Annotated in this window: 77 protein-coding genes and 2 pseudogenes; 58 read left to right on the top strand and 21 right to left on the bottom strand. The window is 28.5% G+C overall.

The annotated features are described in order from the left end of the window. Window positions 1-50 precede the first annotated feature (50 nt). The 5 genes from ACFEL4_RS09755 (at window position 51) to ACFEL4_RS09735 (ending at window position 2,544) form a co-directional block, all read left to right on the top strand. Window positions 51-419, top strand: a complete 369-nt coding sequence (locus ACFEL4_RS09755; RefSeq protein WP_375317585.1) for a hypothetical protein — start codon at window positions 51-53, stop codon at window positions 417-419. A 186-nt stretch (window positions 420-605) separates the two neighbouring features. Beyond that, window positions 606-740 carry a 50S ribosomal protein L34 gene (gene rpmH / locus ACFEL4_RS09750; RefSeq protein WP_174481423.1) on the top strand — a complete coding sequence of 45 codons (135 nt, stop codon included), beginning with the start codon at window positions 606-608 and terminating at the stop codon, window positions 738-740. A gap of 30 nt (window positions 741-770) precedes the next feature. After that, complete coding sequence (gene rnpA, locus ACFEL4_RS09745) at window positions 771-1,109, top strand: ribonuclease P protein component (RefSeq protein ID WP_375317584.1); 339 nt, start codon at window positions 771-773, stop codon at window positions 1,107-1,109. Between the two features lie 6 nt (window positions 1,110-1,115). Further along, window positions 1,116-2,288 (top strand): membrane protein insertase YidC, encoded by a 1,173-nt coding sequence (gene yidC, locus ACFEL4_RS09740; protein WP_375317583.1) that lies wholly within the window; start codon window positions 1,116-1,118, stop codon window positions 2,286-2,288. A 28-nt stretch (window positions 2,289-2,316) separates the two neighbouring features. Beyond that, window positions 2,317-2,544 carry a hypothetical protein gene (locus tag ACFEL4_RS09735; protein WP_375317582.1) on the top strand — a complete coding sequence of 76 codons (228 nt, stop codon included), beginning with the start codon at window positions 2,317-2,319 and terminating at the stop codon, window positions 2,542-2,544. A 221-nt stretch (window positions 2,545-2,765) separates the two neighbouring features. Here ACFEL4_RS09735 and ACFEL4_RS09730 read toward each other — a convergent pair whose 3' ends face one another. Then, on the bottom strand, window positions 2,766-3,302 hold the full coding sequence (locus tag ACFEL4_RS09730; protein WP_375318382.1) for an IS1595 family transposase: 537 nt from the start codon (window positions 3,300-3,302) through the stop codon (window positions 2,766-2,768). A gap of 99 nt (window positions 3,303-3,401) precedes the next feature. Next, window positions 3,402-3,587: a hypothetical protein gene (locus ACFEL4_RS09725; protein ID WP_375317581.1), complete on the bottom strand. Its 186-nt coding sequence runs from the start codon at window positions 3,585-3,587 to the stop codon at window positions 3,402-3,404. Between the two features lie 150 nt (window positions 3,588-3,737). Between ACFEL4_RS09725 and ACFEL4_RS09720 the strand changes: the two are divergent. The 4 genes and pseudogenes from ACFEL4_RS09720 to ACFEL4_RS09705 all read left to right on the top strand — a co-directional run. Next, window positions 3,738-3,878: pseudogene (locus ACFEL4_RS09720) on the top strand (R3H domain-containing nucleic acid-binding protein); the annotation flags it as partial. A gap of 33 nt (window positions 3,879-3,911) precedes the next feature. Continuing rightward, window positions 3,912-5,267 carry a tRNA uridine-5-carboxymethylaminomethyl(34) synthesis GTPase MnmE gene (gene mnmE, locus ACFEL4_RS09715; protein WP_375317580.1) on the top strand — a complete coding sequence of 452 codons (1,356 nt, stop codon included), beginning with the start codon at window positions 3,912-3,914 and terminating at the stop codon, window positions 5,265-5,267. 20 nt (window positions 5,268-5,287) lie between these two features. Continuing rightward, window positions 5,288-6,133 (top strand): TatD family hydrolase, encoded by an 846-nt coding sequence (locus ACFEL4_RS09710; protein WP_375317579.1) that lies wholly within the window; start codon window positions 5,288-5,290, stop codon window positions 6,131-6,133. A 42-nt stretch (window positions 6,134-6,175) separates the two neighbouring features. Then, on the top strand, window positions 6,176-6,370 hold the full coding sequence (locus tag ACFEL4_RS09705; RefSeq protein WP_375317578.1) for a DJ-1/PfpI family protein: 195 nt from the start codon (window positions 6,176-6,178) through the stop codon (window positions 6,368-6,370). A 54-nt stretch (window positions 6,371-6,424) separates the two neighbouring features. Here the strand turns inward: ACFEL4_RS09705 and ACFEL4_RS09700 are convergent, their stop codons facing one another. Further along, entirely contained in the window at window positions 6,425-6,814 is a 390-nt protein-coding gene (locus tag ACFEL4_RS09700; protein WP_375317577.1) for an IS1595 family transposase, read from the bottom strand. After that, window positions 6,709-7,245 carry a hypothetical protein gene (locus tag ACFEL4_RS09695; protein ID WP_375317285.1) on the bottom strand — a complete coding sequence of 179 codons (537 nt, stop codon included), beginning with the start codon at window positions 7,243-7,245 and terminating at the stop codon, window positions 6,709-6,711. Before ACFEL4_RS09695 ends, ACFEL4_RS09700 begins: the two co-directional genes overlap by 106 nt. On the opposite strand from ACFEL4_RS09695, the gene ACFEL4_RS09690 reads away from it, so the two are divergent. After that, window positions 7,226-7,369, top strand: a complete 144-nt coding sequence (locus tag ACFEL4_RS09690) for a hypothetical protein (protein WP_375317576.1) — start codon at window positions 7,226-7,228, stop codon at window positions 7,367-7,369. The two genes, ACFEL4_RS09695 and ACFEL4_RS09690, sit on opposite strands and share 20 nt — an antisense overlap. Window positions 7,370-7,761: 392 nt before the next feature. Next, on the top strand, window positions 7,762-8,082 hold the full coding sequence (locus ACFEL4_RS09685) for a hypothetical protein (RefSeq protein WP_308149462.1): 321 nt from the start codon (window positions 7,762-7,764) through the stop codon (window positions 8,080-8,082). Between the two features lie 60 nt (window positions 8,083-8,142). Here ACFEL4_RS09685 and ACFEL4_RS09680 read toward each other — a convergent pair whose 3' ends face one another. After that, window positions 8,143-9,384: a rod shape-determining protein gene (locus ACFEL4_RS09680; RefSeq protein WP_375317575.1), complete on the bottom strand. Its 1,242-nt coding sequence runs from the start codon at window positions 9,382-9,384 to the stop codon at window positions 8,143-8,145. A 33-nt stretch (window positions 9,385-9,417) separates the two neighbouring features. Beyond that, entirely contained in the window at window positions 9,418-10,587 is a 1,170-nt protein-coding gene (locus ACFEL4_RS09675) for a rod shape-determining protein (RefSeq protein WP_375317574.1), read from the bottom strand. 180 nt (window positions 10,588-10,767) lie between these two features. Between ACFEL4_RS09675 and rsmA the strand changes: the two genes are divergently transcribed. The 6 genes from rsmA to pth all read left to right on the top strand — a co-directional run bounded on the left by rsmA (window position 10,768) and on the right by pth (window position 14,825). After that, window positions 10,768-11,601, top strand: a complete 834-nt coding sequence (gene rsmA / locus ACFEL4_RS09670) for a 16S rRNA (adenine(1518)-N(6)/adenine(1519)-N(6))-dimethyltransferase RsmA (protein ID WP_308149465.1) — start codon at window positions 10,768-10,770, stop codon at window positions 11,599-11,601. A gap of 153 nt (window positions 11,602-11,754) precedes the next feature. After that, window positions 11,755-12,483 (top strand): ABC transporter permease, encoded by a 729-nt coding sequence (locus tag ACFEL4_RS09665; RefSeq protein ID WP_375317573.1) that lies wholly within the window; start codon window positions 11,755-11,757, stop codon window positions 12,481-12,483. Beyond that, a complete protein-coding gene (locus ACFEL4_RS09660) occupies window positions 12,423-12,617 on the top strand; it encodes a hypothetical protein (protein WP_375317572.1) in 195 nt (64 codons plus the stop codon). Before ACFEL4_RS09665 ends, ACFEL4_RS09660 begins: the two co-directional genes overlap by 61 nt. Before the next feature lie 87 nt (window positions 12,618-12,704). Then, a complete protein-coding gene (locus ACFEL4_RS09655; RefSeq protein WP_375317571.1) occupies window positions 12,705-13,094 on the top strand; it encodes a hypothetical protein in 390 nt (129 codons plus the stop codon). 147 nt (window positions 13,095-13,241) lie between these two features. Continuing rightward, window positions 13,242-14,228, top strand: coding sequence for a ribose-phosphate diphosphokinase (locus ACFEL4_RS09650; protein WP_375317570.1), 987 nt, complete (start codon window positions 13,242-13,244; stop codon window positions 14,226-14,228). A 27-nt stretch (window positions 14,229-14,255) separates the two neighbouring features. Next, window positions 14,256-14,825 (top strand): aminoacyl-tRNA hydrolase, encoded by a 570-nt coding sequence (gene pth, locus ACFEL4_RS09645; RefSeq protein ID WP_375317569.1) that lies wholly within the window; start codon window positions 14,256-14,258, stop codon window positions 14,823-14,825. Between the two features lie 177 nt (window positions 14,826-15,002). On the opposite strand, the gene ACFEL4_RS09640 is transcribed toward pth, so the two are convergent. Continuing rightward, complete coding sequence (locus ACFEL4_RS09640; protein ID WP_375317568.1) at window positions 15,003-15,263, bottom strand: hypothetical protein; 261 nt, start codon at window positions 15,261-15,263, stop codon at window positions 15,003-15,005. Window positions 15,264-15,378: 115 nt separating this feature from the next. On the opposite strand from ACFEL4_RS09640, the gene ACFEL4_RS09635 reads away from it, so the two are divergent. The 4 genes from ACFEL4_RS09635 to ACFEL4_RS09620 all read left to right on the top strand — a co-directional run bounded on the left by ACFEL4_RS09635 (window position 15,379) and on the right by ACFEL4_RS09620 (window position 20,644). After that, window positions 15,379-16,848 carry an adenylosuccinate synthase gene (locus ACFEL4_RS09635; protein ID WP_375317567.1) on the top strand — a complete coding sequence of 490 codons (1,470 nt, stop codon included), beginning with the start codon at window positions 15,379-15,381 and terminating at the stop codon, window positions 16,846-16,848. Window positions 16,849-16,850: 2 nt separating this feature from the next. Beyond that, complete coding sequence (gene purB, locus ACFEL4_RS09630; RefSeq protein WP_375317566.1) at window positions 16,851-18,170, top strand: adenylosuccinate lyase; 1,320 nt, start codon at window positions 16,851-16,853, stop codon at window positions 18,168-18,170. 5 nt (window positions 18,171-18,175) lie between these two features. Continuing rightward, window positions 18,176-19,756, top strand: coding sequence for a methionine--tRNA ligase (gene metG, locus ACFEL4_RS09625; RefSeq protein WP_375317565.1), 1,581 nt, complete (start codon window positions 18,176-18,178; stop codon window positions 19,754-19,756). 66 nt (window positions 19,757-19,822) lie between these two features. Next, window positions 19,823-20,644 (top strand): IS1595 family transposase, encoded by an 822-nt coding sequence (locus ACFEL4_RS09620; RefSeq protein WP_375316786.1) that lies wholly within the window; start codon window positions 19,823-19,825, stop codon window positions 20,642-20,644. A gap of 126 nt (window positions 20,645-20,770) precedes the next feature. Here the strand turns inward: ACFEL4_RS09620 and ACFEL4_RS09615 are convergent, their stop codons facing one another. Beyond that, the gene (locus ACFEL4_RS09615; protein ID WP_308150079.1) at window positions 20,771-21,292 is read right to left on the bottom strand and encodes a ferritin; all 522 of its coding nucleotides are present in this window, start codon (window positions 21,290-21,292) and stop codon (window positions 20,771-20,773) included. A 195-nt stretch (window positions 21,293-21,487) separates the two neighbouring features. On the opposite strand from ACFEL4_RS09615, the gene ACFEL4_RS09610 reads away from it, so the two are divergent. Together ACFEL4_RS09610 and ACFEL4_RS09605 are read left to right on the top strand one after the other, a co-directional pair. Next, window positions 21,488-22,261: a hypothetical protein gene (locus ACFEL4_RS09610; protein ID WP_375317564.1), complete on the top strand. Its 774-nt coding sequence runs from the start codon at window positions 21,488-21,490 to the stop codon at window positions 22,259-22,261. Window positions 22,262-22,487: 226 nt separating this feature from the next. After that, complete coding sequence (locus ACFEL4_RS09605; RefSeq protein WP_375317563.1) at window positions 22,488-23,141, top strand: hypothetical protein; 654 nt, start codon at window positions 22,488-22,490, stop codon at window positions 23,139-23,141. Here the strand turns inward: ACFEL4_RS09605 and ACFEL4_RS09600 are convergent. Next, entirely contained in the window at window positions 23,103-23,249 is a 147-nt protein-coding gene (locus ACFEL4_RS09600) for a hypothetical protein (RefSeq protein ID WP_375317562.1), read from the bottom strand. The two genes, ACFEL4_RS09605 and ACFEL4_RS09600, sit on opposite strands and share 39 nt — an antisense overlap. 18 nt (window positions 23,250-23,267) lie before the next feature. Here ACFEL4_RS09600 and ACFEL4_RS09595 point away from each other — a divergent pair, with 18 nt between their 5' ends. After that, a complete protein-coding gene (locus ACFEL4_RS09595; RefSeq protein WP_375317561.1) occupies window positions 23,268-24,089 on the top strand; it encodes an IS1595 family transposase in 822 nt (273 codons plus the stop codon). Between the two features lie 100 nt (window positions 24,090-24,189). Further along, window positions 24,190-24,318 carry a hypothetical protein gene (locus ACFEL4_RS09590; RefSeq protein WP_375317560.1) on the top strand — a complete coding sequence of 43 codons (129 nt, stop codon included), beginning with the start codon at window positions 24,190-24,192 and terminating at the stop codon, window positions 24,316-24,318. A gap of 106 nt (window positions 24,319-24,424) precedes the next feature. On the opposite strand, the pseudogene ACFEL4_RS09585 reads toward ACFEL4_RS09590, so the two are convergent. After that, window positions 24,425-26,917 (bottom strand): annotated as a pseudogene (locus ACFEL4_RS09585) (vitamin B12-dependent ribonucleotide reductase). Here ACFEL4_RS09585 and ACFEL4_RS09580 point away from each other — a divergent pair. The 8 genes from ACFEL4_RS09580 (at window position 26,843) to ACFEL4_RS09545 (ending at window position 31,179) form a co-directional block, all read left to right on the top strand. Next, complete coding sequence (locus ACFEL4_RS09580; protein WP_375316969.1) at window positions 26,843-27,379, top strand: hypothetical protein; 537 nt, start codon at window positions 26,843-26,845, stop codon at window positions 27,377-27,379. The pseudogene ACFEL4_RS09585 and the gene ACFEL4_RS09580 overlap by 75 nt on opposite strands. Then, window positions 27,274-27,645: a transposase gene (locus tag ACFEL4_RS09575; protein WP_375317559.1), complete on the top strand. Its 372-nt coding sequence runs from the start codon at window positions 27,274-27,276 to the stop codon at window positions 27,643-27,645. Before ACFEL4_RS09580 ends, ACFEL4_RS09575 begins: the two co-directional genes overlap by 106 nt. Window positions 27,646-27,955: 310 nt before the next feature. Further along, complete coding sequence (locus ACFEL4_RS09570; protein WP_375317557.1) at window positions 27,956-28,561, top strand: deoxynucleoside kinase; 606 nt, start codon at window positions 27,956-27,958, stop codon at window positions 28,559-28,561. 39 nt (window positions 28,562-28,600) lie between these two features. Next, window positions 28,601-29,137 (top strand): hypothetical protein, encoded by a 537-nt coding sequence (locus ACFEL4_RS09565; RefSeq protein WP_375317556.1) that lies wholly within the window; start codon window positions 28,601-28,603, stop codon window positions 29,135-29,137. Continuing rightward, a complete protein-coding gene (locus ACFEL4_RS09560) occupies window positions 29,032-29,403 on the top strand; it encodes a transposase (protein ID WP_375317558.1) in 372 nt (123 codons plus the stop codon). The genes ACFEL4_RS09565 and ACFEL4_RS09560 overlap by 106 nt, the downstream gene beginning before the upstream one ends. 310 nt (window positions 29,404-29,713) lie before the next feature. After that, complete coding sequence (locus tag ACFEL4_RS09555) at window positions 29,714-30,319, top strand: deoxynucleoside kinase (RefSeq protein WP_375317557.1); 606 nt, start codon at window positions 29,714-29,716, stop codon at window positions 30,317-30,319. Between the two features lie 39 nt (window positions 30,320-30,358). Beyond that, window positions 30,359-30,895: a hypothetical protein gene (locus ACFEL4_RS09550; protein WP_375317556.1), complete on the top strand. Its 537-nt coding sequence runs from the start codon at window positions 30,359-30,361 to the stop codon at window positions 30,893-30,895. Continuing rightward, on the top strand, window positions 30,790-31,179 hold the full coding sequence (locus tag ACFEL4_RS09545) for an IS1595 family transposase (RefSeq protein ID WP_375317555.1): 390 nt from the start codon (window positions 30,790-30,792) through the stop codon (window positions 31,177-31,179). Before ACFEL4_RS09550 ends, ACFEL4_RS09545 begins: the two co-directional genes overlap by 106 nt. 394 nt (window positions 31,180-31,573) lie before the next feature. On the opposite strand, the gene rpsR is transcribed toward ACFEL4_RS09545, so the two are convergent. From rpsR to ACFEL4_RS09525, 4 genes are all read right to left on the bottom strand, one after another. Continuing rightward, window positions 31,574-31,804 carry a 30S ribosomal protein S18 gene (rpsR, locus tag ACFEL4_RS09540; protein WP_308150059.1) on the bottom strand — a complete coding sequence of 77 codons (231 nt, stop codon included), beginning with the start codon at window positions 31,802-31,804 and terminating at the stop codon, window positions 31,574-31,576. Window positions 31,805-31,824: 20 nt separating this feature from the next. After that, window positions 31,825-32,307 carry a single-stranded DNA-binding protein gene (locus tag ACFEL4_RS09535; RefSeq protein ID WP_308150060.1) on the bottom strand — a complete coding sequence of 161 codons (483 nt, stop codon included), beginning with the start codon at window positions 32,305-32,307 and terminating at the stop codon, window positions 31,825-31,827. 26 nt (window positions 32,308-32,333) lie between these two features. Next, window positions 32,334-32,861 carry a 30S ribosomal protein S6 gene (rpsF, locus tag ACFEL4_RS09530; protein WP_375317554.1) on the bottom strand — a complete coding sequence of 176 codons (528 nt, stop codon included), beginning with the start codon at window positions 32,859-32,861 and terminating at the stop codon, window positions 32,334-32,336. 314 nt (window positions 32,862-33,175) lie between these two features. Continuing rightward, window positions 33,176-33,991 (bottom strand): IS1595 family transposase, encoded by an 816-nt coding sequence (locus ACFEL4_RS09525; RefSeq protein WP_375317553.1) that lies wholly within the window; start codon window positions 33,989-33,991, stop codon window positions 33,176-33,178. Window positions 33,992-34,101: 110 nt separating this feature from the next. On the opposite strand from ACFEL4_RS09525, the gene ACFEL4_RS09520 reads away from it, so the two are divergent. From ACFEL4_RS09520 to ACFEL4_RS09445, 16 genes are all read left to right on the top strand, one after another. Next, window positions 34,102-34,446: a hypothetical protein gene (locus tag ACFEL4_RS09520; protein ID WP_375317552.1), complete on the top strand. Its 345-nt coding sequence runs from the start codon at window positions 34,102-34,104 to the stop codon at window positions 34,444-34,446. Between the two features lie 230 nt (window positions 34,447-34,676). Next, window positions 34,677-36,674 carry a DHH family phosphoesterase gene (locus ACFEL4_RS09515; protein ID WP_375317551.1) on the top strand — a complete coding sequence of 666 codons (1,998 nt, stop codon included), beginning with the start codon at window positions 34,677-34,679 and terminating at the stop codon, window positions 36,672-36,674. A 27-nt stretch (window positions 36,675-36,701) separates the two neighbouring features. Further along, window positions 36,702-37,145: a 50S ribosomal protein L9 gene (gene rplI / locus ACFEL4_RS09510; protein WP_375317550.1), complete on the top strand. Its 444-nt coding sequence runs from the start codon at window positions 36,702-36,704 to the stop codon at window positions 37,143-37,145. A 3-nt stretch (window positions 37,146-37,148) separates the two neighbouring features. Beyond that, window positions 37,149-38,486: a replicative DNA helicase gene (gene dnaB, locus ACFEL4_RS09505; protein WP_375317549.1), complete on the top strand. Its 1,338-nt coding sequence runs from the start codon at window positions 37,149-37,151 to the stop codon at window positions 38,484-38,486. Between the two features lie 21 nt (window positions 38,487-38,507). Next, window positions 38,508-38,687, top strand: coding sequence for a hypothetical protein (locus ACFEL4_RS09500; protein ID WP_375317548.1), 180 nt, complete (start codon window positions 38,508-38,510; stop codon window positions 38,685-38,687). Between the two features lie 300 nt (window positions 38,688-38,987). Next, window positions 38,988-39,137 (top strand): 50S ribosomal protein L33, encoded by a 150-nt coding sequence (gene rpmG / locus ACFEL4_RS09495; protein ID WP_308150235.1) that lies wholly within the window; start codon window positions 38,988-38,990, stop codon window positions 39,135-39,137. Window positions 39,138-39,148: 11 nt separating this feature from the next. Next, the gene (locus ACFEL4_RS09490) at window positions 39,149-39,580 is read left to right on the top strand and encodes a preprotein translocase subunit SecE (protein WP_375317547.1); all 432 of its coding nucleotides are present in this window, start codon (window positions 39,149-39,151) and stop codon (window positions 39,578-39,580) included. Between the two features lie 35 nt (window positions 39,581-39,615). After that, window positions 39,616-40,236: a transcription termination/antitermination protein NusG gene (locus ACFEL4_RS09485; RefSeq protein ID WP_375317546.1), complete on the top strand. Its 621-nt coding sequence runs from the start codon at window positions 39,616-39,618 to the stop codon at window positions 40,234-40,236. 153 nt (window positions 40,237-40,389) lie between these two features. After that, the gene (rplK, locus tag ACFEL4_RS09480; protein WP_375317545.1) at window positions 40,390-40,836 is read left to right on the top strand and encodes a 50S ribosomal protein L11; all 447 of its coding nucleotides are present in this window, start codon (window positions 40,390-40,392) and stop codon (window positions 40,834-40,836) included. Continuing rightward, window positions 40,836-41,519 carry a 50S ribosomal protein L1 gene (rplA, locus tag ACFEL4_RS09475; RefSeq protein WP_374047468.1) on the top strand — a complete coding sequence of 228 codons (684 nt, stop codon included), beginning with the start codon at window positions 40,836-40,838 and terminating at the stop codon, window positions 41,517-41,519. The genes rplK and rplA overlap by 1 nt, the downstream gene beginning before the upstream one ends. A gap of 181 nt (window positions 41,520-41,700) precedes the next feature. After that, window positions 41,701-42,081, top strand: a complete 381-nt coding sequence (locus ACFEL4_RS09470) for a hypothetical protein (protein ID WP_375317544.1) — start codon at window positions 41,701-41,703, stop codon at window positions 42,079-42,081. A gap of 17 nt (window positions 42,082-42,098) precedes the next feature. Then, window positions 42,099-42,455 carry a hypothetical protein gene (locus ACFEL4_RS09465; RefSeq protein WP_375317543.1) on the top strand — a complete coding sequence of 119 codons (357 nt, stop codon included), beginning with the start codon at window positions 42,099-42,101 and terminating at the stop codon, window positions 42,453-42,455. A 118-nt stretch (window positions 42,456-42,573) separates the two neighbouring features. Further along, on the top strand, window positions 42,574-42,852 hold the full coding sequence (locus ACFEL4_RS09460) for a hypothetical protein (protein WP_375317542.1): 279 nt from the start codon (window positions 42,574-42,576) through the stop codon (window positions 42,850-42,852). 6 nt (window positions 42,853-42,858) lie between these two features. Beyond that, window positions 42,859-43,398: an IS1595 family transposase gene (locus ACFEL4_RS09455; protein ID WP_375318381.1), complete on the top strand. Its 540-nt coding sequence runs from the start codon at window positions 42,859-42,861 to the stop codon at window positions 43,396-43,398. A gap of 114 nt (window positions 43,399-43,512) precedes the next feature. Next, complete coding sequence (locus ACFEL4_RS09450) at window positions 43,513-45,108, top strand: MATE family efflux transporter (RefSeq protein ID WP_375317541.1); 1,596 nt, start codon at window positions 43,513-43,515, stop codon at window positions 45,106-45,108. Window positions 45,109-45,146: 38 nt separating this feature from the next. Then, the gene (locus ACFEL4_RS09445) at window positions 45,147-45,968 is read left to right on the top strand and encodes an IS1595 family transposase (protein ID WP_375316797.1); all 822 of its coding nucleotides are present in this window, start codon (window positions 45,147-45,149) and stop codon (window positions 45,966-45,968) included. Window positions 45,969-46,177: 209 nt separating this feature from the next. Here the strand turns inward: ACFEL4_RS09445 and ACFEL4_RS09440 are convergent, their stop codons facing one another. Further along, window positions 46,178-46,501 (bottom strand): HU family DNA-binding protein, encoded by a 324-nt coding sequence (locus ACFEL4_RS09440; RefSeq protein WP_375317540.1) that lies wholly within the window; start codon window positions 46,499-46,501, stop codon window positions 46,178-46,180. A 202-nt stretch (window positions 46,502-46,703) separates the two neighbouring features. Between ACFEL4_RS09440 and ACFEL4_RS09435 the strand changes: the two genes are divergently transcribed. Beyond that, a complete protein-coding gene (locus ACFEL4_RS09435) occupies window positions 46,704-46,862 on the top strand; it encodes a hypothetical protein (protein WP_375317539.1) in 159 nt (52 codons plus the stop codon). Between the two features lie 54 nt (window positions 46,863-46,916). On the opposite strand, the gene ACFEL4_RS09430 is transcribed toward ACFEL4_RS09435, so the two are convergent. Next, a complete protein-coding gene (locus ACFEL4_RS09430) occupies window positions 46,917-47,090 on the bottom strand; it encodes a hypothetical protein (RefSeq protein ID WP_375317538.1) in 174 nt (57 codons plus the stop codon). Between the two features lie 16 nt (window positions 47,091-47,106). Between ACFEL4_RS09430 and ACFEL4_RS09425 the strand changes: the two genes are divergently transcribed. Beyond that, on the top strand, window positions 47,107-47,394 hold the full coding sequence (locus ACFEL4_RS09425; protein ID WP_375317537.1) for a hypothetical protein: 288 nt from the start codon (window positions 47,107-47,109) through the stop codon (window positions 47,392-47,394). A 430-nt stretch (window positions 47,395-47,824) separates the two neighbouring features. Here ACFEL4_RS09425 and ACFEL4_RS09420 read toward each other — a convergent pair whose 3' ends face one another. Beyond that, the gene (locus ACFEL4_RS09420; RefSeq protein WP_375317536.1) at window positions 47,825-48,646 is read right to left on the bottom strand and encodes an IS1595 family transposase; all 822 of its coding nucleotides are present in this window, start codon (window positions 48,644-48,646) and stop codon (window positions 47,825-47,827) included. A gap of 158 nt (window positions 48,647-48,804) precedes the next feature. Between ACFEL4_RS09420 and rpsL the strand changes: the two genes are divergently transcribed. The 7 genes from rpsL (at window position 48,805) to ACFEL4_RS09385 (ending at window position 54,919) form a co-directional block, all read left to right on the top strand. Then, on the top strand, window positions 48,805-49,224 hold the full coding sequence (gene rpsL / locus ACFEL4_RS09415; protein ID WP_308150210.1) for a 30S ribosomal protein S12: 420 nt from the start codon (window positions 48,805-48,807) through the stop codon (window positions 49,222-49,224). A gap of 14 nt (window positions 49,225-49,238) precedes the next feature. Continuing rightward, on the top strand, window positions 49,239-49,706 hold the full coding sequence (gene rpsG / locus ACFEL4_RS09410) for a 30S ribosomal protein S7 (protein ID WP_375317535.1): 468 nt from the start codon (window positions 49,239-49,241) through the stop codon (window positions 49,704-49,706). Window positions 49,707-49,727: 21 nt separating this feature from the next. Beyond that, on the top strand, window positions 49,728-51,824 hold the full coding sequence (gene fusA, locus ACFEL4_RS09405) for an elongation factor G (protein ID WP_375317534.1): 2,097 nt from the start codon (window positions 49,728-49,730) through the stop codon (window positions 51,822-51,824). 123 nt (window positions 51,825-51,947) lie between these two features. Continuing rightward, the gene (gene tuf, locus ACFEL4_RS09400) at window positions 51,948-53,192 is read left to right on the top strand and encodes an elongation factor Tu (RefSeq protein ID WP_375317533.1); all 1,245 of its coding nucleotides are present in this window, start codon (window positions 51,948-51,950) and stop codon (window positions 53,190-53,192) included. Between the two features lie 140 nt (window positions 53,193-53,332). After that, the gene (locus tag ACFEL4_RS09395) at window positions 53,333-53,869 is read left to right on the top strand and encodes a hypothetical protein (RefSeq protein ID WP_375317285.1); all 537 of its coding nucleotides are present in this window, start codon (window positions 53,333-53,335) and stop codon (window positions 53,867-53,869) included. Then, window positions 53,764-54,102, top strand: coding sequence for a transposase (locus ACFEL4_RS09390; protein WP_375317532.1), 339 nt, complete (start codon window positions 53,764-53,766; stop codon window positions 54,100-54,102). The genes ACFEL4_RS09395 and ACFEL4_RS09390 overlap by 106 nt, the downstream gene beginning before the upstream one ends. Window positions 54,103-54,337: 235 nt before the next feature. Continuing rightward, entirely contained in the window at window positions 54,338-54,919 is a 582-nt protein-coding gene (locus tag ACFEL4_RS09385; protein WP_375317531.1) for a hypothetical protein, read from the top strand. Between the two features lie 404 nt (window positions 54,920-55,323). On the opposite strand, the gene ACFEL4_RS09380 is transcribed toward ACFEL4_RS09385, so the two are convergent. From ACFEL4_RS09380 to ACFEL4_RS09365, 4 genes are all read right to left on the bottom strand, one after another. Continuing rightward, the gene (locus ACFEL4_RS09380; protein ID WP_375317530.1) at window positions 55,324-56,145 is read right to left on the bottom strand and encodes an IS1595 family transposase; all 822 of its coding nucleotides are present in this window, start codon (window positions 56,143-56,145) and stop codon (window positions 55,324-55,326) included. Beyond that, window positions 56,085-56,318 (bottom strand): hypothetical protein, encoded by a 234-nt coding sequence (locus tag ACFEL4_RS09375; protein ID WP_375317529.1) that lies wholly within the window; start codon window positions 56,316-56,318, stop codon window positions 56,085-56,087. Before ACFEL4_RS09375 ends, ACFEL4_RS09380 begins: the two co-directional genes overlap by 61 nt. 138 nt (window positions 56,319-56,456) lie before the next feature. Next, the gene (locus ACFEL4_RS09370; RefSeq protein WP_375317528.1) at window positions 56,457-56,735 is read right to left on the bottom strand and encodes a hypothetical protein; all 279 of its coding nucleotides are present in this window, start codon (window positions 56,733-56,735) and stop codon (window positions 56,457-56,459) included. Continuing rightward, window positions 56,689-57,633, bottom strand: coding sequence for a hypothetical protein (locus ACFEL4_RS09365; protein ID WP_375317527.1), 945 nt, complete (start codon window positions 57,631-57,633; stop codon window positions 56,689-56,691). The genes ACFEL4_RS09370 and ACFEL4_RS09365 overlap by 47 nt, the downstream gene beginning before the upstream one ends. Window positions 57,634-57,671 lie beyond the last annotated feature (38 nt).

The following is a 57,671-nucleotide window of genomic DNA, read 5'->3' as shown; positions in this document are numbered from 1 at the left end:
AAGTAAAATTAGGCGTGGTTATTAAAAAAATGAAAGACAGGAGAAATAAAATGAATGAAAAACAAATGGATGGTTTATGCAAGGCAGGTTGTATCGTATCAATCATTTCATCAGGTATTATTATGTTATTAACAATTATTGGTGCAATTATTACATTAACAGCTCTTAGTTCGGTTGAAACTGCTAGTTCAACATCTGGAGGAATTAGCGAAGTTGTGGCAACTACTAAAAAAATTACTGCTATTTTTTGAATCGTTGTTGCTCTATTACAATTGTTACCATTATTTTTTTCTATTAATTTGTTACGTGGAAAAGCAAATGCAAATATTCCAGCAGGAGTAATTTCTTTATTTTTTTCAGGAGTAATTGGTGGTATTTTAATTTTTAAATTATTTAACCTTATTAAGGTTTTTATTTAGATAAGCTGAATGAGTAAATATTCCATTCTTTATCATTAAAATGTTTTATTTCTTTATTTTTTTGTGTAAAATATATCTATCTATTAATTGTTTATAATTGTTAGAATTAATTTGTGAATAAAATAATATTCTGTTAGAATATTATTATTGATTTTTTAATAAAACTTAACAAAAAGGAGAATAAAGATGAAACCAACATACCAACCAAGCAAAAGGAAGCATCAAAAAACCCATGGGTTTTTTGCAAGAATGAAATCTGCGACAGGAATTAATGTTATTAAAAGAAGACGTCAAAGAGGGCGTAAAAAATTAACAGCATAGTTTAAAAAATATTTTAAGGTGAATGGACATATGGAAAAAAAATACCATCTTTTGAAAAATCATCATTTTAAATATTTAATTAACGAAGGAAAAAATCTTTCAAATAGCCAATTTTATATTTATTATATAAATCGTTCAGATTTTGGCACTATAAAAATAGGAATATCAGTAGGAAAAAAAATAGTTCGCTTTGCTTTTGAGCGTAACAAAATTAAACGTCAGGTGCGTAGCATGTTAATAGATGTTAAAAAGGACTGACCAGTAGATATGGTCATAATGGTTAGAAAAAATTACTTATCTAATACATATGAAAAAAATACTAGTTCTTTATTAAATCTTTTAATGAAAGTACCATTAAAGGGAGTATAAATAACAATGCAGTATAAAAAATTTTTATTTCCAGAAAAGCAACAGAAAAAAAATGTTTGAGTTAAAATGACATGAAAATGATCTAAAATAATTTTAGGTGTATTTTTGTTAATGTCAACACTTTGAGGCTGTGGTCAGGTTATGGGTGATACTAACGTTGCCACAGGCACAGTTACTTCAGCATATGATTTTCAAAAATATAATGTTGCTGCTGTCTTTTTTGAAATCTTAATTGGCAATCAAGATGTAGCTAAAAATCATATTTTTCATATTAATGGTGGTAATATATTTGAATATGATTTTAATGGTATTCGTTCATGAGCAGAAGCATGAACAGTTACTAAATCACCATTTTATGGGATGTTTGTCTATCCAATTTCATGATTATTAGTTAATATATCATCTGGTTTAAGTGGTAACGGTGATCCTACAAATGGTGTAAGTATTATTTTTTCTATTATTTTTACAACATTAATTATTAAATTAATTACTTTAGTATTTACTTTTAAAGCACAGCAAAATCAAGAAAAAATGCAGTCTGTTCAAATGAAAACTACTGAAGTTCAAGCTAAATATAAACATTCACGAGATCCAAGTGCCAAACAAAAACAACAAATGGAATTAATGGCTATTTATAAAAAAGAAGGTATTAATCCTATGGCTGCCTTTATTCCTATGATTTTATCAATGCCTTTTATTTTGGCTATGTATAATGTTATGAAATCAACAAATATTTTAAAAAACACTACAGTTGGAGCTATTCAGTTAGTTGAACAACCATGAGGAATGATTACTCAAGGCCACTTTATGTATTTAATAATAATTTTAATTTATGTACCAACACAATTAGTTTCAATGCTTTTTCCTATGTTTTTAAATCGTTCTCGCCAAAAAATTAAAACAAAAGAATCAAAAGCTGCTTTAAAAAAACAATTTATTATGCAAAGCATCTTTATCTTAATGTTTGTGTTCTATGTATGTATTGCTCCTTCAGGAGTGGGAATTTATTGAATTATTTCAGGTTTATTACAAATTATTCAAACTATTAGTTTCCATTGTTACAATAAACAAAAACGTAATCGCTATAAGAAAAATGCAACTATTAATACTCCATTTTCAACTAAAATTAAAAAAATATTTGTTAAATCAGAAACTGTACAGCCTAAAAGAATTCGATAGTTTTTAAAAATCTCTTTGGTGGTAAAAAATGGAAATAAAAATCTTTAAAAAGATAGTTCATTTAGAAGAATTTATTCAAAATTTGCCTAGTAATACCTTTTATATAGTTTTAAACAGTGAAAAACGTTTATTTAGAACCATCACTCAGTTATTTGTTTTTAATGAACAAGATGTTAAAAATTATCTTATTAGTAAATGGCATGATTTATTGGGAAAATTAGAAATAAAAGAATTTGAAAAAAACAATTATTATTAAAAATAATCATGTTTATGTTAATATAAAATGTGATAAAAGTAATACTATTTTTTCTACTTGCGAAGAACATATAATTAATGCTCTACAAAAATTACTTATTGTTTATTTAGAAACTAAGTTTAGGAAAAATTATTTTAGGCTTTTCTCCCTTTATGTACTATTTTTAAATTTTATCACATAAATGCTGAGAAAAGCCTATCTACGGACTTCTCCCCACATTTTTAAATTAAAAATAGCATTACAGTTTCAAAACTAGGTATGTTATTGAATTTATATGCAGCTTCTTTTGCATATAAATGAATATGATGTTTTGCAACTTTGATATGTGTTTTAAATGTTCTTCGTATATGTTTTCATACTGACTCAATTTGGTTGGTATTTACACCAGTTTTTGAAACATAGCCATCTTGATGGTTAACTGTTTCATGCTTAGTGAAAACCGATTTCAAATCGCGATATCCTTTTCAAGAATCAGTATGTACATCACACTTTGAAGAAATGTGGTTTATTGCAAACTGCCAAAGATTTTTACTGTTTGCGTTTTTCAATACTTTCACAATCAGATTGTTGGTTGTTTTTTCATAAATACCAACAATCAAGGTTTTGTTCAACAAGGATCTTCCTTGTTTTTTAAAACCCATATGTGAAAGATACATTTCATCCATTTGCACTATGCCCTCAACAATGAATTGAGGTTCTTGTTTAGCAATGGCACTTCGGATTTTATGACCCATTCTTCAAGCTGTTTTCAAGGTCACTCCCAATTCTTTTGCAACATCAGTTGATGGAATTCCATGTTTGGTGTTTATTCATCTAAAGATGAGATAAAACCAAGATATTAAAGGTGTTTGTGACTTTTAAAATATAGTGCCCGTGAGAATACTGAATGTTTGATGACATTTCAAACATCTCATTTTTCTTAAATTAGAAGTATTCAAATTAAAACTAGAACACCTAATACATTTGCTTTGTTTCAAACTTGCTATATATGCAAGAAATTGTTTTTCAGTTTGAAAAGTATTATTGAACTCATTCAATTTCATTGTTTCCTCCACAAGTACATGTGGGGAGAAGTCCGTTATTTTATAACAATAAATCTCAATAATTATATAAATAATCAAAAATATGTTCTTAAAAATAGAATTTATCAAATAATGAAAAAAATGAAATATAATTAAACCCCCTTTCATTTTGAACCAATGTCCAATAACCAACGTAAAATAATTCATGAACTAGTAAAGAAAATTGATGGAATTGTAAGTTATTCATTAGGTACTGGTCAAGAACGTCATGTGGTAATCAAACTAGAAAATTTAGAACAACCTAGGATTTAAATCTTTAGGTTGTTTAACATAAGAGGTAAAAAAATGTTAAGTGAAACAATTGTCGCAATAGCGACTGCCCCCCTAAATCAAGCTATAAGTATTATTAGAATTTCTGGTAAAGATACTTATGAATTTTTAAATAAAGTTTTTAATAAAGATATTTTAAAACAAAAAGGTCATACTTTAAAAACCGGATATATTGTTGATTATGATGGCAATAAAATTGATCAAGTTGTTCTTGCATGTTATCGTGCCCCTAAGTCATTCACAGGTGAAGATACAATTGAAATTAATTGTCATGGTGGTGTTTTGATTACTCAAAAAATACTACAATTATTACTAACTACAGGTATGATAATGGCCACTAGAGGCGAGTTTACGAGACGTGCATATCTAAATGACAAAATTGATTTGATTGAATCAGAGGCGATTAATGATTTAATTATGGCAGAAAATGATACTACTTTAAAAACCGCTATTAATAGTTTAAGTGGTAAAACAAAAATATTAATTAATGAGTTGTCTGCTGAACTGTTAACATTAATTGCTAATATTACTGTTAATATTGATTATCCTGAATATGATGGAATAGAACAGACAACAATTGAAAATGTTATACCTTTAGTTGAAAAATTTTTAAATAAAATTAAAGTTATTAAAGAGCATAGTAGAATTGCAAAAACTATTAAAGAAGGCATTAATACTGTTATTATTGGAAAACCAAATGTCGGTAAATCTTCATTATTAAATGCTTTATTAAATGAAGATAAAGCTATTGTTTCTAATCAAGCAGGAACAACTCGTGATTTAGTTGAAGGTAAAATTAATTTAGGTGATGTTACTTTAAATTTAATTGACACAGCGGGAATTCGTAATACATTAAATAATATTGAAAAAGCAGGAATTAACAAATCACATGATGCCTTAAATAATGCTGATTTAATAATACTAGTATTGGATGGTTCAAAACCTCTAACTAGTCAAGATAAAAAATTATTAGCATTAATTGAGAATAAAAATTATCTTATTGCTATTAATAAAACAGATTTAGGGTTAAAATTAGAATTAGACGTTAAAAATAAATTTAATGTAGTTAAAATTAGTGCAATTAATAAAGAAATTACTAATTTAATTTCAGATATAAAAGATAAAATTATAACTACCGAAATTAACTTTAGTAAAGAATTACTCCTTGCCAATGCTAGACAATTAGCGTATTTAGATGAAATTGAAATTAGTGTTAAGAATACTTTAGAAGACTTAAAATCTTATATTTCAATTGATTTAATCATTGTCCATTTACAAAAAGCATGAAATACAATTTTGGAAATGCAAGGCAAGAAATTTGAAACTAATTTATTAGATGAAATTTTCAAAAGATTTTGTTTAGGAAAATAGAAATTAAGGAAGGTAAAAATATGGCAAATAATGGAATTTTTGATACTCACTGTCATTTAATGTCAGAACATTATGTTGAAGATGAGGTTTCAAAACTATTAAAAGATGCTTATTTGGCGGGCGTAGGCAGTATTTTAAATGTTGGTTTTACTTTAAAAACTAGTCAAGATGCAGTTAGTCAAGTTAGTCAATTTGAAAACGATGAACAAATATCTCGACTTTATGCAGCTGTTGGAATCCATCCAACAGAAGTTGCTGAATTTGAAAACAATGAAAAAATTAATGTAATATTAGAAATGAAAAAATTAATTCAAACTGGTAAAGTAATTGCTGTTGGTGAAATTGGATTAGATTATTTTCATAAATTTACTACTCCTGAAAAACAAAAAAAATGATTTATTGAACAATTAAAACTAGCAAAGGAACATCAGTTACCAGTATTATTACATATTCGCGACGCATTTGAAGATGCATTTCAAATTATTAAAACTCAAAATATTACTTGCGGCATATTGCATTGTTTTACAGGAACAAAAGAAATCGCTGAAAAATTTATCAAACAAGGATTTTATATTTCATTTGCTGGTAATGTAACTTATAAAAATGCTGTTAATTTGCAAGCAGTAGTTAAAACTATTCCTATGAATAGAATTTTAGTTGAAACTGATGCACCATATTTAACACCAGAACCAAAAAGAGGAAGAAACCCTAAACATGGTTTAACAGTTAATAATCCAGAAAATATTATTTTTACAGTTAAAAAAATTGCTGAGTTAAAAAATATTCCTAAACAAGTTGACAGTGTCATTAATACGACTCGTGAAAACGCTTTTAATATTTTTAAATTAAATAATGAGACTGAATAATATGGAAATGAAAGTTGTCATTTTTTAGCAACTGGATATGAAATGCTAGTTTTACCAGGTGGTAATTTAGGTGTTGAAAATTTAAATAAAAATCAATTATTAAAATCTAAATGAGTAGAATTTGCTAAAGATAATAAAATCATCGTTGCTATTTGTATTGCTCCACAAATTCTTGGCCAATTAAATTTGTTAGATAATAAAAAAAAAGGCTTTTCTCCCTTTATGTACTATTTTTAAATTTTATCACATAAATGCTGAGAAAAGCCTATCTACGGACTTCTCCCCACATTTTTAAATTAAACATAGCATTACAGTTTCAAAACTAGGTATGTTATTGAATTTATATGCAGCTTCTTTTGCATATAAATGAATATGATGTTTTGCAACTTTGATATGTGTTTTAAATGTTCTTCGTATATATTTTCATACTGACTCAATTTGGTTGGTATTTACACCAGTTTTTGAAACATAGCCATCTTGATGGTTAACTGTTTCATGCTTAGTGAAAACCGATTTCAAATCGCGATATCCTTTTCAAGAATCAGTATGTACATCACACTTTGAAGAAATGTGGTTTATTGCAAACTGCAAAAGATTTTTACTGTTTGCGTTTTTCAATACTTTCACAATCAGATTGTTGGTTGTTTTTTCATAAATACCAACAATCAAGGTTTTGTTCAACAAGGATCTTCCTTGTTTTTTAAACCCATATGTGAAAGATACATTTCATCCATTTGCACTATGCCCTCAACAATGAATTGAGGTTCTTGTTTAGCAATGGCACTTCGGATTTTATGACCCATTCTTCAAGCTGTTTTCAAGGTCACTCCCAATTCTTTTGCAACATCAGTTGATGGAATTCCATGTTTGGTGTTTATTCATCTAAAGATGAGATAAAACCAAGATATTAAAGGTGTTTGTGACTTTGAAAATATAGTGCCCGTGAGAATACTGAATGTTTGATGACATTTCAAACATCTCATTTTTCTTAAATTAGAAGTATTCAAATTAAAACTAGAACACCTAATACATTTGCTTTGTTTCAAACTTGCTATATATGCAAGACATTGTTTTTCAGTTTGAAAAGTATTATTGAACTCATTCAATTTCATTGTTTCCTCCACAAGTACATGTGGGGAGAAGTCCGAAAAACAATTACTCAATTATCCAGGAACAGACATGGGATTGAATAATAGTAAAATTGATTTAAAGAAAAAAAGTAGTTGTTGATGGTAACATTATTACTGGTAGATTAGTAGGGTGTGTTTTTGAATTTGGCTTAACTATCATTTAAAAATTTTTAAATAAAATCTCTAGTGAAAATGTAAAATTAAGACTTGTTATGTAATTTATTAACATAACAAGTTGTTTTATTTATAATAGTAATAGTAGGTAATAGTATATAATTTGAAACTAATTGTGTTGTAAAAATATAAAAATTTATTTTTATCATCTGATAGAATGCTGTTTGTCAATAACTTCTGTATTTTTTGCATTATGTGAATGCTCCTTAGAAAATAGTATAATAATATTATAACAATTTTACTAATATTTTTTATAAAAAAGATAATATAAATTTTTATTATAGTATGAAAAAATTAAACTATTTTAAAATTAGGAGAATAGGTATGTTAAATAAAAATAAAATGATTTCTTTAGGTTTAATAATAGGGATGATAATGTCATTAGTTATATTTATGACCTGTATCATTTATGGCATTGTTACGATCATTAGTTATTTTTCATCTAATGTGATTTTAATAATTATTTTTGGATTATTTCAAATAGTGCCATTTTTGTTATGTTTGAATAGTTATCTTAATCATGAACGACAACTATTTGTTACAGGTTTAATCAGTCTAACCTCATTTGTAATTCCTGGAGTTGTGATTTTAATAGGATATTTTATTAAACAAAAACGTTTATTAAAAATTAAATTTAATACTTAATTTAATGTAAACTAATAAAAAATGAGTTCAATGAACTCATTTTTTATTAGTTTGTTGAATCTACATTATTTCTTCATCTTTTACAAGAGTTTCACGATTAGGGTCTTGTTCTAATATTATTTGTTTGTAAATTGTATCACGGTATTTTACACAACCATCAATAACATTATCTAAAGGATTTTCAGCAACACGAACTTCAAAAATATCTCCTTCGTATTTTTGACGAATTGGTTTCGTTCCGCCTTTTCCAGTAACTTCGATAAAGTATTCTTTAGCCAACTCTTCTTTAATGAATTCAGCAATTTTTCTGATATAAGCTCCTCCACCACAAACAGTAATTCCTTTACCTTTTTTCTTTAAGTCACTAATACTTCCAGGTGCTCTTTCTCCTGAAGTTCTTAGTACTCGTCGAATTGCAGGAATAATTTCAAGTCTAAATTGAACTTGCATAACATTTTCACGAATTTCTTCTGGTGTGATTTCAATAGTTTTAGAAATAGACATTGTCTCACCTGGTTGAGAATCTAGTCTAGGTAATGAAACTCCTGAAATTGTATATGGCTTTTCATCTTGATATTTCAATAATGAACCAATATTTTTTTTAATATCTTCAGCTTCTTTAGTACCAATTTTTAAAGCATGTTTTGAAGCGATATATTCACTAATTTTGTTAGTTAAATAGTCTCCAGCACAACTTGTTGTATAAGAGTATAGAATTGAGTCATTACTAATAATAGCAATATCAGTACTTCCACCACCAATATCAACACACATGATAGCAGTTCCAAAAATATCTTGTCCAGAACCTAAGGCAGCCATTTTTACTTCTTCTTGAACGAATCCGCGAAGTGCTCCTAATTGGTGAACGATATTTTCTAACGCTTCTCTTTGAACTGAGTTAATTTCACTTGGTGTTGCCATTAAAACAATTAAGTTACGGTTCTTCTCTTTTCCAGCGTCTCCAGTTTTAATTTCAAGTCTGAAGTCACTAAATATTTTACCAAGAATACGTTTTAAAGCATCAGGGTCAGCAATGTTACCATCACGAACTGGACGTTTAATAACAACGTTTTCATTAGTTTTATCAATTAAATCTTTAGCATCTTGACCAAATAAAATTATGTTTTTTTCGTAATCTTCAGCAAGATAAGTTGGAGCATCGTAAGTAAGACCAATATTAACATAACGTGCTTTAAAATTTTCTGTACCAACATCTAAAGCTAATCAATTATAGTCGTTAATAGATTTTATTCCTTGTTTTTTATTTAAATTTTCTTTGGGTTTTTTATCAAACAATCCCATGTTTTATATCCTCCTTTGTTATGTTTCTTAAAACTATTTACTTGGTCTGATATAACCATTAGTATATAAATCTTGCTTATGTGTTTCGTAGCTTTGTGTACCTTTGATAACACATTCTTTGGGACTATTAGCAGAAACTACATGTTCCATTTTTAAGCGTATTTTTAGATAAGTAGTAATGTTTTGCAATAAAGCACCACCACCAGTGATTACTAATCCTTTGTCCATAATCATTTTTGAGAAGGCAGCACCCGCTTTATCAATAATATCTTCACATAGTTTGACAATTGGTTCAAATGCTTCGGTAACTGCTTTAGCAACTTCTTGTTTAGAAATGATAATTTGTTCAGGTTTTTTAGTTTTTGTACTTTTTCCATGAATAGTAAGACGGTGTTCACTGTCTTTGTCCCCATCTATTCAAATTCCAGCACCGATTTTAGCTTTTTCTGCTTCTTCAGAACTTAGGGTGATGTAGTGCATTTTTTCAAAGTGAGATTTAATACCAGCTTCAATTGCGTTACCAGCAACTGGAATGGAATCTTGGACAATAACTTCACCACTTGATAAAATAGCACAGTCAGATGTTCCACCACCAATATCAAGTACAAATACTCCTGATGCATCTCAAAGACTTAATCCAGCACCAATAGCAGCTAGTTTAACTTCTGGGACAATAACTACTTTTTCAGCATTCATTGAATAGTTTAATGCTAGTTTTTCTTTATGATCAAGGTCACTATCAACAGGTAAGTATCTTTTTGGAAATTTATCACTAAAAATCGGAATTTTAGCGCTTTTTTTACCTTCAAGAATTTCCTTTAAAACTGTTCTATCTAATTTAAAGACTTTAGAAGGAATAGCTACAAGTGCGACTGATTTTTGTCAAATTTTTTCTGCTTTCACGTCAACAATTTGTGTAAAAATTTCATTTAGTAGAGCAATTAGGGCATTATTATCACTAATAACTCCGTTTGACATAGGTTCTCTAAAGATTTTATTTGCTGGAGTTTTTTCTTTCATCACTAAAGCTGCTTCTCCAATAAATACTTCTCCATTTTCAGTATCAAAAACAATAGCAGCTGCTTGTTTGTAAACTTCACGACCATTAACTCTGACAATTAAGTTTCTTGTTCCTAAGTCTAGCGAAACAATATTAATTAATTCATCATTTTGTTCGTTAGCAACGTCATTTTTTGTTGCCATATAAAAATCATCTCCTTTTCCCATTCAATTTAATATTTATATATTAAGTTGATATATGTTAATATTACCACAAGTAGAATTACTAGTAGTGAAATTAGCATTTCCAATGATTAAATAAACATTTGTTTAGTTATTACTAGTATGTATATTAGAAATAAAAAAAGAATCGGGGGACTAAGAATGGATAATCCAAAAACTTTATTAAAAAAATATGATTTGCATGCTGTTAAAAAGTTTGGTCAAAATTTTTTAGTAGATAATAATATTATTATAAAAATTGCTAAAACTAGTAATTGTACCAATACTGATGGGATATTAGAAATTGGACCTGGTTTAGGTCATTTGACTAATGAATTAGTTAATCATGCGCAAAAAGTAGTAACTATTGAGATTGATAAAAAATTAATTCCAGTTTTACATTCGCAATTAAGTAAGCATGATAATTTATTGATAGTTAATGAAGATTTTTTAAAACTAGACTTAAGAAAAATAATTACCAATGAGTTTAAAAATATTCAAAATATTCATGTTGTGGCTAACTTGCCTTACTATATTACTTCGCAAATTGTTTTAAAATTATTAGAAAATGTTGATTTATTTACTTCATTTACTTTAACAATGCAAAAAGAAGTTGCACAAAGATTTTGCTCAAAACCTAAAACTAAAGAATACAGTAATTTATCAATTATGTGCCAGTTTTATTGTGATGTTAAAATTGCTTTTGAAATTAGTCCTGCTAGTTTTACTCCTATACCCAATGTTGTTAGTAGTGTTGTTTATTTTAAAGTTAATCCAAAAATGAAATTGGAGCAACCAGTAGTTTTTTGAAAATTTGTTCGCAGTTGTTTTACTAATAAAAGAAAAACATTAGCCAATAATGTTGGTGTTTATTTAAATGATAAAGAAAAAGCCGTTAATTTTATTAATGACTTATCTTGACCTTCAACAATTCGAGCTGAAGAATTAGATTTTCCAATGTTTTATGAATTATTTAATGTTATTAATAAAAATTAGTTATTCATATTAATATAAGTGATTATAAATAAAATACCTTTATTAATGATTTTCGATGATTTTTTTGTATTCTTAAACCTTACAAAATTGATTTACAAGAAATTTACGAACAATTTGTGATGGAAAAAAATAAAAACAAAGGAAAAGCCAATCATGCCAATTTTTAATTATTCTTTTAATAAAATTTTAAAATCCTCTTCATCATATATTTTATTAATTATTAGTACTGTAGTTCTAACAGGAATTTTAACAGTAGCAGCATTTTTAACTAGTAGTAAATTACCAAGTAATTTTACTGTTCAAGATTTTCTTGACCAGAGTTATAGCACATGAATTTTAATTTCATTTGCAGTTTTCATTGATATTATCTTATTTATTTTTATTGCCATTAAAACAACTCAAGTTTTTCGCGATGAAATTGAAGATGGAACATTATTAATTTTAGTTTCAAAACCAGTTAACAGAACAAAAATATTTTTTGAAAAATTTTTGGCTTTTGAACTAGTTGTCGGTTTATTTATTGTTATTAGTAATATTGTTGCTAGTTTATCATTATTTATCTTTGGTACTAATGCTTATAAAGCCTTAGCACCAAAGATTTTAATTTTAATTGCCTTTATGTTATTTTTACAAATAATATTTTTTGTTCTTACCTTGCTAATATCACTATTTACCACTAGTAAAACTTTAGTTGCAATAACTATTGTTATTGGTGTTGTTGCTAGTATTTTAACTTTTCTTATTCAACAATTAATAGTATGATTAGTAGTAACTATGATAGTAATGATATTACTTATAGTAATGTTTCCTACAGTGCGGAAATGGATGATTATTTTTTACATAATTTATCAAAAACTGATTTTAATCAAATTCAAGAATTAATTAAAAATCCAACTATGATTGCTGATTGAAATAAAAACATTATCCACTTTTATAATGTTGTTCTTAACATTCTTGGTAATGATCCTAGTAAAATGGCTATTGACCCTAACCAAGAACAAAAAGTATTAAAATAATTAACTCTTGATGCTTCTAATCCTAAATTTAATAGTTTAAATGCTGATGAAAAAACTACTGATATCAGTTTATATCATATTTTTGAAATGATGCGTGTTTCATCTAATGAACCTTACTTTGCTATGTTAGCAAATCCTAATTTTAAATTAGGTTACTACACATCAATGTCATTACCTGTTTTTGCTAAAACTTTAAATGCAATAACAATTAAAGGAATTTCAGAGACAAACTATAAAAAAATTAAAAAGGATTTATTAGGAGAACGTTTGCTAAAATATTTTAACATTGGTTATCAATGACAATATATGTTGCAATCTCTTACTATTGACCATCATGCTAAAATTTTTGGTGATTATAATAAATATAGTGACAGTATTATTGTTTCTTTTAGTGACAAAAATAGTAATTACTTCTTAAATAATAATTACTCTAATAATAAAGTAATTTTAAATCCAATTGGATTGTTTGCTTTTTAAATTTTAATGGTTGGTATTAGTTATAATATATGATTAAAAAACTCTATATAAGTTTTATTTGAATGTACTAATGATAATAAAAATTGTATAATGAAATTATGAAAGTTTTTGTTTTTTGTTAACAAAGAAAGTAAAGGAGAAAATGGAATGAATAGTAAAGATAACATAGTAGTATTTGGTTTAAGTGCTAGTCAAAAATTTACACAAGAAGTTTGTAAAAAATTAGGAATTAACCCTGGTAAAGTAGAAGTTAGTCGTTTTTCTGATGGTGAATTTAATATTCAGGCAATAACTTCAGTTCGTGGAAAGGTGGTTTATATTATTCAATCAACATCACCACCAACAAATGATAATTTGATGGAACTATTAATTTTTATTGACGTTTGTGTTCGCGCTTCTGCTAAAAAAATTCATGTTGTAATTCCTTATTTTGGTTATGCGCGTCAAGATCGTAAGCAAGGTGGAAGACAACCTATCACTTGTAAGTTAGTAGCTAACATGCTAACTGTAGCGGGTGTAAATCGTGTGATTACAGTTGATTTACATTCACCACAAGAACAAGGTTTTTTTGATGTACCAGTGGATGATTTACGTGCAACGCAAGATTTAGCATCTTATTTAATAGATGAAAATTTAATTGACTTAGTAGTCGTATCTCCAGACCATGGTGGTGTAACACGTGCTCGAAGATTAGCTAATTACTTGAGTGCACCTTTAGCTATTATTGATAAAAGACGTTCCCAACCTAATAAAAGTGAAGTTAAATTTGTTTTAGGTGATGTTAAAGATAAAAACGCTATCATCATTGATGATATGATTGATACAGGTGGAACTATTATTAATGCTGCTAAAGCTATCAAAGAGCATGGGGCAAAATCAGTTTATATTTTAGCGACTCATGGTATTTTTAGTGGTGAAGCGTCAACAAAACTAAAACAAGCAATTGCAGAAGATATTGTCAAAGAAGTAGTTATTACTAATACTATTGAAATTACTGCAGAAAGAAATTTTTCAGGTTTAAAAGTTATTTCAATTGCTGATTTTATTGCTAAAATGATTGATGCTTCTGTTAATAATAAATCATTAACTAAAGTTTACGATGATAAAACTAATGAACTAATTAAAAAAAATTAATAAAAAATAAAAAAGGAATTGTTAAAGATGAAATTAGTGGTTGGTTTAGGAAATCCTGGTCGACAATATGAATTAACACGTCATAATATTGGTTTTATGATTGTTGATATGGTTTGTAAAAACTTAAAACTTAATATTAGTCAAAATAAATTTGATGGAGAATATGTAAAAACAGTTGTTAACAATCAAGATGTTATTTTCTTAAAACCATTAATTTTTATGAATTTATCGGGTATATGTGTTAGTAAATTTATGAATTATTTTAAAATTCAACCGCAAGATGTTTTAATTATTCATGATGAAGTTGATTTAAATTTTGGTCAATTCCAGTATAAACAAAATTTTAGTGCTGCTGGTCATAATGGTATTAAAAGTATTTTTCATGAAACAAATATTAAAACTTATCAACGTTTAAGAATTGGTGTTGGTAAAAACCCCTATTTTAATACTGCTGATTGGGTTTTAAGTAATTTTAGTAAAGTTGAACTTACTACTATTAAAAATGATGAAGATTTTTTAATAGAAAGTGTTATTAGTTGGATTACTAATGATAAGTTTGAAGATATTATGAATAAATATAATAAAAAAAGTGCTTAGTTTATACTAAACACTGATAGTTATTTATAAAGGCTTTTCTCCCTTTATGTACTATTTTTAAATTTTATCACATAAATGCTGAGAAAAGCCTTAATTTATTTACATTATTAATAATAACACTAAAAGTTACAATATATCAAATTAAAAAACTTTATTCAGTTTATTTGTATTAAATAACTAAACACTATTACTATTAGTATTCTTATGTTTCTTACATAAGAATACTAATAGTTGCGTTTCTTTTTCTTTCTTAATACGTTCTAATTCTTTTTCTATTTGTTCTAAAAGCGCGATATGTTCTTGACTACGTTGATATTCATTTAGAAATTTAATTTTCTCTAATTTTCTTTGTAGTGCCTTTTCTTGACAAGTTGGACAAAGTGTACTATCACTATCTGCATGGTCAATTGTATCATCATTAGCTTTACGTCAATCCATATGTCTATTTTTTCCTTATTTTTTTTATTTAATAACAAAATTCTATATTTGTTATTAAATAATTATATAATTAAATTATTAATTTATCAAAAATAAAAACTTTAAAGGAGATACAATGAAAACTAAAGTTGATGTAAGTAAAACAAAAGCAAAAACAGTTGCTAAACCACAAGTAACTAAAACTACAAAACCTGTTGTTAAAAATAAAAAGGTAGTAAAATCAAAAACAAAAGCGATTGATGTAAATAAAACTATTACCCAAAATACAAGTATCTTAAAATCAGAAATAATATCAACAAAAAAATTTAATACAACAGCCATCATTGGTTGTCAATGGGGAGATGAAGGAAAAGGTAAAATTACTGATTATTACAGTCAAACTTCTGACATTGTTGTTCGTTGAAGCGGTGGCGATAATGCTGGTCATACAATCGTATTTAATAATGAATTGTATAAACTAAGTATTATTCCATCAGGTATTTTCAATAAAAATACTTATTGTGTAATTGCTAGTGGTTGCGTTATTAACCCAGAAAAATTAGTTTCAGAAATTGAAAATTTAAAAACCGCTGGCTTTAATTGTGATAAATTAAGAATCTCTAATCGTGCTCATGTTATTTTACCTTATCATATTGCTTTCGACCAATGTGAAGAAAAAGCTAAGGGAGATAAAGCAGTTGGTACGACTTTAAAAGGAATCGGACCTTGTTATGCCGATAAAATTAATCGGATTGGAATTAGAATTGGTGATTTATTAGACCGTGATAGTTTATTAGAAAAACTAAACGATAATTTAGATATTAAAAATAAAATTTTACATAACGTTTATGGTTATGAAAAAACTTTTAGTGCTGAAATAATTTGTAATCAATTATTAGAATTATTACCACACTTTAAAGATTTAATTATTGATAGTAGTCAATTTTTAAATGAACAATTAGTAAGAAATAAATCAATTTTATTTGAAGGTGCTCAAGGTACATTATTAGATTTAGACCATGGTACATATCCATTTGTCACTTCTTCTCATCCTTGTGCTAATTCAATTCCAGTTGGTACTGGAATTTCCTTAAAATCAATTAACGAAATTGTTGGTGTTACTAAAGCCTATAGTACACGCGTTGGAGCAGGGATATTACCTAGTGAGTTTACTGGTAAGGTGGCAGAATATATTCGTGAAACAGGAAAAGAATATGGTACAGTATCAAGAAGAGCACGCAGAATTGGTTGATTTGATGCCGTTATTGCTACATATAGCGCCCAAATTAATGGATTTACTAGTTTAGCTATTACTTTATTAGATGTCCTTACTAATATTGAAACATTAAAAATTTGTACTCACTATACGTTAAACAGTGAAATGATTAATTATATTCCATCACAAATTGCTGATTTTAGTAAATGCGAACCACATTTTATTGAAATACCAGGATGAACAGAAGATATTACTAAAGTTACTAGTTTTGCACAATTACCAATTAATGCCCAAAATTATTTAAATAAAATTAGTGAATTAACAGGCGTACCAATTAAAATATTTTCTGTTGGACCAGACCGTAAGCAAACAATTTTTATTAAGGAGTAACAATGATTGAACGTTATGAAACCCCAGTAATGAAACAAATTTGAAATAATGAAAATCGTTTAACTTTATGAATGAAATTTCAAATTGATGTTTGTGAAGCATTGCACCAACTTAAAATTATTCCAAAACAAGATTTTTCATTAATTAAAAAAAACGTTAAGTTGGATATTAAATTAATGGATAAGTTAGAGTTAGAAACTAAACATGATGTTGTAGCTTTTACACGTATGTTAAGTGCTAATTTGAAAGATGAAAGTCGTTGAATTCACTTTGGTTTAACTTCAACTGATATGGTTGATAGTGTTTTAAATTTACAAATAAAATTAGCAAATGAAGTTATTGTTAAATCATTAACAGATTTACAATCTAAGTTAAAAGATTTGGCTTTTAAATATAAAAAGCAATTAGTGATTGGTCGCAGTCATGGTATTTTTGGTGAACCAACATCACTAGGATTAAAGTTTGCATTATGATATGATGAAATTAATCGGCAATTAGTTAGATTAATGTTAGCACGCAAGCAAATTGAAGTAGTTAAAATTACTGGAGCTATGGGTAATTTTGCTCATATTAATCCAGAATTTAGTGAAATAGTTGCTAAAAAATGAAATATGGAAACTGATAGTTGTGCCACGCAAGTAGTGCAACGTGATCGCCATATCTTTTTAATTACTCAATTAAGCGCTATTGCCACAACTATTGAAAAGATAGCATTAGAAATTCGTTTAAGTCAACGCAGTGAAGTTAATGAGCTATTAGAAGGTTTTGGTTCTGGTCAAAAAGGTTCAAGTTCTATGCCCCATAAAAAGAATCCAATTGGTAGTGAAAATATTTGCGGATTAGCGCGTTTAATTCGTAGTTATAATAGTGCAGCATATGAAAATAATTTATTGTGATATGAACGTGATATTTCACACAGTTCTAATGAACGCGTAATTATTCCTGACATTTATCATAGTTTAGATTTTATTATTACTCGTATGTCTAGTATTTTAGACAATTTAGTTGTTAATACAGAAGCGATGACCAGTAATATTGCTAAAGCCAATGGACTTTATTTTTCACAACCAATCTTACTGACAATTATTAAGAATAATTCCAAAATAACAAGAGAAATAGCATATGATTTTGTGCAAAATTGTACTTTAGAAGCGCAAAAAACTCATGTTGATTTTAAAACTAGTTTAGAAAAAAACAATATTTATAAATATTTATCACCAGAACAGTTAAACCAATGTTATAATAATGATAATTTTTTAAAAAACATTGATTATATTTTTACTCGTGTCTTTGATAATAAATTAATAACAAATAAGGAGTAAACAACATGACGCGAAGATTTTATATTACAACACCAATTTATTATCCTAGTGCCAAATTACATTTAGGTCATGCTTATACAACAACGATTGCCGATACACTGGCTCGTTATAAAAAAATGCATGGTTATGAAGTTTTCTTTCTAACTGGTAGCGATGAACATGGTCAAAAAATTGAAAAAAAAGCCCAAGCCAATCAACAAACACCACAAAAATTTGTTGATGATATTGTTGATGGATTTAAAAATTTATGAGTAAAATTAGACATTAACTATGATAAATTTATTAGAACAACTGATAAAAATCATATTGAAACTGTTCAGAAAATTTTTACCAAACTTTTAAAACAAGATGATGTATATCTTGGTGATTATGAAGGATTATATTGCGTATCTTGTGAGGAATTTGTCACAGATACGCAAATTAATAAACCTAATAATACTTGTAAAACTTGCAGTGGCAGTGTTACTGCTTTATCAGAACCAACTTATTTTTTAAAATTAGGCAAGTATACTAAAAAATTATTAAGTTATTATGACCAACACCCATTATTTTTATGACCTGTAAACCGGAAAACGGAAATGATTAATAATTTTATTGCTCATGGTTTAAATGATTTAAGTATTACTAGAACGAGTTTTACGTGAGGAATTCCTGTTGTAGAAGACCCTAAGCATATTGTTTATGTTTGAATTGATGCTTTAAGCAATTACTTAACGGCTTTAGGTTATTTACAAGCAGATGATAGTAATTTTAAAAAATTTTGAGTAGATTCAAATTGTGAAATTGTTAATTTAGTAGGAAAAGAAATTAGTCGTTTTCATATGATTTATTGACCAATTTTATTAATGGCTTTAGGATTGCGTCAACCAAAGCAAATCTTAGCGCACGGTTGAATTACTAATGAAGAAGGTAAGATGTCTAAATCAAAAGGTAATGTTATTGATCCATTAGTATTAATTAATCGCTATAACGTTGATGGCTTACGTTTCTTTTTAATGAAAGAAATTATCATTGGTCATGACGCTAAATATAGTCATGAATTATTTTTAAATTGTTATAATTCATATCTTGTTAATGATTTAGGTAATTTATTATCAAGAACTGTGACAATGATTATAAAATATTGTGATAGTAAAATTCCTAGTTTAAACTTAAAACATTTAGGAACAGATGAAAAAGATATCATTAGTAATATTAAAATTACAATTAGTGATTTTAATACACAAATGGATGAATATCAAATTCAAGATGGTATTAATACTGTTTTTGAATTAATAGGTAAAGGTAATAAGTTAATTGATTTAACTAAACCATGAGATTTATTTAAAAATAATAAAATTGCTGAATTGCATAATGTTTTAAATCTACTAAGTAATATTTTAGTTATTAGTAGTGCTTTGTTAAGCCCTGTTTTAACTAATAGTGCTTTGAAGATCCACCAACAATTAGGTTTAAAAGAAATTAGTATACCGTCTATTAAAGTTGATTTAAATGCCATTGCTAGTAAAACAGTTAATAAAACAGAATTATTGTTTCCTCGATTAAATATTGAAGAAGAATTAAAGTTTTTAAGTTCTGCTTTTTAGTTTTTGCATTTCAAAAAATTAAATTAAAAAACGGACTTCTCCCCACATGTACTTGTGGAGGAAACAATGAAATTGAATGAGTTCAATAATACTTTTCAAACTGAAAAACAATGTCTTGCATATATAGCAAGTTTGAAACAAAGCAAATGTATTAGGTGTTCTAGTTTTAATTTGAATACTTCTAATTTAAGAAAAATGAGATGTTTGAAATGTCATCAAACATTCAGTATTCTCACGGGCACTATATTTTCAAAGTCACAAACACCTTTAATATCTTGGTTTTATCTCATCTTTAGATGAATAAACACCAAACATGGAATTCCATCAACTGATGTTGCAAAAGAATTGGGAGTGACCTTGAAAACAGCTTGAAGAATGGGTCATAAAATCCGAAGTGCCATTGCTAAACAAGAACCTCAATTCATTGTTGAGGGCATAGTGCAAATGGATGAAATGTATCTTTCACATATGGGTTTTAAAAAACAAGGAAGATCCTTGTTGAACAAAACCTTGATTGTTGGTATTTATGAACAAACAACCAACAATCTGATTGTGAAAGTATTGAAAAACGCAAACAGTAAAAATCTTTTGCAGTTTGCAATAAACCACATTTCTTCAAAGTGTGATGTACATACTGATTCTTGAAAAGGATATCGCGATTTGAAATCGGTTTTCACTAAGCATGAAACAGTTAACCATCAAGATGGCTATGTTTCAAAAACTGGTGTAAATACCAACCAAATTGAGTCAGTATGAAAACATATACGAAGAACATTTAAAACACATATCAAAGTTGCAAAACATCATATTCATTTATATGCCAAAGAAGCTGCATATAAATTCAATAACATACCTAGTTTTGAAACTGTAATGCTATGTTTAATTTAAAAATGTGGGGAGAAGTCCGTAGATAGGCTTTTCTCAGCATTTATGTGATAAAATTTAAAAATAGTACATAAAGGGAGAAAAGCCTTAAAAAATTGAATGTTTTTAAGACATTCATTTTTTTAATACTTATTCAGGTTCATAAAACGGAACAATAACTTTTAAAGTATCAGGTTCTTCTGTTTTACCTAAACGTTTATCAATTTTATAAAGGTTACTATTTGACATAGCAATTCAATCTAGTAAATCTTTTTCAAAAGCAATTTCTTCATAGAAATCAATTAAAAATCAGTCATAGAATTTTGCTGTTAAATTGTCGTTATTGTCACGTGCACTTTTAACTAACTTATTAGTAAGGTCAAGTAACTCTTCTTTAGTAGACTTTAGTTTTTTCATTGTTTCTTCAATATTTTTTGTAGTAAATGTTGGGACTTTAATGTCTTTAATTTCAACTTCTGCATCTTGGTCCATTAAATAGTTAGCAATTTTACGAATATGAACAACAGCATCAGCAGCTTCAACTTGGTAAAAATGAGCAAAGCCAGGAAAGCCTTTTTGGTTAGCATCATTACTTAATTTTAAACTTAGCATTTGATATTTTAAATGTTCACTGATGTATTGATTTAAATCATCATTAATTTTTTTAATCATAATTAAGATACCTTCTTTCTTTAAATTTTCTTTTATATTATAACATTTTTTAAATTTTGTAAAAACTATATTTCAAGATTTAACCCCAATGTTAATATTGCCTATGTTTCTGTTAATGGTATTACTAGTAGTACTGCAGTAGTAACGGGGAATAATCCTCTTTATTATGGTTCTGTAAAAATTAGTTTTGCGATAGTGCAATTAGTAGATTTAAGTGAAGTTTTAACTGAAACAAATTTAGGAAATATATTTACTGCTGAATCTAAACCAGTTGCTAATCAAATTAAAACCGCACTTAAAAATGATGGTATTAATCCTAATTTAGATGTTAATGCTGTTGTTGTACAAAACATTACTGCTACAAGCGCAACAATCGTAGGAGATGAACTTAAATATACAGGGATGATAAATGTTACTTTTACTGTTAAAAGAGTAGAAGATATTGTAAATTGAAATCATGGTGCAATAAGAGCAGTTACTGTTAACTCAAATGGTATTTTTGTTGGAACAAATGATGCTAAATACAATGGTAATGTTTATATGAGTACTGATAATGGTCAAAGTTTTACTGTGCTAAGAGGAACAACTGGTGCTATTGTAAGTTTAGTTAGTGATAAAGATGGTAACGTTTATGCTGCTACTGAAACTTCAATTCAATCAGGTAAAGTTTATGTCAGTGATGGTATTTCATCATTTGGTATTGTTCCTGGGTTACCTGCAGATAGTTTTGCTAAATATACTCTTCCAAGAGCCTTAAGTATTGATAGTAGTGGTACTAATATTTATGTAGTTGTTAAATATACTAATTTTGGTCTTGGTTTTGCTGAAGTTCGTAGTTTAGTAAGTGATAAAAATGGTGTTATTTTTGTTGGTGTAAGAACTGGTGATGGTTCTGGTACAGTTTATGTTGGAAGTTTAATATCAGGTACTATTGGTTCAGTTTATAATTTAGCAGCTGATGAACTCTAGGTAACGTTTATGCTGGCACAAGAACTGGAGCTGGTATTGGAGCGCTTTATAAAAGTAGTGGTGGTTCTAATTTTTCTGTTATTTCAGGTACTACTGGTATAGTTTATGGTCTTGGTTTTGATAAAGTAGATGGAGCATTTATGCAGGTACAACTCTTTCAGGAGGAACTACAGGAAAAATTTACCGCGGTTTATAAATAAAAAGTTATAGTTAGGAGAGATGGAAAATGAAAAAGTTATTAAAATTATTTTCTATTATTGCTTTAGGTGCAACACCAGTTATGAGTGTTGTTTATTGTGGTAGTAAAGATAACACTGAAGTAAGAATGAATGAACAAGTAGCAAAAAATTTAGATTTATTAGATGGAGATGGGCATGGTTTACAAAGTGCTACCTTGACTTCTAGTGGTGAAAAAATAGAATGAAGTATTCCTGCAAGTGTTCCAACAACATCTATTAAAGCTAATCAATTATTAGAAACACCAGGTACTAATTCTGAAGCTAAAGATGATGCTTCATATGATTTCATTACCAAAACATTAAATGTCCAACCATTAACTGGAACAAAAAATTTTGATAAGGATGTATTAGCAGATATTGAAGGGCAAATTACTAATATTAATCCAACTTTAAAACTAGTCGCTGGTAATGGATATCATGTTTTAGGAGGTAATTTTTCTTTTCAATTTATGAAAAAATCTGATAGTACTGTTTTAGGTCCTAAATATTCAATTGCCTTAAAACGTGATAATACTACTGATGTTGTTACAACCGTATTACAACGTATTATACCTCTTTTAGTAGCTACAGATACTGATGTAGAAACTAATCCTAATATAAAATTAAGAATGGTGAAACAATTCCTGCTGAGATGCTGTTAAAGGAGCGTTTATTACAGTTAAAAGTGATGCTAATGCAACTGATAATGCTAAAGAATTTAATTCACTAAATAACTTGCTTGGTATTAATATTCGGACTTCTCCCCACATGTACTTGTGGAGGAAACAATGAAATTGAATGAGTTCAATAATACTTTTCAAACTGAAAAACAATGTATTGCATATATAGCAAGTTTGAAACAAAGCAAATGTATTAGGTGTTCTAGTTTTAATTTGAATACTTCTAATTTAAGAAAAATGAGATGTTTGAAATGTCATCAAACATTCAGTATTCTCACGGGCACTATATTTTCAAAGTCACAAACACCTTTAATATCTTGGTTTTATCTCATCTTTAGATGAATAAACACCAAACATGGAATTCCATCAACTGATGTTGCAAAAGAATTGGGAGTGACCTTGAAAACAGCTTGAAGAATGGGTCATAAAATCCGAAGTGCCATTGCTAAACAAGAACCTCAATTCATTGTTGAGGGCATAGTGCAAATGGATGAAATGTATCTTTCACATATGGGTTTTAAAAAACAAGGAAGATCCTTGTTGAACAAAACCTTGATTGTTGGTATTTATGAAAAAACAACCAACAATCTGATTGTGAAAGTATTGAAAAACGCAAACAGTAAAAATCTTTTGCAGTTTGCAATAAACCACATTTCTTCAAAGTGTGATGTACATACTGATTCTTGAAAAGGATATCGCGATTTGAAATCGGTTTTCACTAAGCATGAAACAGTTAACCATCAAGATGGCTATGTTTCAAAAACTGGTGTAAATACCAATCAAATTGAGTCAGTATGAAAACATATACGAAGAACATTTAAAACACATATCAAAGTTGCAAAACATCATATTCATTTATATGCAAAAGAAGCTGCATATAAATTCAATAACATACCTAGTTTTGAAACTGTAATGCTATGTTTAATTTAAAAATGTGGGGAGAAGTCCGTAGATAGGCTTTTCTCAGCATTTATGTGATAAAATTAAAAATAGTACATAAAGGGAGAAAAGCCTTAATATTATTGTACAGTTGGAAAGTATAAATAATAAGGATAGTTTAGGAACTTGAAAAGTTGGAGATGAATTAACAATAAGTTGCAAAACTGCTGATTTTGAATTTAATACTGGTGATGTAAAAAACACTTGAAATCTTGCATAATGATTTTATAATTTTGTTAAGAATTTAATATAAACAAAAAACCATGAATGTTTTTCTTTTAGAACTCATGGTTTTTACTTAACTATTTTAAATTAGAAATATACTTTTATAACCCACATTTAGATTGAATACCACAATTGTTGCAAGTGTAACATCCAGCACTAAACACTAGCACGCCTTCTTTACACATAGTACATAGGTCACCTAAACCTGTACCAATTTTACGATCTTGACGATCACTTCTAAATCCAGGTTAATGGGACGAATTTCATCAACATTATCAATAAAAGTTTCACTAATTCCTAAATCACCTAAATTCACTTGTTCTTGCATATGATTATCATCATCAGATAAAGACAGCACTTGGCTATCTCTACTTCCATCAACATAAACCGTTCCCCCTTTAGCACCATCTTTGTATAATTTGTAGTAAATTTTTTCAACTTTTTTTACTGTGTATCCCTTTGGAGTATTAACAGTTTTTGAAATTGAAGAGTCTACTCAACGTTGAATTATACATTGAACATCAGCGTGAGCTTCAGGTGTTAATTGCATAGCAGGAACAAAGATATCTGGTAATGGTTTTTCTTTAAACTCAGGATGATATTGTAGTCATTCACTAACAATTTTAGCTTTTACTTCCATAAATTTACCAAGACGTCCTGAACGGAAATATGAAAAAGCAAAGTAAGGTTCTAACCCTGTTGAAACTCCAACCATGGTTCCTGTTGACCCAGTTGGAGCAACAGTGATTAAATGAGAATTTCTAATGCCATATTTAAGAACATCTTGTCTAATGTCTTCTGGCATTGTTTTCATAAAACCAGTATTGATAAATGCTTCACGTGATTTTAAGAATGGGAAACTACCTTTTTCTTTAGCAATATTAATTGATGCACGATAAGCAGTTGTCGCAATGGTTTCAAAAACTTTATTAACAACTTTGTTTGCTTCTTTTGAACCATATTTTAAATTTCCTCAAATTAATAAGTCATGTAAACCCATTACTCCTAATCCAACCCTTCGTTCACCAAGTGCTTGCTTTTTGTTTGCCTCTAAGAAATAAGGAGTCGCATCAATAACATTATCTTGTAAACGAACACAAGTTTCTACACACTTTGTTAATTTATCATAAAGAATGGTATTAGTTTCTTTATCAACAAAATTAGCTAAGTTAATTGCTGATAAGTTACATACTGAATAAGGAGATAGTGGTTGTTCTCCACAAGGGTTAGTTGCAACTACACGCATACCATATGCTTGGGCATTAGTCATTTCATTAGCTCTATTAATGAAGAAAATACTTGGTTCAGCTGAATAGGTAGCACAGAAATTAATTAAATCTCATAAATCAGTAGCGTTAATAGTGTATTAATTTTTAATTGGGTATCCCATTTTTCTCAATCGTGGACATCACCAATTTTATTTCAATTTGCATCATAACCTTGTTTTTGGGTAGTTGTATAGTTATCTAAGTCAGGAAAACGTAGGTTTCACTTACCATTATTTGCTACAGCACTCATAAATTCATCAGAGATGGTTACAGAGATATTTGTACCAGTTAAAAATCACTACGAATTACTTGTCAAGTTCCATCAAGTGCTAATTTATGTTTAGCATTTTCAATAATTTCTTCTGTAAATAATTGTTCATTACTTAGAATAGATTCAAATGTGTGACGATCTTGTTCTGAAAGTGTTTCAAACTTTAATTTTTTACTTGCTTCATCACGGATAATGTTGCATTTAGAATTTTCTTTTAATCATAATAAGATTTTGGCATTTTGCATTTTTGAAATAATAAACTCAATAATATCAGGGTGTCAATCAGCAAGCATAATCATTTGCGCTCCACGTCGTGAACCACCTTGTTCAACTAAATGTGTTAATGTTGATAAATCATTAAGTTATGAAACTGCTCCTGAAGATTTACCACCAACCGTTTTCACAACAGTACCTTTCGGTCTTAACATTGAACCATTAGAACCAACACCACCACCGTGTGACATGATTTCCATTACTTCTTGGCGGTGAGTAGCAATCCCGCTTCGAGAGTTACGAATGAAAGGCATTACGAAACAATTAAAGAAAGTAACATCAGAGTCGCTACCAGCGCCATATAGTACACGTCCTTCTGGAACAATGTTTAATGATTTCAGTTCTTCATAAAATAGTTTTAAATATGATTCTTGATTTTTAGGTGATTCTTTGACAGCTAGTGCTTTACTAACACGATAAGCAATTTGTTCATAAAATAGTTCCAATGGCTTTTCTAACTCATATTTTTGTTTATGAATGATACCGGCTTTTCCTGATGCTTTAATTAATTCTGGGTCAATTATTGAACCAAGATATTCATCTTCAATTTTGATAGCATAGTTTTGATTATCTAATTCTTCAACAATAAAACCAATTCCTCTTGTTGGGAAAATTGCATCTTCACGAATGATTGTTATTACTAAATCGCCAGGTTTTAATGTAATTAAATTTCGGACTTCTCCCCACATGTACTTGTGGAGGAAACAATGAAATTGAATGAGTTCAATAATACTTTTCAAACTGAAAAACAATGTCTTGCATATATAGCAAGTTTGAAACAAAGCAAATGTATTAGGTGTTCTAGTTTTAATTTGAATACTTCTAATTTAAGAAAAATGAGATGTTTGAAATGTCATCAAACATTCAGTATTCTCACGGGCACTATATTTTCAAAGTCACAAACACCTTTAATATCTTGGTTTTATCTCATCTTTAGATGAATAAACACCAAACATGGAATTCCATCAACTGATGTTGCAAAAGAATTGGGAGTGACCTTGAAAACAGCTTGAAGAATGGGTCATAAAATCCGAAGTGCCATTGCTAAACAAGAACCTCAATTCATTGTTGAGGGCATAGTGCAAATGGATGAAATTTATCTTTCACATATGGGTTTAAAAAACAAGGAAGATCCTTGTTGAACAAAACCTTGATTGTTGGTATTTATGAAAAAACAACCAACAATCTGATTGTGAAAGTATTGAAAAACGCAAACAGTAAAAATCTTTTGCAGTTTGCAATAAACCACATTTCTTCAAAGTGTGATGTACATACTGATTCTTGAAAAGGATATCGCGATTTGAAATCGGTTTTCACTAAGCATGAAACAGTTAACCATCAAGATGGCTATGTTTCAAAAACTGGTGTAAATACCAACCAAATTGAGTCAGTATGAAAACATATACGAAGAACATTAAAACACATATCAAAGTTGCAAAACATCATATTCATTTATATGCAAAAGAAGCTGCATATAAATTCAATAACATACCTAGTTTTGAAACTGTAATGCTATGTTTAATTTAAAAATATGGGGAGAAGTCCGTAGATAGGCTTTTCTCAGCATTTATGTGATAAAATTTAAAAATAGTACATAAAGGGAGAAAAGCCATAATTATTTCAAAAAAGTATTATTTTATTGTTAGTTTTTAGTTATTAATTTAATAATTGATATTTTACATCCTACTATTAAATTTCAGTCTTTAAGTTATGATGAAATAATTTCTTGTTACTATGTTTATTTCAAAATTAAGGAAACATAATAGTCAAACAATGCTATAATTTAAAATCATAAATAGTATTTAAGGAGGTAACAAATTATGAAAATTGTATTATCAGGAGTTGTTGGTGTTGGGAAAAGCACGGTTAGTAATCAATTGTCCAAACAATTAAAATATAAAATTATGGATGAACCTGTAGCAAATAATCCTTATTTAGATGATTTTTATCAAAATCCTTTACAGTATGCATTTAAGATGCAAATTTTTATGTTAATGGCGCGGAGTAAGCGATTAAAGGATTCACAAAAATTAGAAAATGTTATTTTTGATCGTAGTATTTTAGAAGACCCTATTTTTGTAGAAGTATTAAAAGTACAAGATAATATGAGTGATCGAGATTATCAAGTATATTTGGATTTTTATAACAATGTTGTTATTTCTTCGCTTTATTTTGACCCACAAGTTAAACCTGATTTAATAATTTATTTAAGGGTAGATGTTGATAAAGCTATTGAACGAATTAAACTTCGTGGTAGAGAGTCAGAAAAAAATGTTCCAAGAGAGTATTGAAAATTATTAAATGATAAATATGAACAATGATATGAAAGAGAAAAAAAACAATTTAATTTTTTAGTTATTGACACTAATGATATTACTCCTGATGAAATAATTAAAAAAATTACTGATTATTTAATTAAAAAATAAATTTCGGACTTCTCCCCACATGTACTTGTGGAGGAAACAATGAAATTGAATGAGTTCAATAATACTTTTCAAACTGAAAAACAATGTCTTGCATATATAGCAAGTTTGAAACAAAGCAAATGTATTAGGTGTTCTAGTTTTAATTTGAATACTTCTAATTTAAGAAAAATGAGATGTTTGAAATGTCATCAAACATTCAGTATTCTCACGGGCACTATATTTTCAAAGTCACAAACACCTTTAATATCTTGGTTTTATCTCATCTTTAGATGAATAAACACCAAACATGGAATTCCATCAACTGATGTTGCAAAAGAATTGGGAGTGACCTTGAAAACAGCTTGAAGAATGGGTCATAAAATCCGAAGTGCCATTGCTAAACAAGAACCTCAATTCATTGTTGAGGGCATAGTGCAAATGGATGAAATGTATCTTTCACATATGGGTTTAAAAAACAAGGAAGATCCTTGTTGAACAAAACCTTGATTGTTGGTATTTATGAACAAACAACCAACAATCGGATTGTGAAAGTATTGAAAAACGCAAACAGTAAAAATCTTTTGCAGTTTGCAATAAACCACATTTCTTCAAAGTGTGATGTACACACTGATTCTTGAAAAGGATATCGCGATTTGAAATCGGTTTTCACTAAGCATGAAACAGTTAACCATCAAGATGGCTATGTTTCAAAAACTGGTGTAAATACCAACCAAATTGAGTCAGTATGAAAACATATACGAAGAACATTAAAACACATATCAAAGTTGCAAAACATCATATTCATTTATATGCAAAAGAAGCTGCATATAAATTCAATAACATACCTAGTTTTGAAACTGTAATGCTATGTTTAATTTAAAAATATGGGGAGAAGTCCGTAGATAGGCTTTTCTCAGCATTTATGTGATAAAATTTAAAAATAGTACATAAAGGGAGAAAAGCCATAATTATTTCAAAAAAGTATTATTTTATTGTTAGTTTTTAGTTATTAATTTAATAATTGATATTTTACATCCTACTATTAAATTTCAGTCTTTAAGTTATGATGAAATAATTTCTTGTTACTATGTTTATTTCAAAATTAAGGAAACATAATAGTCAAACAATGCTATAATTTAAAATCATAAATAGTATTTAAGGAGGTAACAAATTATGAAAATTGTATTATCAGGAGTTGTTGGTGTTGGGAAAAGCACGGTTAGTAATCAATTGTCCAAACAATTAAAATATAAAATTATGGATGAACCTGTAGCAAATAATCCTTATTTAGATGATTTTTATCAAAATCCTTTACAGTATGCATTTAAGATGCAAATTTTTATGTTAATGGCGCGGAGTAAGCGATTAAAGGATTCACAAAAATTAGAAAATGTTATTTTTGATCGTAGTATTTTAGAAGACCCTATTTTTGTAGAAGTATTAAAAGTACAAGATAATATGAGTGATCGAGATTATCAAGTATATTTGGATTTTTATAACAATGTTGTTATTTCTTCGCTTTATTTTGACCCACAAGTTAAACCTGATTTAATAATTTATTTAAGGGTAGATGTTGATAAAGCTATTGAACGAATTAAACTTCGTGGTAGAGAGTCAGAAAAAAATGTTCCAAGAGAGTATTGAAAATTATTAAATGATAAATATGAACAATGATATGAAAGAGAAAAAAAACAATTTAATTTTTTAGTTATTGACACTAATGATATTACTCCTGATGAAATAATTAAAAAAATTACTGATTATTTAATTAAAAAATAAATTTCGGACTTCTCCCCACATGTACTTGTGGAGGAAACAATGAAATTGAATGAGTTCAATAATACTTTTCAAACTGAAAAACAATGTCTTGCATATATAGCAAGTTTGAAACAAAGCAAATGTATTAGGTGTTCTAGTTTTAATTTGAATACTTCTAATTTAAGAAAAATGAGATGTTTGAAATGTCATCAAACATTCAGTATTCTCACGGGCACTATATTTTCAAAGTCACAAACACCTTTAATATCTTGGTTTTATCTCATCTTTAGATGAATAAACACCAAACATGGAATTCCATCAACTGATGTTGCAAAAGAATTGGGAGTGACCTTGAAAACAGCTTGAAGAATGGGTCATAAAATCCGAAGTGCCATTGCTAAACAAGAACCTCAATTCATTGTTGAGGGCATAGTGCAAATGGATGAAATGTATCTTTCACATATGGGTTTAAAAAACAAGGAAGATCCTTGTTGAACAAAACCTTGATTGTTGGTATTTATGAACAAACAACCAACAATCGGATTGTGAAAGTATTGAAAAACGCAAACAGTAAAAATCTTTTGCAGTTTGCAATAAACCACATTTCTTCAAAGTGTGATGTACATACTGATTCTTGAAAAGGATATCGCGATTTGAAATCGGTTTTCACTAAGCATGAAACAGTTAACCATCAAGATGGCTATGTTTCAAAAACTGGTGTAAATACCAACCAAATTGAGTCAGTATGAAAACATATACGAAGAACATTTAAAACACATATCAAAGTTGCAAAACATCATATTCATTTATATGCAAAAGAAGCTGCATATAAATTCAATAACATACCTAGTTTTGAAACTGTAATGCTATGTTTAATTTAAAAATGTGGGGAGAAGTCCGTAGATAGGCTTTTCTCAGTATTTATGTGATAAAATTTAAAATAGTACATAAAGGGAGAAAAGCCAAAATATATTCACTTTAAAATCAAAACAAAGGATAAACAACTTTATATTTTATAATTAAAGATAACAAATTTTTAAAATTTTACAATAGGTTTTTTACAAAAATAAGAATGCTAACTAGTAGGGTAATTTAATTGAAAGTATTTATTTCCATATGTACGTTCAACAATGTCTTGGATATAAAACAAGTTTGAAACAAAGCAAATGTATACTTCTTCTTTGAAACCATTATTTGCATTCTTGAGTTAAAATTAATTATAAAAGAACTCACAAAATTAATAAAAATTATGAGTTCTTCTTTTAACATATTTTCTTATCTTGAGTATGGTAATAGACCCATGATTTGAGCACGCTTAATAGCAATAGCTAATTGACGTTGATATTTAGGATTAGTTCCTGTAGTTCTTGCTGGTAAAATTTTATTGTTACTACCCATAAATTTAGTTAATAATTCAACATCTTTATAGTCAATATAAGCGATTTGATTTTTAGTAATAAAGCAAAATTTTCTTCTTGAAAAACTTCTTGGTTTCCCATTATTCATTTTTATTTCCTCCTTTGTATTTAATCTCAGATAATTGCTTCTTCATCATCAAATGATGAATCATTAGAAGTAATATGGTTAAGTGAGTTTTCATTAGTGAATTTAATATCAGTGTTATAATTAGGAACTTTAAATGCTTCATCTAATTGAACTTTTGGTTCATTTTGTGGTTTTGAGTAATTAGCATTAACTGTGGCAGCTTCTTTTTTACGATTATCTAAAAAGGTAACAGTTTGAGCAACTACTTCAGTAATGTACTGATCTTTGCCCTCATATGTGGATTTTCTTGTTGACAATCTACCTGAAACTGAAACTAAAGAACCTTTAACAAGATAAGTAGCCATATTTTCAGCAACTTTATTTCAAGCTATACATGGAATAAAATCAGTTTGATTTTGAGCATTACCAACTGCAACAGTAAAAAAAAGAAAAGATTTTCCTGTTGAAGATTTACGTAACGCTAAAGAACGAGCAATTCTACCAGTTAACGAAACATTATTCATAATTTATACCTCACTTTTCCAATTTTTTAGTCTTTTTTAATAGTACTTGGTGCACTATTTGTTTTAGGAACATAATTACTACGTGGGCGATGGTGACTAGCAGATTCAGTAACAGCAATTGGTCTTGGTTTTCTTTCTGTGTCTCCTTCACGGTTGTATGGTGTACGCTCACGATTTCCAGGTCTTGCTGTTCTTACATAATTGTTAGGTTCTACTTGGCGTTTTACTTTAAATTTATTAATTTTTTCACTATCAAGGTTAATAACTAGGAAACGAATAACTTCTAATTGTTTTTGTTTAATTAAAACTACACGATTAAAATTAGCAATATTTTTTGGTGAAGTAGATACTTCAATGATAAAGTAATGACCTTTAACTTTTTTGTTAATGTCATAAGCAAATGTACGAATTGCATCTTCTTCTTTTTTAATTTCTCCACCGTTTTCAATTAAAATAGCGATTAATTCTTTTTTAATTAATTGTGCTTTTTCTTGATTTTGATCATCAACGATGTACATAATTTCATAATTATGTTTTTTGTTTAAATCTTCCACTATTTGAAGACCTCCTTTTGGGCATATGGCTCATAATGAGCAAGGAGTAAATATATTATTAAGTTTTGCTTTTTAAATATTTAACTCATAGAATATTATAACTTAATTACCTTGAAAGTAAAGGTATTTTTTAAATAGACTTCGTGCAATCTATGATAAACTACCAAATTTTAACTTTAGTGGAACACCAAGTCTTTATATATTCACAATTCAGGTAATAATTTATGGCTTTTCTCCCTTTATGTACTATTTTAAATTTTATCACATAAATGCTGAGAAAATCCTATCTACGGACTTCTCCCCACATTTTTAAATTAACATAGCATTACAGTTTCAAAACTAGGTATGTTATTGAATTTATATGCAGCTTCTTTTGCATATAAATGAATATGATGTTTTGCAACTTTGATATGTGTTTTAAATGTTCTTCGTATATGTTTTCATACTGACTCAATTTGGTTGGTATTTACACCAGTTTTTGAAACATAGCCATCTTGATGGTTAACTGTTTCATGCTTAGTGAAAACCGATTTCAAATCGCGATATCCTTTTCAAGAATCAGTATGTACATCACACTTTGAAGAAATGTGGTTTATTGCAAACTGCAAAAGATTTTTACTGTTTGCGTTTTTCAATACTTTCACAATCCGATTGTTGGTTGTTTGTTCATAAATACCAACAATCAAGGTTTTGTTCAACAAGGATCTTCCTTGTTTTTTAAAACCCATATGTGAAAGATACATTTCATCCATTTGCACTATGCCCTCAACAATGAATTGAGGTTCTTGTTTAGCAATGGCACTTCGGATTTTATGACCCATTCTTCAAGCTGTTTTCAAGGTCACTCCCAATTCTTTTGCAACATCAGTTGATGGAATTCCATGTTTGGTGTTTATTCATCTAAAGATGAGATAAAACCAAGATATTAAAGGTGTTTGTGACTTTGAAAATATAGTGCCCGTGAGAATACTGAATGTTTGATGACATTTCAAACATCTCATTTTTCTTAAATTAGAAGTATTCAAATTAAAACTAGAACACCTAATACATTTGCTTTGTTTCAAACTTGCTATATATGCAAGACATTGTTTTTCAGTTTGAAAAGTATTATTGAACTCATTCAATTTCATTGTTTCCTCCACAAGTACATGTGGGGAGAAGTCCGTTATAAAATATAAAGTTGTTTATCCTTTGTTTTGATTTTAAAGTGAATATATTTTTTATAAAGGAGTACTAAAATATGAAAAGTATAAAAAAATTGCAATTAGTAACCATAATATCACTTATTTCTACTGTTTTGATTATGATTACAGGATTAATCTTTATAGGTTTTTGTAATTTTCATAAGTGTATTATCAAAGCTTCTAAATTAAATTTTGTAATTTTAGAAAAAAATGGATTTGAATTATTAAATATTACTAGCATAAATTATGTATTAAGTCATTCAGCATATTATGTTAGTAAAAATGATGGAACTTATTCCCAATGGATTCAATTACAAAGTGGAGTTATTTTTTTGTACAATTTTGACACCAATTTTCACGTTTATAACTACTGCTTTAACTTTTTTAATTATTGGCTTTAAAATGAAATTTAAAAATTGTGAAATAATCAACAATTACTATATTCACTAAATTTTTACAATTCATGTAACAATAATGAAATTTATCTAATTCAATAAAAAATGTTCCACTTTTTTGATATCTTATAAATATTAAAAGTAATTGCAATTATCATGAAATAAACAGAGGTAATCCTTATTTTTAATGTTAATGTTATAGTATAATTAAAGTAATCTTATAAGGAAGTGGCCAAGTGTTCAAATCATTACGAAATTATCATTTAATAATGATTGTTTGATTAGTAGTTGAAATCTTAATCGGTTTAACTTATTTTATTGTTAATATTGAAACATCGCGACAAGCAGTCACTATTGCTGTAATTTTAAGTTTGGTTTTGGGAAACTTCGTTATTGTTTGTCTTTATATTTTCCTTTTTAGTCTATGGATTCGCCATCGTTACATTAATACTGCTGAAATTATTAAATTAAATAATGCCCAAGCACTAACATTTGGTAGTGTGGGAATGATTGTTCTAGATAGTGATTTATCAATTATGTGAGTAAGTGAATTTTTAGAGGATAAAGGACTAGGCCGTTTAATTGGAAAATCAATTGTTAAATTATCACGCGATTTAGAACAACTTATTAGCAATAATATTACTCAAATTACGCTTAAAATTGAAGATATGCTTTATGATGCTATTTATTTAGTTCAAACGCGTACTATTTTATTGCAAGAAACTACTAAATATCATTTCTTATATAATAAATTACAACAAGAAAAATTAGTATTTGGTGTGATTAGTGTTGATAATTTTTATAATTCTTTACAAAAATTAAGAGTTGAAAATCAAATTCGTGTTGAAGCTTTCATTAAAACTGAACTAAATGATTTTGCTAATAACTATTCAGGTTTATTATTAGGAAATATTGAAGATGGATATAATATTTTGCTTTACCAAAATGAGTTTAACAAAGCTCGCAATGATAATTTTCCGTTAATTAAAAATATTCGTGAAGGCGTGAAAAAATTTAAAGCTGATATTACCTTATCAGCAGGTTTTTCTTATGGTAATGCTATTAGTAAAGATTTATATGATTTAGCTATTGAAAGTAAAGAACTTGCTGTTTATCGTGGTGGTGATCAAGTTGTAATTCGTGAATTTGGTGGTAATACTGTTTTTATTGGTGGCACAATTGAAGCAAAACAATCAGAATCTAAAATTAATATTCGAATGTTTGCCCAATCGTTGTATAATGAAATAAAGTTAGCAGAAAATGTCCTTGTAATGGGTCATCGTGCTGCTGATTTTGATTGTATTTCTTCAGGAACTGCTATTGTTGAAATAGCAAAAACATTAAATAAAACTGCACATTATATTATTAATCAAAATGAAGTCGACGAACGAACTTTAAAAATTCTACATGAACTTGTCCCTGAAAGTTATACTAGCCGTAATTTTATTACTGGAAAACAAGCTTTAAAATTTCTGCATGCTAATACTTTGTTAATTGTTGTTGATACACACAATCCCCAACGAGTTGATAGTCCTGACCTTTTAAGTAAGGCTGTTAAAATTATTGTTATTGACCATCATCGTGTTTCTGATGAAGCAATTAGTAGTACTATTACTTCTTACATTGATGCTGGAACTTCTTCTACTGCCGAAGCTATGACAGAAATTATTTATTATAATGACTTCAATAATATCGAATCCGAATTTTTATGGAATTTAATGTTTGCTGGAATTCTAATTGATACTAATAATTTTCAAGTTCGAACAACTCGTAGAACATTTGAAGCTTGCGGTTTATTAACTGATTGAGGAGCTTCTTCTTCTAAAGTTAAAGGGCTATTGAAAAATAGTTTAAATGAATTAATTGAAAAATTTGCATTAATTAGTAATGCAAAAGAAATTAAAAAAGGTTTTTTAGTAGTATTAGCTGAAGAAAACTTAGAAGTTCATACTTCATATTTAGCGCAAATTTCAGAAATGCTATTAGATTTACGTGATTGTAAAGCATCTTTCACTATTGCTTATGACCGAAATGGTCGAGCCTGTTTATCAGCAAGAAGTAATGGTGAAATCAATGTGCAAATTATTTGTGAAAACCTTGGTGGAGGAGGTCACTTTAGTGCCTCTGCTGTTCAAAGTAGCAAATTAAGTATTAAAGAACTATATGATGAACTAGTTAGAATTATAGAAAGTGGTTCTTACAGTAGCGAAAGTGGTCTGACAGAACGATATTAAAAATATTAATGAAAGGTTGTGACACAAATGAAAGTGGTCCTTCTAAAAGATGTAAAAAATTATGGTAAAAGTGGTGAAGTTGTTAATGTAAGTGATGGTTATGGTAAAAATTATTTATTACCAAACAAACTAGCAGTAATGGCAACAAACGAAGCTTTAAAAATTAATCAAAAAGAAAAAAATAGAAATGCGGAAATGCGTAATGAACAATTAGCAAATTTTCAAAATATTAAAAAACAATTAGCAGATATTACTTTACAATTTAAATTAAAAACTAATAATGGTAAAGTGTCAGGTGCGATTTCTGCTAAACAAATCTGTGAATTTTTAGCAAAAAGATATAATATAATTATTGATAAACATAAGTTTATTAAATTTAGCCCTATTCATGAGATTGGAATAACTAACATTACTATTAAGTTAGACATAACAATTACTGCTAATTTAAAGGTGGAAGTAACAGGAGAATAAATTATGAGTGATAATAATCAATATATAAACAATGCCGAAATCAATGTGCTAAGTGCCATGATTCAATCCTCACCTGCTTGCGAGAGCGCATTAAATTCTTTAGAATCAAATGACTTCACTATTAGTGCCAATCAAACTATATTTAAAACTATTACTAATCTTTATCGTAATAATTCAGGAATTGACACAACAACAATTGCTGAAGAATTAGTTAAACAAAATAATTTAGATAAAATTGGTGGTATTCAATATTTGTCTTCATTAGTAGGCCAATATATTACTGATGCCAACTTAAAAGAACATATTAACATTCTAATTGAAAGAACAACAAAACGACAATTAGAAAGTGCTTTAAAAAATATTGGTAAAGAACTACAAGGCGAAAAATCTATTACTGATATTTTAGTTAATGCTGAAGCACAAATTGTGCAAGTAAGTAGTGAGCGTAATAATGAAGAATTATTACCCATTAGTGCTCATATTGATGAAGTTGTGACAAAAATTGAACAATTACAAAAATCAACTGTTAATATTACCGGTGTAAGCTCAGGTATTAACAATTTAGATATTGTTACAAGTGGTTTCCAGAAGGGTGACTTGATTATTTTAGCAGCAAGACCTTCAATGGGTAAAACTGCTTTAGCCCTTAACTTTGCCCTTAATGCTGCCAATGAACAAGAAAATAAAGACGACGCTGTTGTTATATTTTCTTTGGAAATGCCAAAAGACCAATTAATTACAAGAATGATATCTTGTCAAGGTCATTTTGATGCTAATCGTTTACGTAATAAAAGTAAATTTACATCAGCTGATTGAAATAGAATTAGTGCAACAGCTGAACAATTAAAACAAAAAAATATTATTATTGATGATACTCCTGGATTGCGAGTTTTAGAATTACAGACTAAATTACGTAAACTAGCTCGTGAAAATAATATTAAATTAGTTGTTATTGATTATTTGCAACTATTAACGGGACGAGATAGTGAATCACGCCAACAAGAAGTTTCAAATATTTCTCGTAGTTTAAAAATTCTAGCTCGCGAATTAAAAGTCCCTATTATTTGTTTATCACAACTTTCAAGGTTAGTGGAACGAAGAGAAGAAAAGCGCCCGTTAATGTCTGATTTACGTGAATCAGGAGCCATTGAGCAAGACGCTGATATAATTATGTTTTTATATCGTGATGATTATTATAAAGAAAAAAATAGTGAAGAAAGTACTGCTCAAGAAAGTAATGTTGCTGAAATTCTGATTTCTAAACATCGTAATGGTCCAACTGGGAAAGTAGTAACTATTTTTATTCCAAAATGGGGTAAGTTTGAGAATTATACGGGATAGGGGAAGGCTTGTACATAAATTATGAAAAAAATATTAAATATTTTTTTAACTCTATCGTTATTTTCAACATTGTCTTTTAATATTGCAGGGTGTAAAAATACTAATAATACACAATATGATAACGTAAAAGATGCAATATCAAGTTTAGAAAACCAAACATTTCATATTTCTATAAAGAATGTTCAGGGCGTATCAAGTTAATGGTTAGATTAATAAGAACTTAAATGAGAGATAATACTCTCATTTTTAATTGTTAAACAATTATAATTAATTATGGCTTTTCTCCCTTTATGTACTATTTTTAAATTTTATCACATAAATGCTGAGAAAAGCCTTAGTTAATTTGAATATTTTTTTCCATTATTACTTTTTTTCTTGTACAATAATTAAAGAAAGAAATAAAACTAACCATTTCTTAATATAAAAAATCATTTAAAAATTGACACTTATTTTAAATAATAATATAATTAAAAATGGTTAAGTTTTCAAGGTGAATTTATAATGAACGAAAAGATAATCTTAATATGCAGCATTTGCTTAAACCGTAATTATCATACTTATAAAAATAAAATTAAAAACAAAGAACGCATGGAATTAAAAAAATATTGTGAACACTGTCATCAACACACTGTCCACAAAGAATCACGATAGGAGGTATTTTCATGAGTGAAGAAAATAAGTCAAAAAAATCCGAAATTAATCATGAAAAAGTGGCCCTTTTAAAAAACAAATTTAATATTCTTCGTAAAATTAAACCATTAAAAACAAAAAGAACTTTTGAAGGTACTACTGAAACATTTAACCCTCGTACTGCTGATAAAAATAAAAAAGTTGATATTAGCGCCATATGAGAAAAAGAACGTAAAAATCGTACCTTAGAAGAACGCTATTATTATAAGCGTGAAGCCAGAACTTATCATAAATATTTTTTCCTATATTTATCACGAGAAGTAAGAAGAACACGTTGAACACCAAGAAAACAATTAAATAGTAAATTCCTTACCACAGTAGCATTCATTACTGTTCTAGCATTATTTTTCTATGCAATAGAAAGTATTTTACTAGTGGTATTACCATTACTAAAAATTATGTAAAAAATATTAAAGCAAAAAATGGAGATGTCAAAATAATGAAAAATGAAAAACTTTTAAATAAAGTTGTACCAGTTGAAGAAACACATAAAAATAGAATTGCCCAAGCCCAATGATATATTGTTAACTGTAACAAAGGTAATGAAGATAAAGTAGCTGCTGGTTTAAGACAAAAAATTGAAAAAAAATTAAATCTAAAAGATAATATTTTTCAAGTCCGCGTTGTTAGTGAAACTTCAACTGATAAAGATAAAAAAGTAACTGAAAAAAATATTTTTCCTGGTTATATTTTTGTTCATATGATTTTAACAGAAGACACTTGATATGATATTCGTAATACTGCTGGAATTAATGGTTTTATTGGCTCTAGTGGTAAAGGTGTACCTCCAACTCCGCTTTCAACAAAAGAAGTTAATGAAATGTTATACCGTAATTCTAAACCACCTGTACAACCAAAAGTTAAACAAGTAAAAGAAGTTAATCGCGACTTTAAAGTTGATGATTTTGTTAATATTACTTCTGGTGCTTTACAAGACCGCGAAGGTCGTGTAACTAAAGTTGATGACGAAAAAGGAGTAGCAACAGTTGCTGTTGATATGTTTGGTCGTGAAACTGAAGTTAAAGTAGAATATGATAGTTGTAAAAAGATTAATTCTTAAATCAAAAATATTATTGACTACTATTTATAATAATGTTATTATTTTTAAAGTGCTATTTATCCAAATAAATAGTATTTAATTATGTTTGAAACTTGTGGAAGAAATTATTCGTTTGAACCACAGTGAGGACCCAATTTATAGGAGGAGTTGCTCATGGCTGAGAAAAAAAATATTAATCGTGAGGGTATTATCCAATTACCAGCAGGTAGTGCCAAACCAGGTGCTAGTTTAGCTTCATTTGGTATTGATATGCCTCGTTTTTGTAGAGAATTTAATGATAAAACTAAAGATTTAAAAGATGACGCTAACCCCGTTCCCATTCCTATATTCATTACTGCATACAAAGATAAAACTTTTGACTTTAAAATCAAAACTACACCAACAACGTTTCTTTTAAAAAGAGCGTTAAAATTAACAAAAGGTTCAGCTAACGCTAAATTAACAAAAGTAGGAACTATTACTTTAGCTCAAATTACTGAAATTGCTAAGATTAAACTTCCTGACTTAAATGCTTATACATTAGAAGATGCCATCAAAATTATTGCTGGTACTGCTAAAAATATGGGTATTACCGTTGAAAACGGAAAGGAAGGTATTTAATTATGGCTAGAAGCAAAAGATATCTTGCATTAGCAAACTTAATTGATAAGTCTAAAAATTACCCTGTTGACCATGCTATTGAATTAGCACAACAATCATCATCATTAAAGTTTGATGCTACTGTTGAAGCAGCATTTCGTTTAAATGTTGATCCAAGACATGCTGATCAAATGCTACGTGGTTCAATCGTGTTACCAGCAGGTACTGGTAAAGTCCAACGTGTATTAGTAATTACTACAACTAAACAAAAAGAAGCGTTAGAAGCACAAGCTGATTTTGTTGGTGGTAAAGAAATGATTGAAAAAATCCAAAAAGGATGATTCGAATTTGATGTAATCATTGCTACACCAGAAATGATGGGTGAGTTAGGAAAAATTGGTCGTGTACTAGGTCCTAAGGGTTTAATGCCAACAGCTAAATTAGGAACAGTAACAATGGATGTTGAAAAAGCTATTACAGATATTCGTAAAGGAAAAGTGGAATACCGTGTTGATAAACAAGGTAATATCCATGTTATTCTTGGTAAAGTTTCATTTACACCAGAAGATTTAAGACATAACTATACAACAATCCTTTCTACTTTAAAAAAAATCAAACCTGCTGCTGTTAAAGGTACTTATATTAAAAATATTAGTATTACAACAACAATGGGACCAAGTATTAGAGTTTTAATTGAAGAATAATAGTAATTTTAATTTTAAAAATCATTAGTAATTCGTTTTTGCTAATGATTTTTTTCTGTTTTGATTAACATTTTATTTTTAAATGAAAATATTTTACGATATAATTTACTTATTGTGATAATTCCAGTAATTTTGTTTTTGCTGGTTAAACAATAAAAATTGGTAAAGGAGCACGACAGTAATGAAAAAACTAATAAATAGTTTTAAAAAGCAAAATTGAGAAATAAAAATTGGCTTTTACTCACTGGTAGTTAGTATTATATGCTTGGCAATAGGACTAATTTTAATTGCAACAGCTAATTTTACACCAAAATCAGGCGGAGATACTGTTAATAGTGGTAATGGTTTTAATATACTTGCTGACTGAGGTATTAATAATTTTTTAACTGCTGATGGACATAATGAAATGGAAATTTTCTATTTTAGTAATAAATTTTTATCTTATCCAATCGCACAAGTTTCAGCAGGAGTTGTATTTGCCATTATTCTAGCTTCAACGTTTGTTGGAATTAGTGGTTTATCACTAATATTTGGCTACTTTAAACGCTGATTATATTCTTAATTTAGTAAGTGATAAGCATGGATAAAAGTAAAAATTCATCACATTGAGATTGAAGGCAAAAATTTGGTTTGTTTTTAATTATTGTGGCAATAATTTCAATAATAATTAGTTTAATATTATTTGGTACGGCTTTTTTTAACAATGCCAATAATAAATTTCTTGGTGATGGGTTTTGAAGTTTAAAGTACTACGGAATTATCAATTTGTTTAATAATTGAAATGTATTTGATAATGATGCTGGTTTTAATGCCTTCATTAGTCACCCATTTCAACAAGTTTATTTCGGAATTATTTTATTAATAATTATTTTTCCCATTTTTTTTGGAATCGGTAGTATTTTATCAATTCGTGGATGATGAACAGCAAGAATTTAATAACAATGTAAAATTAAAGTATAATGTTAATTATTAATTTAAACAAAGGAATTCTTAATATGCTTGTTTTTTAAAAAATTAATCGGACTTCTCCCCACATGTACTTGTGGAGGAAACAATGAAATTGAATGAGTTCAATAATACTTTTCAAACTGAAAAACAATGTCTTGCATATATAGCAAGTTTGAAACAAAGCAAATGTATTAGGTGTTCTAGTTTTAATTTGAATACTTCTAATTTAAGAAAAATGAGATGTTTGAAATGTCATCAAACATTCAGTATTCTCACGGGCACTATATTTTCAAAGTCACAAACACCTTTAATATCTTGGTTTTATCTCATATTTAGATGAATAAACACCAAACATGGAATTCCATCAACTGATGTTGCAAAATAATTGGAAGTGACCTTGAAAACAGCTTGAAGAATGGGTCATAAAATCCGAAGTGCCATTGCTAAACAAGAACCTCAATTCATTGTTGAGGGCATAGTGGTGCAAATGGATGAAATGTATCTTTCACATATGGGTTTTAAAAAACAAGGAAGATCCTTGTTGAACAAAACCTTGATTGTTGGTATTTATGAAAAAACAACCAACAATCTGATTGTGAAAGTATTGAAAAACGCAAACAGTAAAAATCTTTTGCAGTTTGCAATAAACCACATTTCTTCAAAGTGTGATGTACATACTGATTCTTGAAAAGGATATCGCGATTTGAAATCGGTTTTCACTAAGCATGAAACAGTTAACCATCAAGATGGCTATGTTTCAAAAACTGGTGTAAATACCAACCAAATTGAGTCAGTATGAAAACATATACGAATAACATTTAAAACACATATCAAAGTTGCAAAACATCATATTCATTTATATACAAAAGAAGCTGCATATAAATTCAATAACATACCTAGTTTTGAAACTGTAATGCTATGTTTGATTTAAAAATGTGGGGAGAAGTCCGTAGATAGGCTTTTCTCAGCATTTATGTGATAAAATTTAAAAATAGTACATAAAGAGAGAAAAGCCTATTTTAATTATAATTAGAAAGGAGAAATTATGAATAGACTTACACAAACTCAATCAGCAGTTAAAAATAATAAAGCCACTATAAATCTAGCTAAAAAATTAAAACGACAAGCAATTTTTACAACAGCTAAACCATGAAAAGCGATTTTTATGATGGTAACTCCGACCATTATTGCTATTATTATTTTTTCTACTTATCAAATTTTTGATAAATGAATTGCTACCCAATGAGGTGGTAATAATATTATTAATAATTATAGTAATCCTAATTTAACAATTTCAGCTGACCAGGCATTGAAAATTATTAACATTGCTACAACATATGCAGCAGTTCCATCAGCAATGATGGTAGCATTTGCTTTATTAATTTCCACAGGAACGGGAATTAAGTATTCTATTGCCTATGGAAAAAACAAACGTGAACGCATGTCACAATATTTAGGTAATGGTTTTTTATTGTCATTCATTATTTCTATTATTTTTATGATAACTATGTACTTTAGTTGTCAAAGTATTATTGAATTTCAGGCAGGTAGTGCTGACGGCAGCACTGATCCAGCTATTAGAGACATCATTATTAAAGAGGCAGTCCGTTTTTCAAGAATATTAATTTTAGCAACTCCTTTTTTATTTTTTGCTAATTTTTGAATTTCATTACTACGTAGTGAGGGAATGATGCTATGAACTATCTTAATTAATGTCTTTGCTTGTTTAGTAAACTTATCATTAGACTTTATTTTTGTTATTCCTGGTAAAATGGGAATGGAAGGGACAGCTTATGCTACTATCATTGCTTGAGCAAGTATTAACTTAATTGCTATTGCCATTATTTGACATAGTGGTTCTAATATCAGATTTAATTTAGTACACTTAAAATTAAAGAAAGCATTTGTAATAGGTATTTTACTAATTGGTGCAACGTCATTATTACAAAATATTGCTCAAAGTATTTTAGCTATGGTTACAACTAAAATTTTAAATTTGTTACCACCTCCAGATTATCATAATAGTGACAGTAGTATTCCAGTTTATGTGCAGTTATATGGTGGAATTATGCCATGATTAGTTTTAATTAATGCGCCAATTATTGGAATTACGCAAGGAGCACGGGCATTAGTTGGTTATGTCTATGGAACAAAAGATTTTAGTCGTGTTTGACAATTAATGTGACGCTTAACATTATTGTTAATTTTATTATTAATAGCTTCAATACTATTAGTAGTAATTGCAGGTCAATATATGATGCATTTCTTTGGTGTTGACTTAGCAATGGCTAAACATTTTAAGATTTATATTATTATGCAATTTGCATTTTATCCGTTAGCAACATTACATTATATTGCTGTTATTTTTTATCAATCAATTAATCGTGGTAAAATTTCTTTATTTGCTAGTCTGCAACGTACTATTATTATGCCTATTATTTGTTTAGGATTAGGGTATGTCGTTGCCAAGAGTACTGGTGATGGTTTCTATTTTTATTTATTTGTTGGTTTTATTGATTTATTTGCAGCATCTGTATTATTACCTTTATTAGGTTATACATTTTGAAGAGCACGACCTTTTATTGATGCTACCAAAGGTCAAACTATGGAAACTATTAAATGGAAACTATTAATAAATTAGAGACGGACTTCTCCCCACATGTACTTGTGGAGGAAACAATGAAATTGAATGAGTTCAATAATACTTTTCAAACTGAAAAACAATGTCTTGCATATATAGCAAGTTTGAAACAAAGCAAATGTATTAGGTGTTCTAGTTTTAATTTGAATACTTCTAATTTAAGAAAAATGAGATGTTTGAAATGTCATCAAACATTCAGTATTCTCACGGGCACTATATTTTCAAAGTCACAAACACCTTTAATATCTTGGTTTTATCTCATCTTTAGATGAATAAACACCAAACATGGAATTCCATCAACTGATGTTGCAAAAGAATTGGGAGTGACCTTGAAAACAGCTTGAAGAATGGGTCATAAAATCCGAAGTGCCATTGCTAAACAAGAACCTCAATTCATTGTTGAGGGCATAGTGCAAATGGATGAAATGTATCTTTCACATATGGGTTTTAAAAAACAAGGAAGATCCTTGTTGAACAAAACCTTGATTGTTGGTATTTATGAAAAAACAACCAACAATCTGATTGTGAAAGTATTGAAAAACGCAAACAGTAAAAATCTTTTGCAGTTTGCAATAAACCACATTTCTTCAAAGTGTGATGTACATACTGATTCTTGAAAAGGATATCGCGATTTGAAATCGGTTTTCACTAAGCATGAAACAGTTAACCATCAAGATGGCTATGTTTCAAAAACTGGTGTAAATACCAATCAAATTGAGTCAGTATGAAAACATATACGAAGAACATTTAAAACACATATCAAAGTTGCAAAACATCATATTCATTTATATGCCAAAGAAGCTGCATATAAATTCAATAACATACCTAGTTTTGAAACTGTAATGCTATGTTTAATTTAAAAATGTGGGGAGAAGTCCGTAGATAGGCTTTTCTCAGCATTTATGTGATAAAATTTAAAAATAGTACATAAAGGGAGAAAAGCCATTAGAAAATAATTCTGAATCAAAAATAGTAGAAACAATAGCATTAGAAAAGTTTATTATATTAAGAGTTTATGCATCAAAATTTATTAAGTTAAAGGCACTTTGATTAACAAAGTGCCTTTAAACTATTTTTTTCCTTTACCATTTACTAATTGTTTTAATTTTTTGCATGAATTAAATTTAACAACACGTTGTTTATCAATCATAATTGATTCACCTGTTTTAGGATTTACTCCTCTGCGGGCTTTACGAGTTTTAATCGTAAATGTTCCAAAGTTTCTTATTGTAACGTCTTCTCCCCGCTCTAAAGTCAGGATAATTTTTTCAAACATAGTTTCTAAAGCATCCTTGTAATCTGCTTCTGAACTTTGTAATTCTTTTTGAACCACTTTAATAATTTGTTTTTTTTGCATAAAAATTTCAACCCTTTCCTCATAACCAATCATCATCAATATATTAAAAATAACTTAAATGATAGTATTATTATATAACATTTTTCAAAAAAGCCGTGTTTAATGAAATTTTTAAAACTGAATTTCCTATAATAGTAATGAAAACGTAAAGATTGAAAATTAGTTTTTCCCTTTACTTTTAAGATTTTTTTGATACTATCTTGCTTATTAACAAATGAAAAACCTGGAGGAAAAACTTATGAAAAGCATGAAAACAATAATTAGACTATTAGGTGCTACAGTATTAACAACAGCATCACTATCAACAGTTGTGGCTTGTGGTAGTAAAGCAAGAACCTTACAAAATGATGTTGATGATATTATTACTGCTTTAAAATCAGGTGTTCAAGGTAAATAACTAGTGGAATTAGCACCCAAAAAATGCTTTAGATTTATTCCAAACAACAACAACTTACATTAATAAAGATGCTACTGTAACATTAGCAGTACCAGCTGATGCAACTACACCTTTAATTAATGGTGATAGTCTTATTAAAGTTATCGTTACACTTAAAACCATTACTAGCAATGCTTTTAACGCCAATATTGTTAATGTAAACATAAATAAACACAATAAATTAAACATAAATAGCACTAGTTTAATGTTATTTCAAGCAGCAGCTACAAAAATTAAAGTTGATGCTACAGTTGTTTTTGCTACACCAAGTGATGGACATACTAGATTAGTTATAGATAATAACACTCTTCGAGTTATAGTTACAGTTGGTTCAAAGTCTGAAACATTTGATGCAGTTTTAACTGGCATAGTAGCCTACAGTTGTAACCCAGGAACAATACCAAATGATGTTGATGATATTATTACTGCTTTAAAATCAGGTGTTCAAGGTAAGAATTTAACTAGAATCTCTAGCACTCAAAAAATGCTGTAGATTATTTCAAGTAGCAGTTTCTTATTAAAGTTATCGTTACACTTAAAACTATTACTAGTATTGTTTTTGAAACCAATATTGTTGACGTAAAATAAAGCAATAAACTAAATAAAATAAAGAGCACTTAGTTAACTAAGTGCTCTTTTAACTTTAAAATTTTATTTAATTTATTATAATAAAAATAGTTTTTATAATAAAGTGTTATTTATTTCCAATATTCAAATTTAAAAGATTTATTATTTGCAAAAAATTTGCTTAAAATAACACTATAAGTATTATTTTATATCTAAAAATACATCACACTTACTTTTCTACAAAATTAAAGAAAAATTTTTTATTTTTTTAAGGCTTTTCTCCCTTTATGTACTATTTTTAAATTTTATCACATAAATGCTGAGAAAATCCTATCTACGGACTTCTCCCCACATTTTTAAATTAAACATAGCATTACAGTTTCAAAACTAGGTATGTTATTGAATTTATATGCAGCTTCTTTTGCATATAAATGAATATGATGTTTTGCAACTTTGATATGTGTTTTAAATGTTCTTCGTATATGTTTTCATACTGACTCAATTTGGTTGGTATTTACACCAGTTTTTGAAACATAGCCATCTTGATGGTTAACTGTTTCATGCTTAGTGAAAACCGATTTCAAATCGCGATATCCTTTTCAAGAATCAGTATGTACATCACACTTTGAAGAAATGTGGTTTATTGCAAACTGCAAAAGATTTTTACTGTTTGCGTTTTTCAATACTTTCACAATCAGATTGTTGGTTGTTTTTTCATAAATACCAACAATCAAGGTTTTGTTCAACAAGGATCTTCCTTGTTTTTTAAAACCCATATGTGAAAGATACATTTCATCCATTTGCACTATGCCCTCAACAATGAATTGAGGTTCTTGTTTAGCAATGGCACTTCGGATTTTATGACCCATTCTTCAAGCTGTTTTCAAGGTCACTTCCAATTCTTTTGCAACATCAGTTGATGGAATTCCATGTTTGGTGTTTATTCATCTAAAGATGAGATAAAACCAAGATATTAAAGGTGTTTGTGACTTTGAAAATATAGTGCCCGTGAGAATACTGAATGTTTGATGACATTTCAAACATCTCATTTTTCTTAAATTAGAAGTATTCAAATTAAAACTAGAACACCTAATACATTTGCTTTGTTTCAAACTTGCTATATATGCAAGACATTGTTTTTCAGTTTGAAAAGTATTATTGAACTCATTCAATTTCATTGTTTCCTCCACAAGTACATGTGAGGAGAAGTCCGTTTTTTAAAATAATTTGACTATTACCCCTAAAAAATGTTATTATACTTATTGGACTAAATTTTGATACACTAGGACTTGTGTATATAATTAATCTTTACATTTTAGAAGGGGGCTTGCAATTAATGCCAACAATGAATCAGTTAGTACGTAATGGACGTAAAACTAAAAAGTATAAATCAAAATCTCCAGCATTAAATGTTGGATACAATTCATTATCAAAAAGAACATTTGGAATTAGTTGTTCTCAAAAAAAAGGTGTAGTTACCCGTGCTGGAACTATGACACCAAAAAAACCTAACTCAGCGTTAAGAAAGTACGTTCGTGCTCGTTTAACTAATGGTATGGAAGTTACTGCTTACATTGGAGGAGAAGGTCACAACTTACAAGAACATGCTATTGTTTTAATTCGTGGAGGAAGAGTAAAAGACTTGCCCGGAGTTAGATATCACGTAGTACGTGGAGTTGCTGATACTGCAGGAGTTGCTAAACGTAACCAAAGTCGTTCTCTATACGGAACTAAAAAACCAAAAGATAAAAAATAAGGAGGGAAAAATCAATGCGTAAGAATCAAGCTATTAAAAGAGAACTAGTTGACGACCCAGTATTTAAATCAAAAGTTGTAACACAACTTATTAATGCAATTATGACTGACGGTAAGAAAAGTGTAGCGCAAAGAATAGTTTACAATGCCTTTAAAATTGTTACCGAAAAAACAAAAGAAGAACCATTATCAGTATTTGAAAAGGCTATTGCTAACATTAAACCACAACTAGAAATTAAAACAAGAAGAATTGGTGGTGCTAACTACCAAGTTCCAATTGAAGTTAGTGAAGTTCGTAAAGGAACACTAGCTATCCGTTGATTAGTTGCCTACTCAAAAGCAAGACACGGAAGAAGTATGGAAGAAAAATTAGCTGCTGAAATTATGGATGCTTACACAGGTAACGGTTCATCAATCAAAAAACGTGATGAAATCCATCGTATGGCTGAGTCTAATAAAGCATTTGCTCATTATAAATGATAATAATATAAAGGAGAAAATTAAATGTCAGAAATATCAGGTCGCCAATATTCACTAGCACATACTAGAAATATCGGAATTATGGCTCATATTGATGCTGGTAAAACTACAACTACTGAACGTGTGTTATATCATACTGGTAAAATTCATAAGATGGGTGAAGTGCACGAAGGTGCAGCTACTATGGACTGAATGGCACAAGAACAAGAACGTGGAATTACTATTACTTCAGCAGCAACTACTGCTGTTTGAAGAAACTACCGTATTAACATCATTGACACCCCCGGTCACGTCGACTTTACTGTTGAAGTTGAACGTTCACTTCGTGTTTTAGATGGTGCAGTTGCTGTATTAGATGCTCAAACAGGTGTTGAACCACAAACTGAAACTGTTTGAAACCAAGCAACTAGATATAATGTTCCAAGAATTGTTTTTGCCAACAAAATGGACAAAACTGGTGCTGACTTTGCACATTCAATCCAAACATTAAAAGACAGACTTGGTGCCAATGCTCATGCTATTCAATGACCAATTGGTGCTGAAGATGCATTTGATGGAATTATTGATATTATCGAAATGAAAGCTTACCACTTTGATGGTAAACCTAATGAAGACTATAAAGAAATTCCAATCCACGATGACTTAAAAGATGAAGTTGAAATTAGACGTCATGAATTACTTGAAGCGCTTTGTGCTTATGATGATGAAATAATGAACTTATTTTTAGAAGAAAAAGAAGTACCAGCTGCATTAATCAAAAAAGCAATTCGTAAAGCTACTATTGATGCTAAGTTCTTCCCTGTTTTATGTGGAAGTGCCTTCAAAAATAAAGGTGTTAAATTAATGCTTGATGCTGTTATTGATTACTTACCTTCACCACTAGATGTTCCTGCTATTAAAGGAATCTTGCCAAATGGTAAAGAAGATGTTCGTAAATCAAGTGATAGTGAACCATTCTCAGCTTTAGCTTTCAAAGTTATGACTGATCCTTTTGTTGGAAGATTAACTTTCTTCAGAGTGTACTCAGGTACACTAAATGCGGGAAGTTACATTTTAAACTCAACAAAGGATAAAAAAGAACGTGTTGGACGTATTGTTCAAATGCATGCTAATAGTCGTCAAGAAATTAAAAAAGTATATGCTGGTGATATTGCAGCTATTGCTGCGTTAAAAGATACAACTACTGGTGATACTTTATGTGATGAAAAACATGAAATCATTCTTGAAAAAATGGTATTCCCAGAACCAGTTATCTCATTAGCTTTAGAACCAAAAACTAAAGCTGATCAAGAAAAAATGGGTATCGGATTGCAAAAACTAGCAGAAGAAGACCCAACTTTCCGTGTCGCAACAGATAAAGAAACTGGACAAGTAATTATTTCAGGAATGGGAGAATTGCACTTAGATATCTTAACTGACCGTCTAAAACGTGAATTCAAAGTGGAAACTAATGTTGGTAATCCACAAGTTGCTTATCGTGAAACAATTAAAGCAGTTTGTGAAAAAGCCGAAGGTAAATATATTCACCAATCTGGAGGGAAAGGGCAATATGGTCACGTTATTATTAAATTTGAACCAAACCCTGATAAAGGATTTGAATTCGTTGATAAAATCGTTGGTGGTAAAGTGCCTCGTGAATACATTAAACCTGTTGAATCTGGTTTAATTAAATCACTTGCTAATGGTTTAATTGCTGGATATCCTGTAATTGATGTTAAAGCAACGCTATATGATGGCTCATTCCACCCAGTTGACTCTTCAGAAAATGCCTTTAATATTGCTGCTTCTAAAGCATTACAAGATAATAAAGACTTATTAAAACCAGTATTATTAGAGCCAATTATGGATGTTGAAGTAGTTATCCCTGAAGATTACTACGGATCTATTGTTGGTAAAATCTCTGGCAAAAGAGGAACAATTATTAGCGATGATATGAGAAGTCATTCTAAAGTTGTTAGATGTAAAGTACCACTTTCTGAAATGTTCGGATACGCTACTGAGTTACGTTCAATGACCCAAGGCCGTGGAACATATACAATGTCATTCTCACATTATGAAGAAGCACCAAAATCAGTAACAGAAACAATTGTTGGTAAGTATAAAAAAGTAAGAATTTCTTAAAAATAATGATAATTTAATTGCAAGTAATTTAACTTTACTTTAAAATTACTGTAGTGTTTAATTATATTGTTAAATAAATAAAATATCAAAATAAAATTAGTATATTCAAGGAGGAATTATAAAATGGCAGAAGTAAAGAAAAAGCCTGCAGCTACAGGCCCAAAACAAAAATTCGAACGTGGTAAACCGCACGTTAACGTTGGAACAATTGGTCACGTTGACCATGGTAAGACGACATTAACAGCTGCAATTACTGACTATTGTTCAAAACATGAAAAAGATGGGTACAAAGGTGTTTCTAAAGGATATGCTGATATCGATGCAGCTCCTGAAGAAAAAGCACGTGGTATTACAATTAACACTGCTCACGTTGAGTACGAAACTACAAAACGTCACTATGCTCACGTTGACTGTCCAGGCCATGCTGACTACATTAAAAACATGATTACTGGTGCTGCGCAAATGGATGGTTCAATCTTAGTTGTTGGTGCTACAGACGGTCCAATGCCTCAAACTCGTGAACACATTTTACTTGCTCGTCAAGTTGGTGTTAAAAACATTGTTGTTTTCTTAAACAAATGTGACCTTATGGAAGATGAAGATATGTTAGAACTAGTTGAAATGGAAATTCGTGAATTACTAACTAAATACGAATTCGATGGAGACAACACACCAATCATTCGTGGTTCTGCAAGAGGAGCGCTTGATGGAAAAACTGAATGACAAGCAAAAATCAAAGAATTATTAACTGCTATGGATGAATGAATTCCAACTCCAGTTAGAGATACTGAAAAATCGTTATTATTAGCCGTTGAAGATGTATTCACTATTACAGGACGTGGAACGGTTGCTACGGGAAGAATTGAACGTGGAACTTTAAAGAAAAATGAAGAAGTTGATATTGTTGGTATTAACAATGGACACAAAAAAGTTGTTGTTACAGATATTGAAATGTTCAGAAAATTCTTAGATGAAGCTTATGCTGGAGATAACGTTGGAGTATTATTGCGTGGAATCAAACGTGAAGATGTACAACGTGGACAAGTTATTTGCAAACCTGGATCTGTTACACCACATACTAAGTTTAAAGCTGAAGTTTATATCTTAAGTAAAGAAGAAGGTGGACGTCATACTTCATTCCATGCTGGATACCGCCCACAATTCTATTTCCGTACGACAGATGTTACAGGAAGTATGGATGACTTTAAAAACAAAGGTGAAAAAGCTGAAATGATTATGCCTGGCGATAACGTAACTATTTCTGTTGAATTAATTCACCCAGTTGCCCTTGAAAAAGGAACACAATTCTCAATCCGTGAAGGTGGAAGAACTGTTGGAGCTGGACAAGTTACTGAAATTATTAAATAATTACTTTAACTATTTGGGCGTATCAAGTTAATGGTTAGATTAATAAGAACTTAAATGAGAGATAATACTCTCATTTTTAATTGTTAAACAATTATAATTAATTATCGGACTTCTCCCCACATGTACTTGTGGAGGAAACAATGAAATTGAATGAGTTCAATAATACTTTTCAAACTGAAAAACAATGTCTTGCATATATAGCAAGTTTGAAACAAAGCAAATGTATTAGGTGTTCTAGTTTTAATTTGAATACTTCTAATTTAAGAAAAATGAGATGTTTGAAATGTCATCAAACATTCAGTATTCTCACGGGCACTATATTTTCAAAGTCACAAACACCTTTAATATCTTGGTTTTATCTCATCTTTAGATGAATAAACACCAAACATGGAATTCCATCAACTGATGTTGCAAAAGAATTGGGAGTGACCTTGAAAACAGCTTGAAGAATGGGTCATAAAATCCGAAGTGCCATTGCTAAACAAGAACCTCAATTCATTGTTGAGGGCATAGTGCAAATGGATGAAATGTATCTTTCACATATGGGTTTAAAAAACAAGGAAGATCCTTGTTGAACAAAACCTTGATTGTTGGTATTTATGAAAAAACAACCAACAATCTGATTGTGAAAGTATTGAAAAACGCAAACAGTAAAAATCTTTTGCAGTTTGCAATAAACCACATTTCTTCAAAGTGTGATGTACATACTGATTCTTGAAAAGGATATCGCGATTTGAAATCGGTTTTCACTAAGCATGAAACAGTTAACCATCGAGATGGCTATGTTTCAAAAACTGGTGTAAATACCAACCAAATTGAGTCAGTATGAAAACATATACGAAGAACATTTAAAACACATATCAAAGTTGCAAAACATCATATTCATTTATATGCAAAATATAGATTTTAAACATTTAAGAAAAATAATAGATATGCAAGATAAACATTTTCATAAAATGTTAAACATTAATAAAAAAATAAAAATGACAAATAAAAGAATAGATGAAGTAATTGAATATCTTAATAATGAAAATAAGGAGTAAATAATGGAAATAATTTTAAAAATTAATAATATTTTACTAATTTAAGTATATAATTATAAACATAAACTTAATATAAGTTTTTATTTGAAAGGAAAATAAATAATGAACAAATCTATAGAAGAAGAAATAAATAAAGATATTGAAAAAACATTTGAAGAGGTACGTTCAAATTTGAAAGAAATTAAAGAAAAATTAAAGAAATTAAGCAATTTAAAAGATGCAAATAATATTAATTGGTTTCTTCAAAAGCAAACTGAAAAATTGGATAGTTTGAAAGTGTTTGATAAAATGAGAGAAATAAGAAAAGAATTAGTGAGAGAGGTGCAAAGACTAGAGGAAATTTTAGATGAATCGTATTTAGAAAAACATGCTAATTATAATTTACAACTGGATAATTTAAAAAAAGAAATTATAAATTTAAAAAAACAAAAAATAAGTAAGTTTAATAATTTTCTTATTAAAATTATTACTTTTGGTTGTTATGATAAAAATAAATTTATAGAAAATAAAATAAATAAAATTCAAAAAGAAAAAACAAAACTAGAAGCTAATCAAAAAGACATATGACATTGTTCGAAACAAGAGGAAGAAAAAAAGATGAATTTATTTAATAAAACAAATTCTATAGATTTACAAAATCAGCCTTTAACAAGTGGATATAAACCAAATTCACCAAAAATGTAAATATAAAAAAAGTTACCAATAAGGTAACTTTTTAATTAGATTGTGGGGGAATATTATTTTTAGGTTTTCTTTTGAAATTAATCTTGAATGTAAACATTTTTTTAATTTTATTTCAAAAACTTTTTCAAAATCTAAATTCTGGATTTTGATTTTTATATAATAAAACACATCCGATTATAGTACCAATAATATTTAAAGAAATAGTTAATAATAATATCCCAAAAGGATTATTATTTTTACATTTTATCACACCAAAAATTATTGTTAAAACTAACACAACTATATATATATATATATATATATTGATATTATAATTCCACCAATCAAATCTGGATTTATATTATTAACGTATTCCATATTTTTTATTCATTTTTAAATTATTTTACGGACTTCTCCCCACATTTTTAAATTAAACATAGCATTACAGTTTCAAAACTAGGTATGTTATTGAATTTATATGCAGCTTCTTTTGCATATAAATGAATATGATGTTTTGCAACTTTGATATGTGTTTTAAATGTTCTTCGTATATGTTTTCATACTGACTCAATTTGGTTGGTATTTACACCAGTTTTTGAAACATAGCCATCTCGATGGTTAACTGTTTCATGCTTAGTGAAAACCGATTTCAAATCGCGATATCCTTTTCAAGAATCAGTATGTACATCACACTTTGAAGAAATGTGGTTTATTGCAAACTGCAAAAGATTTTTACTGTTTGCGTTTTTCAATACTTTCACAATCAGATTGTTGGTTGTTTTTTCATAAATACCAACAATCAAGGTTTTGTTCAACAAGGATCTTCCTTGTTTTTTAAAACCCATATGTGAAAGATACATTTCATCCATTTGCACTATGCCCTCAACAATGAATTGAGGTTCTTGTTTAGCAATGGCACTTCGGATTTTATGACCCATTCTTCAAGCTGTTTTCAAGGTCACTCCCAATTCTTTTGCAACATCAGTTGATGGAATTCCATGTTTGGTGTTTATTCATCTAAAGATGAGATAAAACCAAGATATTAAAGGTGTTTGTGACTTTGAAAATATAGTGCCCGTGAGAATACTGAATGTTTGATGACATTTCAAACATCTCATTTTTCTTAAATTAGAAGTATTCAAATTAAAACTAGAACACCTAATACATTTGCTTTGTTTCAAACTTGCTATATATGCAAGACATTGTTTTTCAGTTTGAAAAGTATTATTGAACTCATTCAATTTCATTGTTTCCTCCACAAGTACATGTGGGGAGAAGTCCGATAATTAGTTACATTTGAAATATATAATAATTGTCTATCTTGATTTTTATCTGTATTACCACCAATATTTTCATTTTTATCATTAAATACACAAAAAAATTGTAAATAATCATCTACTGTAATTTGTTCTTCAAACATAACTAATGTATATTTTCTTGTAGTAGAAATTGTTTTAAATAAACTATTATTAGGTAAACCACCAAAATCTACACCACTAGTATCATCAATTAAATAAGCATTTCAATAATCACCAATTTTATATTGTTTAGTATAATATTAATTTTGACCTGTTGTTTTATGAGTAGTTGGATCTGTAATACCTTTATTTTTTTGATATATATTAGTACTTTTTTTTCAAATACATACAACTGGAGTATTTCCAGAAAGTATTAATTCATATTGACCAAAATCACTAATTTTACTATTTATAGGTTTATAACCAGTTTCAGTTAAAGGTATTGCTCCATTATTAATTATAAATGGAAATATTTTTCAATGACTTAAACGTTTAATTATTGCTTGTTGTCTCTTTAGATGTAGATGTGCGTGTTTCATTAATTGAATTAGTTGATGATTGCTCATTTTCATTATCTCCTAATTCTTTATTTAATTTATTATTAATACCATTAATTAATCATTTCATTTCATGCATTAAAGCATACATATCACTATCTCAAGTATCATCATGTAAATCTAACATTTTTGGTTGATTATTATTAGTATCTATTTTTACTTTAGATAATCATTGCATTAAATTATATTGTCTTTTAGTTTCTGGAAATCTTTCTCAATTAAAACTAATAATATTTTTAAGCATACAAATTGTTGTAAAATCAATTCTATCATTTAAATATAAAGTTGATTTATCTACTGCTATAAATTTTAATCATGTTATATTACGTTTTTTAACTCAACTTTTTAAAACATCAATAAATACTAATCCACCATTACCATAATCAACATAACAAGTAAAACCAAATAACATTGCTATATAACGTTTACTTTCATTTATATAATAATTAATAATATCATTTGCTAATGTATCAGTATCTTTATATTGCATTGTTACATTACTATTATAAAATTCACTTTCTTTATGTGCTCTTCTACCATTATCATTTTCACCAATAAATCATAAACTAGCACTTGTAGGATGACCACTTGGACTTGTTGCCATACCTATATCTAATCCACCTGATAATCTTTGTACTTGAAAATCTAATTTAGTACCAACTTTATCAAGATATCTTGCAAATATAGCACCAGTAAGAATACTTGGTACACCATAATATCAAGATTGTGCTTTAATTGGATCTAATACTTTTAATTCTTCTAAATCATTAATCATATCTAATGTAAGATTATGAGCATTTACTTTTCAATTACTATAATGAAATAATTTAAAAATATTATTATCAAATATTGATTTAATTTGTTCATTTTTTTCTTTCATTATTTCTAAATTAAAAGGTACAATTTTATTCATATATT

This window comes from Spiroplasma endosymbiont of Virgichneumon dumeticola (genome assembly GCF_964264745.1).
Lineage (GTDB): Bacteria > Bacillota_I > Bacilli_A > Mycoplasmatales > VBWQ01 > Spiroplasma_E.
The sequence above is the reverse complement of the archived record's forward strand: the minus strand, read 5'-3'. Positions and strand labels throughout refer to the sequence as shown.